This window comes from Kitasatospora sp. DSM 101779 (genome assembly GCF_025655475.1).
Lineage (GTDB): Bacteria > Actinomycetota > Actinomycetes > Streptomycetales > Streptomycetaceae > Kitasatospora.
Genome location: NZ_JAHTIK010000001.1, coordinates 8,239,949 through 8,297,619, shown reverse-complemented (window position 1 = coordinate 8,297,619; position 57,671 = coordinate 8,239,949). Strand labels below are relative to the sequence as shown.

General features: G+C 70.7%; 47 protein-coding genes and 1 pseudogene (1 of these 48 cut by a window edge). 24 read left to right on the top strand and 24 right to left on the bottom strand.

The window, feature by feature from the left end:
* Positions 1 to 71: 71 nt before the first annotated feature.
* Positions 72 to 1,424, bottom strand: a complete 1,353-nt coding sequence (locus KSNIM_RS37940) for a serine hydrolase domain-containing protein (RefSeq protein ID WP_263107730.1) — start codon at positions 1,422 to 1,424, stop codon at positions 72 to 74.
* Between the two features lie 162 nt (positions 1,425 to 1,586).
* The gene (locus tag KSNIM_RS37935; protein ID WP_263107729.1) at positions 1,587 to 2,285 is read right to left on the bottom strand and encodes a TetR/AcrR family transcriptional regulator; all 699 of its coding nucleotides are present in this window, start codon (positions 2,283 to 2,285) and stop codon (positions 1,587 to 1,589) included.
* Between the two features lie 112 nt (positions 2,286 to 2,397).
* Between KSNIM_RS37935 and KSNIM_RS37930 the strand changes: the two genes are divergently transcribed.
* The 3 genes from KSNIM_RS37930 to KSNIM_RS37920 all read left to right on the top strand — a co-directional run bounded on the left by KSNIM_RS37930 (position 2,398) and on the right by KSNIM_RS37920 (position 3,794).
* Positions 2,398 to 2,628: a hypothetical protein gene (locus KSNIM_RS37930; RefSeq protein ID WP_263107728.1), complete on the top strand. Its 231-nt coding sequence runs from the start codon at positions 2,398 to 2,400 to the stop codon at positions 2,626 to 2,628.
* Entirely contained in the window at positions 2,604 to 2,912 is a 309-nt protein-coding gene (locus KSNIM_RS37925; protein WP_263107727.1) for a hypothetical protein, read from the top strand. The genes KSNIM_RS37930 and KSNIM_RS37925 overlap by 25 nt, the downstream gene beginning before the upstream one ends.
* 330 nt (positions 2,913 to 3,242) lie before the next feature.
* On the top strand, positions 3,243 to 3,794 hold the full coding sequence (locus KSNIM_RS37920; protein WP_263107726.1) for a hypothetical protein: 552 nt from the start codon (positions 3,243 to 3,245) through the stop codon (positions 3,792 to 3,794).
* 426 nt (positions 3,795 to 4,220) lie between these two features.
* On the opposite strand, the gene KSNIM_RS37915 is transcribed toward KSNIM_RS37920, so the two are convergent.
* The 5 genes from KSNIM_RS37915 to KSNIM_RS37895 all read right to left on the bottom strand — a co-directional run bounded on the left by KSNIM_RS37915 (position 4,221) and on the right by KSNIM_RS37895 (position 8,513).
* A complete protein-coding gene (locus KSNIM_RS37915) occupies positions 4,221 to 5,393 on the bottom strand; it encodes a hypothetical protein (protein ID WP_263107725.1) in 1,173 nt (390 codons plus the stop codon).
* Positions 5,394 to 5,441: 48 nt separating this feature from the next.
* Positions 5,442 to 5,630 carry a hypothetical protein gene (locus tag KSNIM_RS37910; protein WP_263107724.1) on the bottom strand — a complete coding sequence of 63 codons (189 nt, stop codon included), beginning with the start codon at positions 5,628 to 5,630 and terminating at the stop codon, positions 5,442 to 5,444.
* A gap of 492 nt (positions 5,631 to 6,122) precedes the next feature.
* On the bottom strand, positions 6,123 to 7,403 hold the full coding sequence (locus KSNIM_RS37905) for an alpha/beta hydrolase family protein (RefSeq protein WP_263107723.1): 1,281 nt from the start codon (positions 7,401 to 7,403) through the stop codon (positions 6,123 to 6,125).
* A 28-nt stretch (positions 7,404 to 7,431) separates the two neighbouring features.
* Positions 7,432 to 7,770, bottom strand: a complete 339-nt coding sequence (locus KSNIM_RS37900; RefSeq protein ID WP_020937505.1) for a winged helix-turn-helix domain-containing protein — start codon at positions 7,768 to 7,770, stop codon at positions 7,432 to 7,434.
* Positions 7,767 to 8,513, bottom strand: a complete 747-nt coding sequence (locus KSNIM_RS37895) for a hypothetical protein (protein WP_263107722.1) — start codon at positions 8,511 to 8,513, stop codon at positions 7,767 to 7,769. The genes KSNIM_RS37900 and KSNIM_RS37895 overlap by 4 nt, the downstream gene beginning before the upstream one ends.
* Positions 8,514 to 8,825: 312 nt before the next feature.
* Between KSNIM_RS37895 and KSNIM_RS37890 the strand changes: the two genes are divergently transcribed.
* Positions 8,826 to 9,104 carry a hypothetical protein gene (locus KSNIM_RS37890; protein WP_263107721.1) on the top strand — a complete coding sequence of 93 codons (279 nt, stop codon included), beginning with the start codon at positions 8,826 to 8,828 and terminating at the stop codon, positions 9,102 to 9,104.
* Positions 9,105 to 9,340: 236 nt separating this feature from the next.
* Here KSNIM_RS37890 and KSNIM_RS37885 read toward each other — a convergent pair whose 3' ends face one another.
* From KSNIM_RS37885 to KSNIM_RS37870, 4 genes are all read right to left on the bottom strand, one after another.
* Entirely contained in the window at positions 9,341 to 9,781 is a 441-nt protein-coding gene (locus tag KSNIM_RS37885; RefSeq protein ID WP_263107720.1) for a hypothetical protein, read from the bottom strand.
* Between the two features lie 97 nt (positions 9,782 to 9,878).
* Positions 9,879 to 10,052, bottom strand: coding sequence for a hypothetical protein (locus KSNIM_RS37880; protein ID WP_263107719.1), 174 nt, complete (start codon positions 10,050 to 10,052; stop codon positions 9,879 to 9,881).
* A 124-nt stretch (positions 10,053 to 10,176) separates the two neighbouring features.
* A complete protein-coding gene (locus tag KSNIM_RS37875; protein WP_263107718.1) occupies positions 10,177 to 10,422 on the bottom strand; it encodes a hypothetical protein in 246 nt (81 codons plus the stop codon).
* Between the two features lie 854 nt (positions 10,423 to 11,276).
* Entirely contained in the window at positions 11,277 to 12,059 is a 783-nt protein-coding gene (locus KSNIM_RS37870) for a helix-turn-helix transcriptional regulator (protein ID WP_263107717.1), read from the bottom strand.
* Positions 12,060 to 12,205: 146 nt separating this feature from the next.
* On the opposite strand from KSNIM_RS37870, the gene KSNIM_RS37865 reads away from it, so the two are divergent.
* From KSNIM_RS37865 to KSNIM_RS37855, 3 genes are all read left to right on the top strand, one after another.
* Positions 12,206 to 13,021, top strand: a complete 816-nt coding sequence (locus tag KSNIM_RS37865) for a phytanoyl-CoA dioxygenase family protein (protein WP_263107716.1) — start codon at positions 12,206 to 12,208, stop codon at positions 13,019 to 13,021.
* Positions 13,018 to 13,308: a hypothetical protein gene (locus KSNIM_RS37860; protein ID WP_263107715.1), complete on the top strand. Its 291-nt coding sequence runs from the start codon at positions 13,018 to 13,020 to the stop codon at positions 13,306 to 13,308. The genes KSNIM_RS37865 and KSNIM_RS37860 overlap by 4 nt, the downstream gene beginning before the upstream one ends.
* A gap of 279 nt (positions 13,309 to 13,587) precedes the next feature.
* Complete coding sequence (locus KSNIM_RS37855; RefSeq protein WP_263107714.1) at positions 13,588 to 15,732, top strand: alpha-galactosidase; 2,145 nt, start codon at positions 13,588 to 13,590, stop codon at positions 15,730 to 15,732.
* 285 nt (positions 15,733 to 16,017) lie between these two features.
* Here the strand turns inward: KSNIM_RS37855 and KSNIM_RS39595 are convergent, their stop codons facing one another.
* From KSNIM_RS39595 to KSNIM_RS37830, 6 genes are all read right to left on the bottom strand, one after another.
* On the bottom strand, positions 16,018 to 16,182 hold the full coding sequence (locus KSNIM_RS39595; protein ID WP_411543913.1) for a nucleotidyltransferase domain-containing protein: 165 nt from the start codon (positions 16,180 to 16,182) through the stop codon (positions 16,018 to 16,020).
* A gap of 50 nt (positions 16,183 to 16,232) precedes the next feature.
* Positions 16,233 to 18,215, bottom strand: coding sequence for a glycoside hydrolase family 31 protein (locus tag KSNIM_RS37850; protein ID WP_263107713.1), 1,983 nt, complete (start codon positions 18,213 to 18,215; stop codon positions 16,233 to 16,235).
* A 304-nt stretch (positions 18,216 to 18,519) separates the two neighbouring features.
* Entirely contained in the window at positions 18,520 to 20,802 is a 2,283-nt protein-coding gene (gene yicI, locus KSNIM_RS37845; RefSeq protein WP_263107712.1) for an alpha-xylosidase, read from the bottom strand.
* Entirely contained in the window at positions 20,799 to 22,205 is a 1,407-nt protein-coding gene (locus tag KSNIM_RS37840) for a GH1 family beta-glucosidase (RefSeq protein ID WP_411543830.1), read from the bottom strand. The genes yicI and KSNIM_RS37840 overlap by 4 nt, the downstream gene beginning before the upstream one ends.
* Positions 22,206 to 22,210: 5 nt before the next feature.
* The gene (locus KSNIM_RS37835) at positions 22,211 to 23,194 is read right to left on the bottom strand and encodes an acetylxylan esterase (RefSeq protein ID WP_263107710.1); all 984 of its coding nucleotides are present in this window, start codon (positions 23,192 to 23,194) and stop codon (positions 22,211 to 22,213) included.
* A 194-nt stretch (positions 23,195 to 23,388) separates the two neighbouring features.
* Positions 23,389 to 26,250 carry a glycoside hydrolase family 3 protein gene (locus tag KSNIM_RS37830; protein WP_263107709.1) on the bottom strand — a complete coding sequence of 954 codons (2,862 nt, stop codon included), beginning with the start codon at positions 26,248 to 26,250 and terminating at the stop codon, positions 23,389 to 23,391.
* A gap of 215 nt (positions 26,251 to 26,465) precedes the next feature.
* Between KSNIM_RS37830 and KSNIM_RS37825 the strand changes: the two genes are divergently transcribed.
* The 11 genes from KSNIM_RS37825 to KSNIM_RS37775 all read left to right on the top strand — a co-directional run bounded on the left by KSNIM_RS37825 (position 26,466) and on the right by KSNIM_RS37775 (position 42,606).
* On the top strand, positions 26,466 to 28,136 hold the full coding sequence (locus KSNIM_RS37825) for an ABC transporter substrate-binding protein (protein ID WP_263107708.1): 1,671 nt from the start codon (positions 26,466 to 26,468) through the stop codon (positions 28,134 to 28,136).
* Positions 28,091 to 29,080, top strand: coding sequence for an ABC transporter permease (locus tag KSNIM_RS37820; RefSeq protein ID WP_411543829.1), 990 nt, complete (start codon positions 28,091 to 28,093; stop codon positions 29,078 to 29,080). The genes KSNIM_RS37825 and KSNIM_RS37820 overlap by 46 nt, the downstream gene beginning before the upstream one ends.
* Positions 29,077 to 30,051 (top strand): carbohydrate ABC transporter permease, encoded by a 975-nt coding sequence (locus KSNIM_RS37815; RefSeq protein WP_263107706.1) that lies wholly within the window; start codon positions 29,077 to 29,079, stop codon positions 30,049 to 30,051. The genes KSNIM_RS37820 and KSNIM_RS37815 overlap by 4 nt, the downstream gene beginning before the upstream one ends.
* A 44-nt stretch (positions 30,052 to 30,095) precedes the next feature.
* Entirely contained in the window at positions 30,096 to 31,124 is a 1,029-nt protein-coding gene (locus tag KSNIM_RS37810) for a LacI family DNA-binding transcriptional regulator (RefSeq protein ID WP_263107705.1), read from the top strand.
* A gap of 30 nt (positions 31,125 to 31,154) precedes the next feature.
* Positions 31,155 to 33,140, top strand: coding sequence for a beta-galactosidase (locus KSNIM_RS37805; protein ID WP_263107704.1), 1,986 nt, complete (start codon positions 31,155 to 31,157; stop codon positions 33,138 to 33,140).
* A 37-nt stretch (positions 33,141 to 33,177) separates the two neighbouring features.
* The gene (locus KSNIM_RS37800) at positions 33,178 to 35,319 is read left to right on the top strand and encodes a glycoside hydrolase family 36 protein (protein ID WP_263107703.1); all 2,142 of its coding nucleotides are present in this window, start codon (positions 33,178 to 33,180) and stop codon (positions 35,317 to 35,319) included.
* A 526-nt stretch (positions 35,320 to 35,845) separates the two neighbouring features.
* Positions 35,846 to 37,252, top strand: coding sequence for a cellulose binding domain-containing protein (locus tag KSNIM_RS37795; protein WP_263107702.1), 1,407 nt, complete (start codon positions 35,846 to 35,848; stop codon positions 37,250 to 37,252).
* A gap of 72 nt (positions 37,253 to 37,324) precedes the next feature.
* Positions 37,325 to 38,836: a glycoside hydrolase family 43 protein gene (locus tag KSNIM_RS37790; protein ID WP_263107701.1), complete on the top strand. Its 1,512-nt coding sequence runs from the start codon at positions 37,325 to 37,327 to the stop codon at positions 38,834 to 38,836.
* Between the two features lie 48 nt (positions 38,837 to 38,884).
* A complete protein-coding gene (locus KSNIM_RS37785) occupies positions 38,885 to 40,630 on the top strand; it encodes a cellulase family glycosylhydrolase (protein ID WP_263107700.1) in 1,746 nt (581 codons plus the stop codon).
* 32 nt (positions 40,631 to 40,662) lie between these two features.
* On the top strand, positions 40,663 to 42,399 hold the full coding sequence (locus KSNIM_RS37780) for a cellulase family glycosylhydrolase (protein ID WP_317634099.1): 1,737 nt from the start codon (positions 40,663 to 40,665) through the stop codon (positions 42,397 to 42,399).
* 69 nt (positions 42,400 to 42,468) lie between these two features.
* Positions 42,469 to 42,606, top strand: coding sequence for a hypothetical protein (locus KSNIM_RS37775; protein WP_263108269.1), 138 nt, complete (start codon positions 42,469 to 42,471; stop codon positions 42,604 to 42,606).
* 267 nt (positions 42,607 to 42,873) lie between these two features.
* On the opposite strand, the gene KSNIM_RS37770 is transcribed toward KSNIM_RS37775, so the two are convergent.
* Both KSNIM_RS37770 and KSNIM_RS37765 read right to left on the bottom strand, forming a co-directional pair.
* Positions 42,874 to 43,548, bottom strand: coding sequence for a hypothetical protein (locus KSNIM_RS37770; protein WP_263107698.1), 675 nt, complete (start codon positions 43,546 to 43,548; stop codon positions 42,874 to 42,876).
* Between the two features lie 194 nt (positions 43,549 to 43,742).
* The gene (locus KSNIM_RS37765) at positions 43,743 to 44,054 is read right to left on the bottom strand and encodes a WhiB family transcriptional regulator (RefSeq protein ID WP_263107697.1); all 312 of its coding nucleotides are present in this window, start codon (positions 44,052 to 44,054) and stop codon (positions 43,743 to 43,745) included.
* A gap of 470 nt (positions 44,055 to 44,524) precedes the next feature.
* Between KSNIM_RS37765 and KSNIM_RS37760 the strand changes: the two genes are divergently transcribed.
* The 3 genes from KSNIM_RS37760 to KSNIM_RS37750 all read left to right on the top strand — a co-directional run bounded on the left by KSNIM_RS37760 (position 44,525) and on the right by KSNIM_RS37750 (position 47,372).
* Positions 44,525 to 45,862: a M14 family metallopeptidase gene (locus KSNIM_RS37760; RefSeq protein WP_263107696.1), complete on the top strand. Its 1,338-nt coding sequence runs from the start codon at positions 44,525 to 44,527 to the stop codon at positions 45,860 to 45,862.
* Between the two features lie 524 nt (positions 45,863 to 46,386).
* A complete protein-coding gene (locus KSNIM_RS37755) occupies positions 46,387 to 46,986 on the top strand; it encodes a hypothetical protein (protein WP_263107695.1) in 600 nt (199 codons plus the stop codon).
* An 80-nt stretch (positions 46,987 to 47,066) separates the two neighbouring features.
* On the top strand, positions 47,067 to 47,372 hold the full coding sequence (locus tag KSNIM_RS37750) for a YrhB family protein (RefSeq protein WP_263107694.1): 306 nt from the start codon (positions 47,067 to 47,069) through the stop codon (positions 47,370 to 47,372).
* Here the strand turns inward: KSNIM_RS37750 and KSNIM_RS37745 are convergent.
* From KSNIM_RS37745 to KSNIM_RS37730, 3 genes and pseudogenes are all read right to left on the bottom strand, one after another.
* A pseudogene (locus KSNIM_RS37745) lies at positions 47,366 to 47,554 on the bottom strand (transposase domain-containing protein); the annotation flags it as partial. The gene KSNIM_RS37750 and the pseudogene KSNIM_RS37745 sit on opposite strands and share 7 nt — an antisense overlap.
* Positions 47,555 to 48,297: 743 nt before the next feature.
* Complete coding sequence (locus KSNIM_RS37735) at positions 48,298 to 49,992, bottom strand: flavin monoamine oxidase family protein (protein ID WP_263107693.1); 1,695 nt, start codon at positions 49,990 to 49,992, stop codon at positions 48,298 to 48,300.
* Positions 49,993 to 50,100: 108 nt separating this feature from the next.
* On the bottom strand, positions 50,101 to 51,531 hold the full coding sequence (locus tag KSNIM_RS37730; protein WP_263108252.1) for an APC family permease: 1,431 nt from the start codon (positions 51,529 to 51,531) through the stop codon (positions 50,101 to 50,103).
* Between the two features lie 1,531 nt (positions 51,532 to 53,062).
* Between KSNIM_RS37730 and KSNIM_RS37725 the strand changes: the two genes are divergently transcribed.
* Positions 53,063 to 54,316, top strand: a complete 1,254-nt coding sequence (locus KSNIM_RS37725; protein WP_263107692.1) for a threonine/serine exporter family protein — start codon at positions 53,063 to 53,065, stop codon at positions 54,314 to 54,316.
* Between the two features lie 599 nt (positions 54,317 to 54,915).
* Here the strand turns inward: KSNIM_RS37725 and KSNIM_RS37720 are convergent.
* Together KSNIM_RS37720 and KSNIM_RS37715 are read right to left on the bottom strand one after the other, a co-directional pair.
* Positions 54,916 to 55,665: an SDR family oxidoreductase gene (locus KSNIM_RS37720; RefSeq protein WP_263107691.1), complete on the bottom strand. Its 750-nt coding sequence runs from the start codon at positions 55,663 to 55,665 to the stop codon at positions 54,916 to 54,918.
* A 159-nt stretch (positions 55,666 to 55,824) separates the two neighbouring features.
* A complete protein-coding gene (locus KSNIM_RS37715; protein ID WP_018556511.1) occupies positions 55,825 to 56,730 on the bottom strand; it encodes an AraC family transcriptional regulator in 906 nt (301 codons plus the stop codon).
* A 149-nt stretch (positions 56,731 to 56,879) separates the two neighbouring features.
* Between KSNIM_RS37715 and KSNIM_RS37710 the strand changes: the two genes are divergently transcribed.
* Both KSNIM_RS37710 and KSNIM_RS37705 read left to right on the top strand, forming a co-directional pair.
* Positions 56,880 to 57,197, top strand: a complete 318-nt coding sequence (locus KSNIM_RS37710) for a putative quinol monooxygenase (RefSeq protein WP_263107690.1) — start codon at positions 56,880 to 56,882, stop codon at positions 57,195 to 57,197.
* Between the two features lie 105 nt (positions 57,198 to 57,302).
* Positions 57,303 to 57,671 carry the start of an alpha/beta hydrolase gene (locus KSNIM_RS37705; RefSeq protein ID WP_263107689.1) on the top strand. It continues 600 nt past the right edge of the window, so the window shows 369 of its 969 coding nt (coding positions 1-369); the start codon lies at positions 57,303 to 57,305; the stop codon falls past the right edge of the window.

Genomic DNA, 57,671 nt, shown 5'->3' with positions numbered 1-57,671 from the left:
GCCGTCGGAGGTGTACGTGCCGGGCAGACGAGAGCAGAACCTCGCCCGCGGGATCCTGTGGGTTCCGGGTGTCATTCGCCAGGTGTCGGGACCCGGCTGAAGTACCGTCCGGCCAGGTCCGCCCCGATGATGGCGCCGTCGGCGTCGCGGGTGAGGAAGCCGCGCTGGCCGATCAGGCCGCCGCCGGTGACGATGTACACGTCGCCGCTTCCGGGGAGCAGGCCGAGGCCGGCCGGCGGCAGGTCCGCCGGCAGCTCCCGCTCGGCTGCCGCGCGGATCTCCGGCTTGATCCGGCATTCGAGCGTCATCGTGTCACCGTCGGTGTCGATGATCAGGGTCATGAACTCGTTCTCGTAGTGCCCGGTGATCTCCTGAGCGCGCTGTGGGTCATACGGGAGCGGCTCGGGGTCGCGCTCGGCCACGCCGAGGTAGTGTTCGAGGGCCCAGCGGATCACGGCCTGGTTGAACTTCAGCCCGTTGTCGGGACCGGCGTTGGACACCGCGACGACGGCGAAGTCCCGCTCCGGGACCAGCAGCAGGTCGGCGAACTGGCCGTTGGTCGAACCGCCGTGCCCGACGGTGCGCACGCCGTCCACGTCGCGCAGGAACCAGCCGAGGCCGATGGCGTCACCGAGAGTGGAGCCGTGCAGTTCCACCGTCGGCTCCTGCATCCGGCGCGCCAGGTCACCGCCGCCGAGGTGGAACCGGGCCCAGCGCAGCTGGTCGGAGACCGAGGACGCCAGGCCGCCGCCCGGGTTGTTGCCGCGGGTGTCCTTCCAGGTCCGGGCAACCTTGAGCGTCCCGTCGGCGAGGTTATGGCCCACGGCGAACCGGCGGGTGATGGCCTGTCCGGCGGTGAAGACGCTGTTGTCGAGGCCGGCCGGCTCCAGGACGAGCGCGGCGACGGCGGCCTCGTAGGTCTCGCCGGTGACGTTCTCGATGACCCGGCCGAGTAGGTTGTAGCCGAGCTGGCTGTAGGAGGCACGGCCCCCGACCGGGCCGACCAGCGCCACCTCGGCCATCTGGGCCACCTCGCTGGCCAGCGCGTCGTCTCCGTCTCCGCTGTCGAAAACCATCCGGGTGTCCAGCCCGGCGGTGTGGTTGAGCAGGCTCAGGAGGGTGATCCGCGCGGCTGCGTCCTCGTCGGGGAGCCGGAGTTCGGGAACGTAGCGGCGGACCGGCGCGTCCAGCTCAACCCGCCCCTCCTCAACGAGCCGCATGATCGCGGTCGCGGTGTAGGTCTTGGTGACCGAGCCCAGCACGAACAGGGTCTCCCGGTCGACGGGCAGCGGGTTGTCGATGCTGGTCACACCGTGACAGGCGGTCAGCTCGCGCCCGTCCATCCAGACCCCCACCGCCACACCCGGGATGCCGAATTCCTTGGCCTGCGCCTCGACGAACTCTTCCAGTGCATCGCGTGACATCTCGGTTCCCTCCCGGTCAGCGCGGCTCGCGAGACCCCGAGGTGTGCCCACCGGGCGCCGCAGCAACTTTCACTTTGTTCAAGTGAAGCTAGCGAGAGCTTGAGCAAAGTACAAGAGGTTTCTTGAACACAGTGCAAGTCGATGCCGGCCCGAGCGGTACCCCTACGCGTCCGCGTCGCATTCACCGACGGGGAGTTCGGCTTCCATCCCGGCGAGGAGGGCGCGAAGGCCGCGTTCGAGGGTGTGCTCGGGGGCCGCGGCGTAGTCGGCGGCGATGGGCTCGGCCAGGCGCGCGCGAAGGCGGGGGAACTCCTGGGCGACCTCGGCGGCCTTGGCCATGGTGGCTGCGATGAGCTCCTGCGGGTCCTGTCCGTCCCGGCTCAGGCGCCGATTGAGGGAGACCGTGGCGGCCAGGCCGAGCCCATTGCCGAGCACGTAGGTGAAAACACTCGCAGCGATGCGGTCGGCGTCGGCGGGGGCGAACCCGGCCCGCTCGTACAGGGCGAGGCAGTGGTCGTCGTACCGCGCCTTACCCCGGCCGTAGAAGAGGTAGGAGCCGAACGCCTGCACCAGCCACGGATGGCGCTCGAACATCTCGTGCAGGTCGACGGCGAGTGCGATGGCAGCCTCGCACCAGTCCTCGGGCAGGCCGGGGTCGGGCAGCTCGATCTCGTGCCAGACCAGGTCCGCGGCCTGCAGGACGAGTTCATCCTTGTTCTTGACGTGCCAGTAGACCGCGGTGGCCGCGCTGTCCAGGCGCTTGCCGAGGCTGCGCATGTTGAGGCCTTCCAGGCCTTCCTCGTCGAGCAGCTCGACGGCGGTGCGGATGATCTGGTCGCGCGTGAGCGTGTTGCGTGGCATGGGCCCACGATAGGGCGGCCGCATCCTCCTGCACAAAGTTCAGGAAGCATCTTGCACATAGTTCAAGGAAATGGCGCCGAGACCGGCGCACCGTCCCGAGGGAGAACCGATCGTGAACGTCTTCATCGCCGCCAGGCAGCTGCCCGTCGCCGGCGCCTTCGTCAGCATCCCGGTCGTCCGGGCCCGCTTCGGGGCCACCGCCGCCGCCCACGCCGAGCTGCGGCGCCAGGGGGTGCGGACCACCGTGCTGGAGGAGAACGGGATGCGCTTCGACGCCGGCGGCCACGAGACCTGGGCGCCGGTGTCGATCGCGCCACCGTGCTGGGCGTCACCGCCGCCCTGAACCTCACCGGCAGCTCCTGGGCCGGCTTGCTGAACTGGATCGTCCTCGGGCTGGTCCCGGCCATCAACTGCGTGATTCTCTACAGCAATCTGACCGCCACCTCGTCGGTGAAGGCGGCCTTCGCCCGCAAGGGCGACCCGGACCTGGTCCGGATCGACGTCGCCGCCCTGCTGAAGTCCGCCGAGTCCGGCTTCCCGCGCAGGGTGTGGGTCCTGCAGAACGCCCGCCACGTCGTCGTCCTCGGCGCCGCCGCCCTCGCCCTGGCCGCCACCGCCCTCGCATGAACAACCAACGAGGCTGCCGAGAAGACGGCCTGGGGAACAGTCCGCTTGGAATCGGAACGGCCGATGGTGTTGGGTGTGCCGCACGGGAATGATCAAGAAGCAGGAGGAAGATCCGGCGCGCCGGGGGTCACGCGGTCTCGCCATGGGGCCCATCGGCACCATGCTCATACTGGGGCTGGCGGCCTGCTCTCAGGGGAGCAACGCCAGTGGCGGGAGTTCAGCAGGAGGCGGGGGCGACTCCAAGGTCTCACCTTTAGCCCGTCCCAGATCAGCCAGGCGCTGCCCAGCAAGCTCGGAGCCCCGTAGGGCTGGCGCGCCAACCAGCCGGTGATGTACCAGGGCGCCGAGGCCCTGAAGTACTGCGGCTACCAGGAGTTGGCCTGCACGGAGGTGACCTCGATGGGTCAGACGCTGTACGAGGCGAAGGCCTCCGCGGATTCGGATGCCGAGCCGAAGATGCGGTTCACCCTGCTCGCGTACGACACGCTCGACAACGCCAAGGCCGGCATGAAGCAGCTGGCCGCCTCCGCCCACGAGAGCGACGGCAAGTCCACGCCGCTCACCATCCAGCCGGGCGCCGACGAGACTGACGCCTGCACCACGGGCGACTCCTCCAGCGCCGTCATGCGCGTCGGCACGGTCGTCGCCTACTTGCTGGCCCCGACATCACGAAGCCCGACGATCTGCAGACGCTCGCCAAGCTCCAGGTCGACCGCATCAAGACCACGGCCACGGGCAAGAACCCCGACGCCTGAGTCAACTGGCAGGTGTCCTCCCGGCCCGCCGGGGTGCGGGCCGGGCCAGTGGTGGCGGTCGGTGGGGTGCTCGGCGCGGCGGGCCGGTGGGGGCGTGGTCCCCGTGGAGGAGGGGTGGGTGCGTTGAGCCGCGCCGCGGTTTTCCCGGATGCCAGGGAGAGTCGCCACCCTGCAGCTTCCTCGCCCGGCCTGTAGACGCAAGCCCGCGCGCAAGCCCATACTCCCCGGATGACATTCCGTTGGATCGGCCGCACCGCGGGTACAGCAGCCCTGACGGTGGGGCTCACCGCGTGCGGCACCCCTGGCAGTACCGGCCCGGCCCAGTCTTCTGCAGTTGCCGGCCAACCGGGCAAGACACCGAGTACGGGCAGTAGTTACGACCCCGCGGCCGAATGCGCGCGGTCGATCGGCTACTGGGCCCGAACCCTGGTGACGCCGGGCTCGGACTGGGGCCTCGACTACCAGGAAATGGGACTGTCGAGCGGGGAATACAGCATCCTGCAGAACCTCCTGCCGACCGCACGGACTCTGGCCCGGCAAGAAGATCCGAGCGTCATCGAGTCGACAGTACGGCGGGAGGCAGCAGGGCCTTGCCGAGACCACGTTGCCACACTGTCCTCCAGCCCCGGACCCAGCGGATGGCCCCAATAGACACCTGAACCCCACCCGCCCGGAAACTCCGCGATCGACCACCCGTGAACACGCCGACACGGCAGACCCGCCGGCGCTCGACGCCCGGCAAGACCCCGAGAAGGTGCGGGAGCTGTGCTTGTCCCGGTGCACGCCAGGCCCCACCCCACCGACAAGCCCAAGGCGGCGCGGGACGACAGCCGAGGAGCCCGGCCGCCCTCGCCCGCACCCAACCGGACAGGGACGGCGCGGCACTCCTCGCGTCCCCGCTCCGGCGGTTCCGCGGGAGCGGGGATGCGCACCCACGAGCACCGCACCACGCCGCGCGGGCCGCAGTGTCATCAGAGGGTGCCGTTGGCGTGGGCTTCGGCTTCCCGGTCGACATCAGCCGGGTCCTCGTCAGCGGACGGGCCGCTCGTTCCCGGGTCAGCGAGGCAGAGTTCGGCGAGATGGCCAGGTCCCGGCCGAGGGCGCCCCACGGTTCGCCGTCCTCGTCGCCCTCGTCGTCGGCGGGCTGCGGCTCGCCAGCGGCGGGGCTGTCGAGGAGCGCAACCAGGTCGGTGATGCTGTGGACCTTGACCGGCGTGGCGGCCGTGCCGGTGAGCAGCAGGTAGCTGCGGCTGCTGTAGCCGTCGCGGTCGGTGGGACGGGGAACGGCCAGCAGATGCGCGGTCGGCGTGAGTTCGCACGTCGCGCTGCCGTCCGGCTGCCCGGTCCAGTTGGCGGCCCTGGTCAGGCCGCCCTGGCCGTAGTCGAGCCGCGCCGCGCCGGAGGCCGCGCGGTGCGCCGCGTCGCTGCGCAGGTCGGCGGCGAGCTGCTCAGGCGTGGGCGCCGGGACCGGCTCGCGGACCGCGCCGTGCTGCTCGGCACCGAGGTGCCGGCGCAGCGGGGCGAGGGCCCTGTAGGCATGGTGGTCGGTGAAGACGGCGGCGAGGGCACCGGCCGCGAGGGCGCGGGTTATGCGGGCCTCGGCCGGACGGTGGTGGAGGCTTCGGTAAGCGGTGAGGCCGGTGGCGGCCGCGGCGGTGACGGTGACGGCACTGTCGACTCTGTCCAGGGCGGTGCTGATCAGGCGGGTGCGCAGGGCTCCGGTCACGGTGGTCTCCTTCGGAGTGGTGTGGTGGTGGGCAGCGCGGGGGTCCGGTCAGGCGGTGTGGATGTGGTGGATCTCGTCCCACTCCTCGCGGGGGAGGAGTTCGCGGGCGGTCCGCGCGGTGCGGTGCTGCAGGCGCAGGACGTCCTCGGGCACGCGCTGCTCGGGGGGCCGTTCGGCGTTGTGTGCCAGGCAGACGTCGAGTTCTCGGGTGGTCGCCGATCCTGAGGCGGACTTCACGACGGAGTCCTCGCAGCTCAGTGGCTATGGGTAAGAACGCTATTGATCACAACAGGTGTGGCGCAAGGCACTCCGACTGGCTTCACTCTTCCGTGGCTTCCGGGAGCGCCCTAGCGGGGATAGCTGCCTGGCCCAGGGCGCCTCGATGATGAGACCCTGCCGAGCGCCCGGGAAATCCGGTGTCGGGCTGGCATCGTCCGAGCTAGCGTTTCAGGGCAGCCGACTCACCATTGTTGGGCGGCCGGTACTCGCTTCGGCCTGTCCCTCTGATGCCGGCCTTCCGGTAGTCAGCCAGCAGCATGTTGTCCCGGAAGGGGTATCCGACCGGTCTGCATGATGCCTTCGCCTACTACGGGCGAACTTCCGAAATCCTGCACCTGCTGGAGTTCATCCCCGACGACTGCTACCGCCGCATGATCGGCAGCCGCGCCCGATAGTGACGGCATGCCCGGCGGTCTTGGGCGGACCGCGCATTGCGCGGTCCGCCGCTTCTCACGCGATGAACCTCACCTCGGGGAAGGCCGCGCTCGGGCCGTCGAGCAGATGTCCCTGGCGGTGTCGCAGGTGTAGGTCGAAGAACGCGAGCGGGTAGGCCTGCTGGATCCGGACCGCCCGGGCCGGATCGAGGGTGCCGATCATGTCCTGGATCTGCCGGCTCGTCATGCCGAGGATCGTGCCCGCTTGCGGGATCAGTGTCGCGTTGTCGCCGTACGTCGTGTGGATGGCCCCGTCGGCCTGGATGTTCAGCCGCCAGCCGCGAAGGTGTGTCCACAACTCGGCGACGTCCGGCATGGCGGCCCGGGTGAACGAGGCGGTCATCAGCATGAACGGCCGGTCCAGGTCGGTGGTGATGGTCGGCTGCATCGGACCGTCGATACTGAGCCCGGCGCCAATGCGCTGGTCGGCGAGCATGGTGAGCGCGGTGGCGGTGCCGCCCTTCGACCAGCCGAACGCGCCGATGCGCTGAGGGTCGAGGGCGCCGAGCAGTCCCTGGGGCAGTGGCCTGCCGTCGACGTCGGGGTTGTGCCCGGCAGCCATGGCCTCGACGACGTCGAGCACGAACCGGATGTCCGTGGCAAACTCCCGGGGCCCCAGGAACGGCGGGACGTCTGCCGGAACGGTGAGTCGGCCGTCGGGGAACTCGCTGAACGCGTCGTACGTGTGGTCGACGGTGACCACGGCGTAGCCGTGGCTGGCAAGTTCCTGGACCACGATGGTGTGGTCGCCGCGATGGCTGCCCGCGCCGTGCGAGTACACGAGGACGGGCAGGCGATGGCCCGTTCGGTGCACGGGTGCGCCCACGTGTGCGGCGGTGAGCGGGCCGAGGGCGGGATCGAGGGGGAAGCCGACGTCCGCCAGTAACGCCCGCAGCGCACCCTGGCTCATCCAGGGAGCACGCGGCAGGTCCTTCGTCTTGCAAGCGGGGTACCAGACGCTGGCCATCAGCTCGCGGTGATGCCCCGGGCCGGCCACGGGATCCGGACGCGAGGTGTCGACGAGGTGGAGCGGCACCGTGCCCACCGGGTGCGGCCCGGTGGGCCTGGGCAGCGTGAGCTGCGACGGACCGGGGGCGACCGGAGCAGCCCACGCCTGGCGTGCTGTGCTGATCGGCACGGCGGCCCCGACCCCCGTTATCAGCGCGGCTGTGAGCATGCGACGGCGCGTCACGTCGGTCGTGGTGACCGGTGTGATGGTCACGTGTCCTCCTTGGGTTTCTTGGACGGTGTTCGGCGTGCTGTCCGGGTCCGCCGGACGTCGGCGGGAGCCGCGCACGGCTCACCGCGGTTCGCCGGGGTGCGGATCAGGACTCCGGGGCTGAGCTGCCGTGCTCGATCTGGTGGATGAGTCGCTTGAGCTGGGTGACCTCGTCCCGCAGGGCGCGGTCGCCCGCAGGGGTGAGGGAGAGCCAGGTGCGGGCGCGTTTGCCCTCGTAGCCCTTCTCGATCTCCACCAGCCCGGCCTTCTCCAGCACGGACAGGTGCTGGCTGAGGTTTCCGGCGGTGAGGCCGAGCGCCGTGCGCAGGAAGCCGAACTCGACCCGGCGCGCCTGGTGGGCAACGGTGAGGATGCCGAGGCGCACGCGCTGGTGGACCACGTCGTCCAGGCCGGTGACGGGGTGCTGCTCGGGCTGATCGGTCATGACGCGTCGCGCCGGCCGGACAGCTCGGCCAGGCCGAAACCCAGGGCACCGAGCAGGAGAAGCACGCCGGGGACGCCGAAGGCGGGCAGAGCGGACCACGGCGAGGTGAACGGGATCCCCGACCAACCGGTGGACAGCGGCACCAGCTCGACGGCCAGGTACACCACAGCGAGCAACAGCAAGGCGCGGCTGCGCTCCACCCAGGCCAGCACCAGCAGCGGCAGCCCGACGGCCATGGCGTTCCCGGCGAGCCGTTCGAGGAACCTCGTCACTCCGGAAGCGGGGTCGAGGTACAGGCCCCAGAAGTCGAGCGGTTCGCCGAGCTGCGGCATCCCATGGCGCAGGCTCCACATCGCGGTGGCACTCGCCAGGGCGACCAGGACGATCCCCGTCAGGACGTAGGGCCGGACCCGGGTCCCGACACCGCGGTTGCGGGAGCGGCGGATGTAGAAGAACGCCGTAGCGGCGTAGGCCAGGGCAAGCCCGAGGGGCCAGTAGACCGCCGAGCCCTGCGTGACCAGGGTGCAGCCGCTGCCGACCGCGCCTCCACCCGCCGGGCAGGCCACGGTCTCGACCTTGAAGGTGAAGCGGCCGACCAGGATGCCGCCCAGCGTGAGCATCCCCAGCAGCAGAAGGGGGAACCAGGTGCCGCGCTGCGCGGCCCGGACCTTGCGGGTCAGGTCGCCGAGGCCCGTCAGGACTTCACGGGGCGTGCCCGACGAGGGCATGGATGCATCTGTCATGCCATCAGCTTTGCATCACAAACCAGTTATGGCAAGAAACGTACATGCTGCAGTTCCAGGCGCTGGGAAGCCGCACGCCCGCGGCGGTTCCCATGATCACCAGCCGCTCGGCTACCGCCCCTTCCTCCAGTGGGAGGGCATCACCATGTCGGCTCCGCTAGTGATCGGCTTCCGGCCGTAACCTGTTCCGATGTACCGCCTCCGGCCCCTGGTCCACGAAGTGCTGGTGGGCGGGATGCCAGCGCTGACGACTCGGCTTCTGCGGTCTCGTGGTGGCCGAACCGGTTCTGGCACACCCCTCGCGAGGAGTCAGTGACTGCTGTTGAGCCGACTGATCAACTGCCGATTGGCTGCTCGCGCTGCTTGGAGTTCTTGGTCACGCACTTCCAGCTGACCGGCGAGATCGACCGCTTGCTGCTCAAGGGCGGTAATGCGGCGCTTGAGCTGGTCGACGTCATCAGGGCCCCCGAGTCCGGAGTCTCTCCACGCCTGCTCGCCGAGGAGCTCGGAGAACTTGCCCTCCAGGGTCCGGATCCTCGCGGTGAGACGGCCGGCGCGTTCTTGGGCGTTGGCCAGGTCGGCTTGGAGTGAGGCGCGGGTGACAAGGGGTCCGGTGCTGTCAGCGCTCGGCTCGGCATCGGCAGCGTGGACTTGGGCGAGCAGGTCCTCGTGGCGGTAGAGGAAGGCGCGGTCGACACCGGCCTGGCGGGCGATACCGGAGACGGTGATGGGTGTGCCGGCTTAAACGGCGGCAGCGACAGCCTTGATGACGCGCTGGTGGCGCCGGGCGGAGTCTGCCCGGCGGCCGTCGGCCATGGGTGTGGTGGTCACGGGGTCCTGTCTGGTCGGAAGTCGACGAGTGGCTGGCGGACAGAGGGAAGTCCGAGGTGGACGACGTCGTTGCGAGCACGTCGCACCAAGGCGGTGGCCTGCTCGATTTCGGTGCGCTCCTGCTCGGAGAGTCCGTCGACGGAGTCCTTCACCCGGCCGATCAGGCGGCGGGCCCGGCGGATCTCCTCGTCGGAGGGCATCGCCTCGGCTTTCGCCCAGGCGTCGGCGTCGATCACGGCCACCAGGCGTTCACGGCTGCGGAGGAGGTCGGCGAGATAGGCCTCCAGGTCCAGACGACGCAGTACTGCGGACGCGGATGCGCCGGGGGTAGCACCGGCCTGGACGGCGGCGTAGATGCGGTCGCCCTCGGGATCCCGGTAGAGCCGGTGACCGTGGGGATCGGCGCCGGTGAGGGCGCCGGCGGCAAGAACGATCAACGAGAAGGGGGCAAGTAACCGGCCGGCCCGTAAAGGCTGTCGCCCCGCCTCGTGGGCAGGGCGACAGTCGGGAACCTGCCGGATGCCGTTCGGGGGGTCAGGCCCCGTGACGGGCCTGGAGCGCCAGGGTGGCGGCGGGCCCGAGCAGCAGCCACGCGGTGGCGACGAGTGCGGGGCGTTTACGGGGGCGCTGCTTGAGGACGATCGTCAGGTCGCCGATCTTGAGCGAGAAGTACGGCTGGCGGGGTACCGGGGGCTTGGTTGTGCTCATTCGGCGACCTCCCCGGGGTCGATCTCCAGTACGCCGGCTATCAGAGCGCGGAGATCCTCGATGGTCACGGTCGCACTGGTCATGGACCGTCCCCCCGGCTCCTGCGTGGATGGCCTAGGGTCGGTCAACGGGTCAGCAGCACAGCGGCTGCCGCGTCGTCGCGAGGGCCTCCCGCCGTGGCGAGCACGTTCCCGGCGGCGCCGCTCTCCAGGTGGGCAGCCGCGGTGGCGCACTGCAGGACGCCGAGCGCCCCGGACAGCGGGCCCAGCCGGGTTTCCAGGTTGATCCGGCGAGTAGCTGAGAGCAGCCGGCCCGACCCGGCACCCGTCTCGTCCCCGAGCCACAGTCCGACGGATTCTCCCTGCGTCACACCAGCGGCGGCCAGCGCCGCGGCGAGGTCCCGGGCCCCGCGCGTACCCGGCGATCGTGGCGCGAGGCCGTGCGCCACGGGAAGCGGCTGCGTCCGCCGGTTCGAGGACGACGGCGACCGCCGCGCCGGTGGACTGCTGGCCGAGCAGCTTCGTCGGCACGCCGTTGGATGGTTCGACGCCGACGACGACGGCTGCTTCGACGCGCCCGGCCACGACGAGGTTCCGGGCCCAGGCGAGGGCGTCCAGACCGCTCGTGACGCCGTTGCAGACGGTGAGGTTGGCGCCGCCAGCCCGTTGCGGATGGCCGCCCAGCCCGCGATGACATTGCTTGAGGTCTGGGGCAGGCCCAACGGGCTGAGTCCCCTGACGCCTGCTCCGGCCATGGTGCCGGCGGCTTCGCAGACGCTGTCCACGTTGCCCAGGTTGGTGCTGACCACGACGGCGGTCGCATCAGCCGCGCCCGTGAACGTGGCATCGGTGTCGGTCAGGCCCGCGTCGTGGAGGGCGGACTCGACCGCGGCAGGCTGGATACCGAGACACAACTACTCGGCCCGCAAGGTTGTTTGACTGGAACCGGCAGCATCGCCACCTCGACCATCGCCGCAGGCCGTGGCGCACGGACGCGGCTGATTGGCGCGCGGACCCGCCCTCGGCCCAACCGCCGAGCCGCCGGTACGGCGCGGATCGCTCTCGGCGGACGGCTCCGGCCGTGACCGCGTTCCGGAAGGGACCTCTCAACCGCGCTCGGTCAACCGAGTCGGGGATCCACTGCTTGGTTGCCGGGAGACGGAAAGGACGCCGAGGTGTCCTGAGTGGGCCCGCCCCGCGGGAGCGGGACACCGGAAGCCGGTGCCTACGGGACGGGACGGGCGGCACGGATGCCGCGTGGAGACGCCCCGAGTTCACGACGGCAAGTCTTGTTGAATGCCTGCAGATCGGGAATGCCAACCGAGGCGGCGACGGCGGTGATGGAGAGCGTGGTGGCCCGCAGGAAATGCCGCGCCCGCTCCATCCGCCGGGCCCGGATGTAGCCGACCACCGTCTCACCCGTGGCAGCCCGGAACAGCCGCGTCAGGTGGTTGTGCGAGACTCCGACGGTCCTCGCGATCTCCGGCACCGTCAGGGGCTCCGTCAGCCGCGCCTCGACCAGGGCCACTGCGGCTGCCACCGCAGGATGGACGGCCTGCGCGCTCCCCTCCCGTGGCGGCGTGAGCCGGGCGACCCGCCACAGGGCACCCCACACCTCGGCGACCGCCCGCGATGGCGTGTGCGGCCAGGCGGCCAACGCCTGCTGCAGCTGCACGGTGAGGAAATCCAGTTCCGGACCAGCCTGCTGAACCACCGGGATGCTCGTGGCCGCTCCCGCGGTGCCCAGGCGGAGGTGGACGTAGAGGTGTTCGGATCGGCCCCGGTAGCGGTAGCGGACTTCGGTCCCGGGCGGTACGAGGCTGACCCGGCCGGGGCGGATCGAGTGCTCGGTACCGTCGACCGTCAAGTCGGCGTCGTAGCTGTACAGATGGAGCTGCCACAGGTCTGGCAACGAGAACACGTCGACGTGGCCGGCCGGCCCGTGCACGCCGATGCCGACCGCGGCGAGTTGCGGAGGCTCGTCGAGATGGGCGATGGCCGTGTGCATGGTCACGTGTTCTACCACGGCGTCCGCAGCCCGATCCAGGTCGTGAGCCTCGGTTCACCCATGCAGGGCGGCAGGGTGAGAATCGACCACTACTGGGTGAACGCGGCCCACCCGGGAGGGCGGCGGGCGGGCCTAGCGTTGCCGCCATGGAGAACAGGCAGGAACTGCTCAGCTCAGTACAGATGGCGCGCTTCGTCGCGCGCGGATCGCTGCGGCTGGACGCGGTGGTCCCGGCCGAGCTGAATGCCGAGGGTCTGAGGGTGCTGGCTGACGACGTGCCGCCGGTGCCGTACGGGACGCCGCTGTCCGCGGCCTACCCCGAAGGCTCGTTCGTCCGCAGGCTGCTCGAACTTCCGCGGGTCGCAGGGGCGCTGCGCAGCCTGGTGGGCCCCGAGCCGTGGGTGGACCACCACTTCGTGCACACCCGCGAACCCCACGGAGGCGACGCCCAGGCGTTGCACGGGGACGCCATCATCGATGTCCGGCAGGACGCCTTCGACGTGCAGCTGATGTACTACCCGCAGGCGGTGACATTGGAGATGGGCGGCACTCTCAGCGTGCCGGGCAGCCATCTGCGCCGGACCAACGAGTCGGACACTGGCCGCTACCAGAACCTGCGCGGACAGGACCGGCTGGTCTGCCCGGCCGGGACGGTGGTGTTTCTGCACCACGGCCTCTGGCACGGGGGCCGGCGCAACGACAGCGACACGCTGCGCTACATGTTCAAGATCCGCTTCAATCCGACGGTGCGTCAACAGCGGCTGTGGGACACCTCGGATCTCCACGACCCGCAGGTGAACGCGGAGTTGGACGCGATGTTCCCGTGGTACGAGGGGGCGACCGGTCGCCTGGAGCGGTACAACCGCATCCTGCTGTGGCGGGCGCTGACCGGCGACGACAGCTACGACCTCGACCACTGGGTGACCAGGGTCTCCAACCGCCCCAGGGGGAAGACGCCATGAGGACCGACTCGGCCCGGCAGCAGGTACTTGTTCTCTACCTGTCCAGCTCCGCGCTGGACTCCTACGTCGTCGGCTGGGCGAGGTACGACGGCACCGGCCGCACCTCGCCCACCACCGGCGACAGCGACGAGCCGCCGTACGAGACGGGGGTGGCGGCGCTCCGGGACGGCTGGCGATTGTTCCAGGCCGCTCAGCTGATCCCGCCGTACCCGGGTCGCGAGTACGACGTCTCCTTCCTCAAGCACGAGTTCTTCTTCGAACGGATCGTCGACGCATCGGCGCCATGACGCGCCCGAGGGACGATCGGCCCGCCCCGGCCGGCCTCCGGAGCGTGGCGGCCAGGGCATCTTGTGAGCGCCAACCGAACCAATGAGAACCGAACCTGCCCGTGGCCGGATGCCTCCGGCCGTGCTCCAGGCGGACGAGGAGTCTTCCGCGCCGGCCACGGCTCGTTGACCGCTGCGGTGACCGCATCACCCCCGTGTTCCACGGCCACCGTGCTGCCGAGGGTGCGGCGTGGCGCCCGCCGGGCACCGGACCAGGACCATCCCCTGAATGAGGACGAAATGACCGAGGCGAACCTCGTCGTGCTGTCGGCTGGTGACACGGCCCTCGCGCTCGACGCCACCGGACCCGAGATGCCCCGGGTGCTGCACTGGGGCGTCGATCCCGGCTTCCGCGCCGACGATGCCGCGCAGGTGCTCGACGCCTTGGGGCGAACCTCGCGCCACCAGGCCGGGAGCCTGATGCCCTCCCAGGGGCGCGGCTGGGGCTGGTTCGGACGTCCGACCCTCGCCGGGCACCGCGACGGCCGGGTCCGCCCCCTGCGCTTCGAGCTCGCCGAACCGGTCACCGTACGCGCCCAGGACGGCCGGGGCGGCACCGTCCACGTGCGGGCCCTGGACCCCGGCGCGGGGCTCGCGCTGGACACCGAGCTGCACCTGACGGAGCAGGGCGTGGTGCGGATGCGCCACACCCTGACCAACACGGCCACGGACGCCTACACCCTGGACGTGCTGGCGTGCGTGCTGCCGGTGCCCGCCCACGCCGCGGAACTGCTGGACTTCGCGGGCCGCTGGGCCCGTGAGCGCTCCCCCCAGCGCTCCCCGCTGCGGCAGGGCGTGTGGTCGAGGGAGAGCCGGCGCGGCCGCACCGGCTTCGACGCCGGGCTGCTAATCGCCGGTGCCGAAGGCTTCGGCTTCCGGCACGGCGAGGTCTGGGGCGTGCATCCCGCTTGGAGCGGCAACCACGTCGAGTACGCGGAGCGGCTGGCCGACGGGACGACGGTCCTCGGTGGCGGCGAGCTGCTGGACGCGGGTGAGATCCGGCTGGCGGAGAGCGAGTCCTACCGAACCCCGTGGGTGTACTTCGCGACCTCCGGCACGGGTCTGGACGGAATCAGCCGAGGGTTCCACGACATGCTCCGGGCCCGGCCACGGCACCCGCACTCCGCCCGGCCGGTCACCATGAACATCTGGGAGGCGGTCTACTTCGACCACGACCCCGAGCGGGTGCGCGCCCTCGCACAGACCGCGGCGCAGGTCGGCGTGGAGCGGTTCGTCGTGGACGACGGCTGGTTCCGCCACCGCCGCCACGACCGGGCCGGCCTCGGCGACTGGTATGTCGACGAGAAGGTGTGGCCCGACGGCCTGCGCCCGCTCGCCGACCACGTCCACGGCCTCGGCATGCAGTTCGGCCTCTGGTTCGAGCCCGAGATGGTCAACCCCGACTCCGACCTGGCCCGCGCCCACCCCGACTGGTTCCTGGCCGACCCCGACCGCCTCCCGTTCGAGCAGCGCAGTCAGCACGTCCTGGACGTCGCGCACCCCGACGCCCGTGCCTACGTGCTGGAGCGGATCAGCACCCTCGTCGGGGATGTGGGCATCGACTACATCAAGTGGGACCACAACCGCGACCTCGCCGACGCCGTCCACGACGGCCGACCCGGCGTACACGCCCAGACCACGGCGGTCTACCGGCTCCTGGACGAACTGCGCGGCCGCCACCCCGGGCTGGAGATCGAGTCCTGCTCCTCCGGCGGGGCCCGCGCCGACCTCGGCATCCTCGAACGCACCGACCGGATCTGGGGATCGGACAACATCGACCCGATCGAACGCCAGGCCATCCAGCGCTGGACCGGCCTGCTGCTGCCCTACGAGCTGATCGGTTCCCACGTCGGCTCCGCCCCCGCCCACATCAGCCACCGCGACACCGCACTCGCCTTCCGCTGCGCCACCGCCCTGTTCGGCCACGCCGGCATCGAATCCGACATCTCTAGCTGGTCGCAGGACGACCTGAACACGCTCACCGCCTGGGTCGGCGCCTACAAGCAGCTGCGCCCGCTGCTCCACGGCGGCGACGTCGTCCGCACCGACCACCCCGACCCGGCCGCCTGGGTCCACGGCGTCGTCTCGCGGGACCGGACCCACGCCGTCTTCGCCTACGTCCAACTGGACACCTCCGTCGCCGAGAACGGCGCGCCCGTACGCCTCCCGGGCCTGGACCTCGAGACCCGCTACGCCCTGCAGGTGCGCCCCGAACTCTCCTCCCCCGAGGACACCTGGCCCGCCTGGGCACGGCGTACAACCGCACTCACCCTCACCGGCCGCTACCTCGCCCAAGTCGGCCTCGCAGCCCCGGGCCTGACCAACCGTCCCGGCCACGCGTTGGTGGTCGAGGCGCAGGCGCAGCCATCGGCCTCGCAGACGTAGTCCTCCGCCGACTGCAGGGGTCCCGCTCCGACCCGCAGGAGCAGGACCCCTGCAGTCGGGGCGGACCGGTGTGCCGCGGTCCAGCGGGCTCGGGCTCGACAGGAGCCGTCACAGCGGGACGTCCGAGCCGCTGCGCGGGCGCCCCGGCCTGGCGCACACGGGCGAGGATCCGCTGCTACTCCGGCGGGGAGCGCATCCTGATCCACGCCGGGTCCGTGGTGCGGGACCAGCAGCACCGCGCGGTCCGGCCGCACAGGGTCGGACTCGGGCGCCCTGGAGTGCGGGTCAGACGTGGGTGGCGATGCCGAAGGCCTGTCGGGGCTGCGCCATGTCGTGACGGTCGCGATCGGTCGGTTCGTAGGCCTGGTGGAAGTAGACCTGCTGATCGGCCCACCGGCAGGGGACGGGCGGTCCCCTGGATCGTTCCCGCGGCGAGGCACGAGGCGGGATGGACGTACGGGTGCTCGGCGTCGGTCGACTCTGTCGGGCTTGAGAAGATGTCAGCAGAGTCGGGTCGCAACGTCGGCGCCTTCCCGTACGAAGACCGGGATGCGCTCCAGCGGGGCCTCGGCGTCGAGCGTCGTTCCGCCCTCCAGCATGCGGCCGGTGGCCGGGTCGAGCCAGCGGGTGCCGGACGGCAGGTACGCCCGACGGGCCCGGACGCCCGCCTCGTACACGGGTGCCACCAGCAGGTCGGGGCCGAGCAGGAACTGGTCGTCCACCTCCCAGGCGCGCTCGTCCTCGGGGAAGTCGAAGAACAGCGGGCGCATCGGCGGGGCGCCGGTGCGGTGGGCGTCCTCGGACAGGCCGTGCAGGTAGGGGCGCAGGCGCTCGCGCAGCAGCACGTGGTCCCGGAGAATGTCGTACGCCTCCTCCCCGTACGACCAGATCTCGTTCGGCCCGCCGGTCATCTCCGTGGCGAAGGCGTGGTAGTTGGGCTCGCGGTCTCCGTGCAGCCGCATGACCGGGCTGAAGGTGCCGTACTGGAACCACCGGACCAGCAGTTCGCGGTACGCGGGGTCGTCCGGGTCGCCGCCGAAGAAGCCGCCGATGTCGGTGTTCCACCAGGGGATGCCGCTCATCGCGACGTTCAGCCCGGCCCTGATCTGGCGCCCGAGGGAGTCGAAGGTCGTGGGGATGTCGCCGGACCACAGCAGGGCCCCGTACTTCTGGCTGCCCGCCCACGCCGAGCGGACCAGCGACAGCGGCCGCTCCTCGCCCGCCGCACGCAGGCCGTCGGCGACCGCGCGGGCGTGCTCCAGCGGGTAGAGGTTCGCGGACTCGGCCGCCGGCCCGGCCGCGTAGAGGGCACGCTCGGCGAGACCCGGGGGCAGATCGGGTTCGCAGGCGTCCAGCCAGAAGCACGCCACGCCGTGCGAACGGTAGTTGTCGTTCAGCCGCTGCCACAGCGCGGCGCGCGCCCCCGGGTGGGTGGCGTCGTAGTACGCCATCGGGCGGATCAGGGCTTCCCCGCCGAACCGGGACGGCCACGGGAACGTGAGCAGACCGCCGGCCGCGTCCCGTACGAGGTGCCCGGCCGAGCGCAGTTCGTCGTACGCGTCGCTGTCGGCCTCCACGGTTGGCCACACCGAGACGGCGAGCTTCACGCCGAGGTCCGACAGCTCCTTGACCATGGCGGCGGGATCGGGCCACTCGCTCTCCTCGAAGCGCCAGTCGCCCATCCGGGGCCAGTGGAAGAAGTCGCAGACGATGACGGACAGCGGCAGTCCCCGTTCCTTGTACTGCCGTGCCACGGACAGGAGTTCGTCCTGGGTGCGGTAGCGGAGTTTCGACTGCCAGAAACCGGAGGCCCAGTCGGGGAGGAGAGGCGGGCGTCCGGTGGTCCGGGTGTAGGCGTCCAGGATTCGGGCCGGGGTGTCGCCGGCGGTGATCCAGTAGTCGATGCGCCCGCCGCCGTCGGCGGTCCACCGGGTGGTGTCGGCGCCCAGCTCGACCCGGCCGGTGGCGGGGTTGTTCCACAGCAGTCCGTAGCCGCGCGAGGAGTGCAGGAAGGGGACGGTCGCCGCCGTGTTGCGCTGAACGAGGTCGATCACACAGCCCTTCTGGTTGAGCCGCCCGTGCAGGTGCTGCCCCAGGCCGTGCAGCCGTTCGCCGTCGTAGGCCTCGAAGGACTGTTCCGTCCGGCCGCCCGCCGCGTGGACGCGGGAGCCGGCATGGTGCGCATACGGGCTGCGCTCGGCGAGGAGTTCGCGGCCCGACGTGGCATCGACGAACCGCAGCCGGCCGTACGCCGCGGCCTCGACGGCCATGCTGCCGTTGACCAGGCGGGCGGAGCCGTCGTCCGACACGGACACCTCGGCGTGCGGGGCGGGCCGCGGGTTCTCCAGCGCACCGGGGGCGGTTGGGTCGATGGTCCTGGACGAGGCCCGCACCCGGACGGCGTCCGGTCCCCAGGGCTCGATGCGGAGGATCTCTGCGGCGGTGTGCCGTTCCAGGGCGCCCGCGCGGATGCTGTAGGACAAGGGTCGGTTCCTTTGGGGTCGGTCGGGTGCACCGGCGCTTCGGCGGCGGGGCGAGTTTGACGACGGCGGGTCGGCCGTCGTCCAGGCGGACGCGGTAGGCGCTGTTGAACCAGCCGTCGGTCAGCTCGTGTTCCAGGCGGCATCCCACGCCGGCGGAGCCGCGCCACAGGGTGTCGAGGGCGGCGGGTGTCAGGTGGCGCTTGGTGCGGCTCCGCATCGGCACGTCCGGGCGTGGGTCGGGCGGAAGGGGGGCGGGGCCACGCGCCACGGTGCGGTGGCGCGGGGCCTCGCGTCGGGGCGGGCCTCAGGCCGGGTACGGCAGGTCCGCCTCGTGGGTGTCGGCCGGGCTGATGGGCAGGGCGCCGCCCGGGCCGCCGGTCCGCAACTGCCAGGAGTGCGGGCTGTCGGTGGTCACCCGCAGGCGGTCGCCGGTGCGACGCAGGTGGAAGCGGGCGCTCTCGCCGGGGCCGTCGCTGCTCGGGATCACCACGGTGCGCTCGGCGCCGTCGGAGAAGGCGTGGACGCGCAGTTCGACGCCCTCCGCCCAGGCGGAGACCGGGCGCTGGTCGTCCGCCGCGAACGGGATGACGGAGTCGGGGCGGGCGAGCAGTGGCAGGGTGTGGAAGCCGTGGTGTTCGCGGACCCAGCGCGGGCCGGTGACCTGGTCGCCGGTCAGGATGTTGGTCCAGGTGCCCTCGGGCACGTAGTACTCGACCGTGCCGTCCTCGGTGAAGACCGGGGCGACGAGCAGGTCGTCGCCGAGCATGTACTGCCGGTCGAGCGTGCCGGTAGCCGGGTCGTCCGGGAACTCCAGCACCATCGCCCGCATCACCGGGACGCCGGTGGCGTGGGCCTGCTGCGCCGCGCGCTGGAGGTAGGGCGCGAGGCGGTGCTTGAGCAGGGTGAACTCGCGGGTGACCTCGACCGCTTCGTCACCGAACTCCCAGGGCACCCGGTAGGACTTACTGCCGTGCAGGCGGCTGTGCGAGGAGAGCAGGCCGAACTGTGTCCAGCGCTTGAAGACGGCGGGGGTCGGGGTGCCCTCGAAGCCGCCGATGTCGTGGCTCCAGAAGCCGAAGCCGGACAGGCCGAGGGACAAGCCCCCGCGCAGCGACTCCGCCATGGCGTTGAAGTGGGACTCGCAGTCGCCGCCCCAGTGCACCGGGTACTGCTGGCCGCCGGCGGTGGCGGAACGGGCGAACAGCAGCGCCTCGCCCTCGCCGCGCTCCTCGCGCAGCAGCTCGAAGACGGCCCGGTTGTAGACGTGGGTGTAGTAGTTGTGCATCCGCTCGGGGTCGGAGCCGTCGTGCCAGACGACGTCGGTGGGGATGCGCTCGCCGAAGTCGGTCTTGAAGCAGTCCACGCCCTGCGCGAGCAGGGCGCGCAGCTTGCCGGTGTACCAGTCGCGGGCGGCGGGGTTGGTGAAATCCACCAGGGCCATGCCCGGCTGCCAGAGGTCCCACTGCCATACGGTGCCGTCCGCGCGCCGCACGAGGTAGCCCTCGCGCATGCCCTCGGCGAACAGCTCCGACTTCTGCGCGATGTACGGGTTGATCCACAGGCAGATGCGCAGCCCCTGCTCCTTGAGCCTGGCTAGCATGCCCGCCGGGTCCGGGAAGGTTTCCGGGTCCCAGCGGAAGTCGCTCCACTGGTACCCGCGCATCCAGAAGCAGTCGAAGTGGAAGACGCTCAGCGGGATGCCGCGCTCGGCCATGTCGCCGACGAAGCGGTTGACGGTGGCCTCGTCGTACTCGGTGGTGAAGGAGGTGGTCAGCCACAGGCCCAGCGCCCAGGCCGGCGGCAGGGCCGGGCGGCCGGTGAGCGCGGTGTAGCGCTCCAGGATCGCCTTTGGGGTCGGACCGTGGACGACGAAGTACTCCAGTGACTGGTCCTCGACGCTGAACTGCACCTGGCCGACGGACTCGGAGCCAACCTCGTAGCTGACCTTCCCCGGGTGGTTGACGAAGACGCCGTAGCCCCGGTTGGTCAGGTGGAACGGGACGTTCTTGTACGCCTGTTCGCTGTTGGTGCCGCCGTCCGCCTGCCAGATGTCCACCACCTGGCCGTTGCGGACGAACGGGGTAAACCGCTCTCCGAGGCCGTAGACCAGCTCGCCGACGCCCAGCGAGAGCTGTCCGAGCATGTGGTGGCGACCGTCGGCGTCGGTGACGAAACCGGTGCCGCGCTCCCCCACCGAGGTCAGTACCCGTCCACCGGCGGTGAACTCCAGCCGCCACGGCTGGGCGGTGTCCACGCGCAGCGTCAGGTCGCCGGCGCTGAGCTCCACCACGTCGCCGTCCCGGCGCACCTTGCCGGCGCCCTGATCGGCGCCGGGCAGCGCGAACTCCGGCCCGCGCCGCACCGAACCGGCGTGGTGGGTGGTGCGCACCCCGATCACGCCCTCGGCCGGGGACCAGCACTCGACGGTCAGCAGTGGGCTGTTGAGCGTGTCACCGCGGCCGCGCACGTGTTTCACGGGCGCGTAGAGGGTCATCCGGTCCTCGCCGGTGCGGACGTCGGCGACCTCGGCGGCGTAGCGCGCCGTGACGCCCGGGCGCATCAGCCAGTAGCCGTCGGTGAACTTCATCGCGCAGGTTCCTCCGTTCGCGCACGGTGCGCGGTGATCAGGTCCCGGTACCAGTGGTAGCTGTCCTTGGGCGTTCGGGTCAGTGTGTCGTAGTCGACGCGGACCAGGCCGAAGCGCTGCGCGTAGCCGCGGGCCCACTCGAAGTTGTCCAGCAGCGACCAGACGTAGTAGCCGCGCACGTCGACGCCGGCCGCGATGGCGTCGGCGACGGCGGCGAGGTGGTCGTGGAGGTAGGCGGTGCGCGAGGTGTCGTGGACGCTCCCGTCGGGGGCGACCTCGTCCTCGAAGGCGGCGCCGTTCTCGGTGATCCACACTGGCGGTAGCTGCGGGTAGCGGGCGTGCAGCCCGCACAGCAGCTCGGTGAGCGCGCCGGGGACGATCGGCCATCCCATGGTGGTGTGCGTCGTGCCGTACGGGTCGAGCTCGGTGAGGCCGATGTCCACGGCAGTGCGGGCTTCGACCTCGTCGGAGCGGTGCGGGGCGGCGGCGACGGTGATCGGACGGTAGAAGTTGACGCCGAGGAAGTCCAGCGGCGCGCCGATCAGCTCCAGGTCGCCGGGCCGCCGCCAGGGGCCGTCGGCAAGGCCGCCCCAGGTCTCCGTCTCCCGCGCGGGGTAGCGTCCGGCGAGCAGCGGCTCGGTCCACACCTCGTTGTGGAGGACTTCGGCACGGCGCAGGGCGGCCCGGTCCTCGGGGAGGGAGGAGACGGCGTGGATGCGGTCGAGGTTGAGGGTGATCCCGACCTCCCGGGCGGCTGCGTCGCGCAGCTCCCGCACGGCCAGGCCGTGGGCGACCAGCAGGTGGTGCGCGGCGGCCAGCGCCCCGCCGCTCTCCCGGGCGCCGGGCGCGTGGCGTCCCTCGGCGTATCCCACGAACGCGGAGCAGTACGGTTCGTTGAGGGTGATCCAGCGTTCCACCCGGTCGCCGTAGCGCTCGGCCGCGAGGGCCGCGTACGCGGCGAACGCCGCGGCCGTCTCCCGCACCCGCCAGCCGCCACGGTCCTCCAGCGCCTGGGGCAGGTCCCAGTGGTAGAGGGTGACGGCCGGCCGGATCCCGGCGGCCAGCAGTTCGTCGATCAGGCGGTCGTAGAAGTCCAGGCCCTTGGGGTTGACCGGGCCGGTGCCCCGGGGCAGCAGCCGGGACCAGGCGATTGAGAAGCGGTAGCTGTCGACGCCGAGCCCGCGCAGCAGGGCCACGTCCTCCTGGTAGCGGTGGTAGTGATCGCAGGAGGTGTCACCGGTGGCGGCACCGAGGGTGCGGCCCGGGGTGTGGCTGAAGGTGTCCCAGATGGAGGGGCCGCGGCCGTCCTGGTCGTGGGCGCCCTCGACCTGGTACGCGGCGGTGGCGGTGCCGAACCGGAACCCGGCGGGGAGGACCGGGAAGTCCGGGTCGGCGGGGGTCACGGCGCTCACTGCTTCGGCGCCAGGCCGCGCCGGTGCAGCCAGGCCAGTTGGGCGGGCGGGTTGGAGCCGCAGCCGCCGGCGTGGTCGGCGAACGGCCACACCGTCATGGTGCGGTCCTCGCCCGCGTAACGGTTGAAGGCGGCGTAGACCGTCCGGGGAGGGCAGATCGGGTCCATCAGGCCGACGCTGAACAGCGCGGGGGCGGTGGCCCGCTGGGCGAAGTTGACGCCGTCGAAGTAAGCGAGGGTGGCGAAGGTCGGCTGCACGCGCTCCCGACTGTGCCAGCGCAGGTAGCTGACGAGCTCCTGGTACGGACCGTCCAGGGAGGTCTGTGCGCCCTCGCGGTAGTGGCACAGGAACGGGACGTCCGGCATCACGGCGGCCACCCGGTCCCCGCTGAGCCCGGCGACGGCGAGGGACAGGCCGCCGCCCTGGCTGCCGCCTGCCGCGACGATCCGGTCGGCGTCGAGGCCAGGTAGCTGCGCGACGGCGTCGACGGCGCGCACGCAGTCGGTCATCAGCCGCCGGTAGTAGTGGTTCTCGGGGGAGTCGATGCCCTTGGTCATGAAGCCCCCGACCCACTGGGTGCCGTCGCCCATGCCCCGGTCCGGGGTGTCGTGGCCCTGGCCCCGGCTGTCGACGACGAGCTCGGCGTAGCCGGCGGCGGACCAGAACAGGTGCTCGGTGGGCAGCCCGCGACCGCCGCTGTACCCCTGGTAACTGACGACGACGGGCAGCGGTCCGTCCACGCCGCGCGGGCGCAGCAGCCAGGCGGCCACCGGCTCCCCGTTCCAGCCGGGGAACCGTACGTCTTCGACCTCGACGGTGCGCATTCCGTACTGCGCGGTGACACGTTCGGTCTTGACCGCCCCGCCGTGCGAGTGAGCCTCGTCAAGGGTGCGCTGCCAGAACTCGTCGAAGTCCTGCGGAATGGTCGACTCGGGCTGGTAGCTGACGAGTTCGTCGGGTCCGAAGTCGGTGATCGGCATGGGGGCGTCCTCCGGGTGGAGCGTTGACGAGGCGATGTGATGCGGCGTGAGCAGTGACATGCGGGCCGCCTCCGGGCGGCGGGTGGTGGGATCGGAACGGATACGGCCCAAAGGCGGGGTACTCCGGGCTCGGAGGCCGGGTACGGGTGGCGGCCCGCCCATCCGATGGGCGGGCCGCCGTGGTGCGACGGGCCTCAGCCGGCGGTGCCGGCCACGCCGAAGCGGAACGCGGCCAGGCGCACCCCGCCGTGCAGGGCCAGCACCAGGTCGTGCACGCCGACCAGCGGGGCTGCCAGTTCGGCGCCGACCGTGGTCCAGCGGTAGCGGTGGCCGGTCACCGGTACGTCGATCTTCGCCAGCAGCCGGTCGCCGGCCCGGAACTCCAGCCGCGCCTCCCCGGTGCCGACGCCCTCCCGGGCGGTCTCCGCCTCGACCCGGACGGCATCCGAGAGGTCGACGCCGCGGAACAGCAGCACGGCCGGCTGGGCCGCGTCGGCCGGGGTGACGGCGTCGCCGTCGGTGCGGGTGGCGTCGACGACGGTGCTGTCCGCGTGGTCGTCGTAGTCGACCGCCAGGATGCGGTGTTCGACCAGGGAGCGGGGCTGCGGCGCCGGTCCGGTGACGGTGAGCGGCGCGGTGAGCACCGTGTGCTCGGCCGAGCGAGCGACCACGATCTCGTACCCGCCGGGGTCGACGGTGAAGGCTCCGGTGGCCACGTCCCAGTGGGCGAGTCGGTCGGCCGGCAGGTGGAAGGCCAGCTCGCGGCTCTCGCCCGGCTCCAGGCGGACCTTGGCGAAGTCGGCCAGTCGCAGCCGGGGCGCCCGGTAGCGGGCGTCCAGGGCGCGAACGTAGAGCTGGACGACCTCGCTGCCGGTCCGCTGTCCGGTATTGGCCAATGTCAGGGTGGCGTCAAGGGCGCCGTCCCGGTCGATCGAGGTCTCGGACAGGCGCAGGTCGCTGTGGGTGAACTCGGTGTACGACAGCCCGTGCCCGAACGGGTAGAGCGGCGCGGCCTCGTGGTACTGGTAGGTCCAGCCGGCCTTGATGATGTCGTAGTCCAGCGGCGCCGGCAGCGGGTCGTCGCCCCGGTACCAGGTCTGCGGGAGGCGGCCTGCGGGCTCGGCGTCGCCGAGGAGGACGGCGGCCAGCGCGTTCCCGGTCTCCTGGCCGCCGTGGGAGGTCCACAGCACGGCGGGCAGGTGGGCGTCGGCCCAGTCGACGGCGTACGGGTAGCTGCTCATCACCACCAGCGCGGTCTGCGGCCGGATTGCGGCGACGGCGCGCAGCAGCGCTTCCTGCCCGGCGGGCAGCGCGATGTCGACCCGGTCCTCGGTCTCCCGGCCGTTGACCAGCGGGTGGTTTCCGAGGACCACGACCGCGGCGTCGGCGTCCTCGGCCGCGGCCCGGGCCTCGGCGGTGCCGTCGCGCAGCAGGTCGCGCTGGAACCGCTCGGCGTCCTCGGCGTTCTCGGCGGTGACGGTGACCCGGCCGTCGGCCGGGTCGACGGCGGCGTACCGGCCGGTGAAGACGGAGCGCACCAGCACGGCGCCGTCCTCGGCCGGCTCCAAGTGGAAGGTCTCCTGGACGAACCAGCTCTTGATCACCTGCGTGTCGGCGACCAGCGTGGCGTCGTCCTTCAGGCAGAGGTAGCGGCCGGTGTCGGCGTCTCGCAGGGTCAGCATGGCGCGTCCCCAGTCGGTCACGTCGAACGCCGCACCGCCGAGCAGTTCGCCGGTGGTGCGCGAGCGCAGCGTGATCTGGTCGTTGCCCTCCACCCGGACCACCTCGCCGCCGTGGGCGCCGAGGGCGACGGTGAGGCCGTCGGCGATGGTGACCCGGTAGGGCAGGGTGCCGCTGTACCAGTCCTCGCAGAGCGTGTCGGAGAGCGGGCCGATCACGGCGATCCGCTGGGCGCGGGTTGCGTCGAGCGGCAGCAGACCGTCGTTCTTGAGCAGCACCACCGACTCGGTGGCGGCGCGCCGGGCGAGTTCGCGGTGCTCGGCGCAGTTGACCGCATCCGGACCGATTGCCGCATACGGGTCCAGTTCGGGGTCGAACTCGCCGAGGCGGAAGCGCACTTCGAGCTGGCGGCGGACCGCGAGGTCGATGTCGTCCTGGTCGATCAGGCCTCGTTCGAGGGCTTCGCCCAGGCGGCGGACCACCGTCTCGCTGTCCTCGCCGTGGTCGGTGAAGCTGTCGATGCCGGCCTTGAGCGCGGCGGCATGGCCCTCCGCGTGATCTTCGAAGTAGTGCTCGGGGTCGACCAGGTTGGACGGGGCCTCGGCGTCGCTCACCACGAACAGCTCATAGCCGGTGGGCCGCGCCCAGCGACGCAGTTCGTCCTCGATCAACGGACTGACGTGGCAGGGGCGGCCGTTGACCAGGTTGTAGGCGGCCATCGCGCCGGTGGCGGCGCCGGAGGCGACAACCGGGCGGAAGGCGGCCAGGTCGTACTCCTGCAGCACCCGTGGGCGCAGCCCGGAGGAGGTGGTGCAGCGGTCGTCCTCGTTGTTGTAGGCGAGGAAGTGCTTGAGCACCGGGGCCGAGCGCAGGTAGGTCGGGTGGTCGCCGGCCAGGCCGCGGCAGTACGCCTCACCGAGCCGGGCGGTGTGCACCGGGTCCTCAGAGTAGCCCTCCTCGTTGCGCCCCCAGCGGGGATCGCGCAGCAGGTTCAGCACCGGGGCCCAGGCCTGCAGGCTGTTGGGGCCGCGGCCGGCGGCGACGGCCGGCGGGCGGTGGTGGTGGAAGGCGCGCAGCTCGACCGAGACCGCCTCGGCGACCCGGCGCAGCAGCTCTCCGTCCCAGCTGGCGCCGAGGCCGACGGCCTGCGGGAAGACGGTCGCCTCCCCCAGCCAGGAGACGCCGTGCAGCGCCTCGCTGCCGGTGCGGAAGGCGGCGAGGCCCAGGCGCGGGAGGGCCGGCGCGTACTGGTGCAGCATCGCGATCCGCTCCTCGGGCGTGAGTCGCCCGAGGAGGTCGTCGACGCGCTTGCGCAGGGGCAGTGCGGGATCGCGGAACGGGTGCAGCTCGGCTGCGGAAACAGACGGGGAAGTCAACGGGAGACCCTTCGGACTGGCAGGGCGCGGTGGCCGTTCGTCGAAGCGATTCGACGCTGGCACGGCCCCGGGGTAACTGTCAACTGCCCTGGGAACAAGGGTCTTTGTATTTGTTCAGCCTCTTGCCCAATTGGTAACGCGTCGTTAGTCTCGCCGCAACATCCAAGCGCTTCGACGATTCGACGGAGAGGGGCCACGCCACCATGAGATCTGGCTTGAACCGCAGGAGCTTCCTGAGCACTGCCGCCACGGTCGCGGGAGCCGCCGCGATGGCGCCGCTGCTGTCCGCCTGCGGCGGCGGCTCGACCAGGAAGTCCGGTGCGAACACCCAGGGGGGCCTGAAGGCGGCGCTGCCGGCCTACGTGCCGAACGGCAACGCGGTCAAGCCGGACATCGCCTCCGTGCAGGGCGGACCGGACGCCGCGACCGACCCGGCCTACCTCTCCTACCCCGCCTCCCCGCCCGCCAGCGTCTCCGGCGTCCCGGGCAGGGGCGGCAGCTACACGGCGGTCACTCCGCTGTGGGGCACCAACCCGCCGGCCGGCAACTCCTTCTACCAGGCGATGAACAAGGCGCTGGGGGTGGAGCTGACCGTCAAGCCCGCGGACGGGAACACCTACGACACCATCGTCCCGACGATGACCGCCGCCAAGAAGCTGCCGGACTGGATCAACCTGCCGGCCTGGTGGAACGCCAAGTTCAACACCGGTTCGCTGGTCGGCAGCCAGCTCGCGGACCTGACCCCGTACCTGTCCGGCGACAACATCAAGAAGTACCCGAACCTGGCCGCCCTCCCCACCGGCGCCTGGCAGAACGGGGTCTGGGGAGACAAGCTCTACGGGATCCCCTGCTTCTCCACCAGCTTCGGCATCCCCGGCGCCACCTTCTACCGCCGGGACATCCTCGAAGGCCGGGGCATCGCGGCCGCGCAGGTGAAGTCCGCCGACGACCTGATGAACCTCGGCAAGGAGCTGACCGACGCCAAGCGCGGTGTGTGGGCCTTCGACGACGTGTGGACCTACCTCCAGTTCAGCTGGGGCGTCCCCATGAACTGGAGGGTCGACAACGGCAAGCTGGTCCACCCGTTCGAAACCCAAGAGTTCTTGGAGGCCCTCGACTGGCACTACCGGCTCGCCACCTCCGGCTACATGCACCCGGACGCGCTCGCCGGTGACAACGCCAACGGCGCCACCCGCTTCTACAGCGGGAAGACGCTCATCGGCGGCGGCGGACTGGGCGCCTGGAACCTGGCCGACCACCAGTCCGGCACCGCCGCGGACCCGAACTACCGGCGCGGCGCGTTCAACGCCATCACCGCCGACGGCAGGGGCACGCCCGCGGTCCCCATGGGCGCCTCCAGCAGCATGATCAGCTACCTCAACGCCGACCTGAAGCCCGCACAGATCGAGGAACTGCTCGCCGTCGCGAACTACCTCGCCGCCCCCTACGGCACGGCCGAGTACACCCTGGTCAACTTCGGTGTCGAGGGCGTCCACCACACCCGGGTGAACGGGGTGCCGACCTTCACCGACGAGGGCAAGAAGGACGTCCAGGCGACGGCCTTCCCGTTCCTCGCCGCTTCCGCCTCCGTGATCAGCAACCCCGGCGGGGACCAGGTCACCAAGGACTACGCGGCCTGGTCGGCCGCCAACGTCAAGCACCTCACCAAGCCGCCGTTCTGGGGCATGAACTTCAGCATGCCGCAGGCGATCGCCTCAGCCCAGGCCGCGCAGAGCGTCAACGACACCCTCAAGGACTGCTACCACGGCAAGAAGAAGGTCTCCGACGTGCAGGACGCCATCGCCGGCTGGCGTAACGGGCCGGGGCAGCGGCTCAAGCAGTGGATGACCGAGAACGTCCTCGACAAGTACGGCACCGGCCAGTGAGCACCGCAGCGCCGAAGCGACCGGAAGGCCCGGCGCGACTCGACTGGCGGATCAGACTGCGGCGCGACAGGTCGCTCCTGCTGATGACGGTGCCCGCGGCCGCCCTGTTGCTGGTGTTCAACTACGTCCCACTGTTCGGCATCGTCACCGCCTTCCAGGAGTACGACCCGCTGGTCGGGGTCTGGCACAGCGAATGGGTCGGCTTCGACCAGTTCCAGCAACTGTTCGGCGACCCGGCCTTCTGGGCCTCGATGAAGAACACGCTGTACCTCAGCTTCGTCCAGCTGATCCTGTTCTTCCCGGTCCCGATCGCCCTGGCCCTGCTGCTCAACTCGGTGATGAGCGAACGGATCCGCAACCTGTTCCAGTCCGTGGTCTACCTGCCGCACTTCTTCTCGTGGGTGCTCGCGATCACCATCTTCCAGCAGATGCTGGGCGGCGCCGGCGTGCTCAACCAGTTCCTGCGCCAGCACGACATTGGCACCTGGGACATCATGACCGACCCGCACACCTTCGCGCTGCTGGTGACCTCCCAGGCGATATGGAAGGAGGCCGGCTGGGGCATCATCGTCTTCCTCGCGGCGCTGAGCGCGATCAACAGCGAGCTGTACGAGGCCGCGGCGGCGGACGGCGCGGGACGCTTCCGGCGGACGTGGCACATCACCCTGCCGGGCCTGCGCGGGGTGATCGTGCTGATGCTGGTCCTGCGCCTCGGCAACGCGCTGTCCGTCGGATTCGAGCAGTTCCTGGTCCAGCGCGAGGCGGTCGGCCACGAGGCCGCGGACGTCCTGGACACCTTCTCCTTCTACTACGGCATCGCCACCGGCGGCTACAGCTACGGCGCGGCGGCCGGGCTCTTCAAGAGCGTGGTCTCGCTGCTCCTGATCTGGGGCGCCAACACGCTGGCGCACGCCTTCGGCGAGGACGGGCTGTACAGAAAATGACCAACGCACTCACCATCGCTTCCCGGCGCCGGCGGCGCCACGACGCGACAGGGGCGGCCCGGCAGCGGTCCCGCTCGGTCCGGCCGCCGTGGGAGGAGCCGCCCACCGTCGTCGGCCAGGCCGCCAAGGGGCTGACGCTCGGGGCGACGCTCGCCGTCATCCTGGTCCCGCTCTGGATCATCGTCCTGACCAGCTTCTCCACCCCCGGCGCCGTCAACCGGGCCGGCGGCCTGGTGATCTGGCCGGACGGTCTGAGCGCCGAGACGTACCGCCAGATGCTCAACGACCCGACCGTGGTCACCGCACTGATGGTGAGCCTGGGTATCACCGTGGTCGGCACCGCGGTGTCCATGGCCGTCTCGATCCTGTGCGCCTACGGCCTCTCCCGGCCCCGGTCCCTCGGGCACCGCTTCGTCCTGATGCTGCTGATCATCACGATGTTCGTCGGCGGCGGCCTGATCCCGAGCTTCCTGGTGGTCACCGGGCTCGGCGGTTATGGCCAGTGGTGGGCGCTGATCCTGCCGAACGCGGTCTCCGTCTTCAACATCCTGGTGCTGCGCGCCTTCTACCAGGAGACCTCCTCCGAACTGATCGACGCCGCCCGGATGGACGGCGCCGGCGACTGGCGGATCCTGTGGTCCGTCGTCCTGCCCACCTCACGCGCCGTCACCGCCGTCACCTCGCTGTTCTACGCCGTCGGGTACTGGAACTCGTTCTTCAACGTCATGCTCTACATGCCGACTGACAGTCAGAAATGGCCACTGCAGTACGTGTTGCTCACCTACGTCAACCGCGGCAACGGCCTGCCCGGTTCCGTCAACTCCGGCTTCGGCAGCGCCCACGCGCAGACCGCCCCGCTGTCTCTGCAGATGGCGGTCGTGGTCCTGACCCTGGTACCACTGGTGATCGTCTACCCGTTCGTGCAGAAGCACCTGCGCACCGGTGTCCTGACCGGCGCGATCAAGGGCTGAGCGGACCGCTCCCCAACCGAAACCGACACGAAGGAAACAGCGCGATGGTGACACTCGCCGATGTGGCCAGGCACGCCGGCGTCTCGTCGAGCACGGTCAGCTACGCCCTCAGCGGCAAGCGACCGATCTCGGACGAGACCAGGCAGCGCATCGAGCAGGCCATCACGGACCTCGACTACCACCCCCACGCGGGCGCCCGGGCCCTGGCCGGCAAGCGCTCGCACATCATCGCCCTGGTCGTCCCGCTCCATCCCGATGTGCACGTGCCCACGATGACGGAGATCGCCATCGCCGTCACCGTGGCGGCCCGCGAACACGGCTACGACGTCCTGCTGCTCACCAACGACGAAGGGCCCGAAGGCGTCCGCCGCGTCGCCGCCACCGGGCTCGCCGACGGCGTCATCCTGATGGACGTCCGGCTGGACGACGACCGCATCCCGGTCCTGCGCGCCCAGGAGATCCCGGCCGCACTCATCGGCCTGCCCGACGACCCGGCCGGACTCTCCTGCGTCGACCATGATTTCGCCACCGCGGGCGCCCTGTGCGCCGACCACCTGGCCGACCTCGGCCACCGCGACGTCGCCTTCATCGGCTACAGCAGCGGTGTCTACCGGCGGCACGCCGGCTACGCCGAACGCACCCTGAGCGGTTTCCGGGCCCGCGCCGCCCAGCACGGCCTACGCTTCCTGCACCGGCCCTGCGAGGGCACGTACGAGAGCACCGCCGGCACCCTGGCCCGCATCCTCGCGGACCGCCCGGACACCACCGGGTTCGTCGTGCAGAACGAAGCCGCCATCGGGCCACTGCTCAGCCTGCTGCGCGCCGGCGGGCGGACCGTCCCGGAGGACGCCTCGGTCATCGCCATCTGCCCGGACCCGATGGCCGAACTGCACTCCCCCCGGCTCACCTCCGTGAGTGGCCCGAAGAAGGAGCTCGGGCAGGTCGCCGTCGACCAGGTCATGGCAAGGATCGCCGCGACCGCCCGAGGCGACCATGCGCAGGACCAACTCCTTCTGATGCCACCGGAACTGACAGTCCGCGAAAGCACCGCGCCCGCCCCGCACCGCAGTTGACCGACCCACTACCGGAAGGACGGTTCCCCGATGGACATCCGCCGGCTCACCGACCGCCTCGGCGGCCTCGCCTTCGGCGGGGACTACAACCCCGAGCAGTGGGACGAGGAGGTCTGGAAGGAGGACGACGAGCTGATGCGCCGCGCGCGCGTCAACCTGGCGACCGTCGGCGTCTTCTCCTGGGCCCTCCTGGAACCCGAGGAGGGCAGGTACGACTTCGCCTGGCTGGACGCCCACCTGGACCGCCTGCACGCGGCCGGCGTGGCCGTCGACCTGGCCACCCCCACCGCCTCCCCGCCCCCCTGGTTCACCCTGGCCCACCCGGACGCCATGCCCGTCGGGCCGGACGGCACCCGCCTGACCCACGGCAGCCGCGACACCTACTGCCTCTCCGCGCCCGCCTACCGGCAGGCCGCCGCCCGGATCGCCTCGGCGCTCGCCGAGCGCTACGGCAACCACCCCGCGCTCGCCCTGTGGCACGTCCACAACGAGTACGCGACGCTCTGCTGGTGCGACCACACCGCGGCCGCCTTCCGGGTCTGGCTGCGGGAGCGGCACGGCTCCCTGGAGGCGCTCAACGAGGCGTGGGGCACGGACTTCTGGAGCCAGCGCTACACCGCGTGGGAGCAGATCATGCCGCCCCGCGCCACCCAGTGGCACAGGAACCCCGGCCAGACCCTGGACTTCAGCCGCTTCTGGTCCGACGAGACCCTCGCCGCCTACCGCGAGCAGCGCGACACCATCCGCGCCCGCAGCGACCGCCCGGTAACCACCAACCTGATGCTGCCCGACTACCAGAACCTGGACCTGTGGGCGTTCGGCCGCGAGGTCGACCTGGTCGCCATCGACCACTACCCTGGCGCACCCGGCCTCGACGCCGCTACCCATGCCGCCTTCGACGCCGACCGGGCCCGCTCGATCGCCGCCGGAGCTCCCTGGCTGCTGATGGAACAGGGCACCAGCACCGTCTACGCCGGCGGCCGCGTCCTCGCCAAGGAGCCGGGGGACATCCTGCGCCACTCGCTCGCCCACATCGCCCGCGGCTCGGAGGGCACCCTGTTCTTCCAGTGGCGCCAGTCCCGGACCGGCGCCGAGCAGTGGCACTCGGCGATGGTCCCGCACGCCGGTCCTGACAGCCGGATCTTCCGCGAGGTCACGGCGGCCGGAGAGGCCGTCGCCCGGCTCGGCGAACTCGCCGGCTCCACCGTCCGGGCAGAGGTGGCGGTCCTGCACGACTCGGACGCCTGGTGGGCCATGCGCGTGGACGGGCTCCCGTCGTCCGAGCTGGACTACTTCGCCGCACTGCGAGGCGCCCACCGGGTGCTGTGGGACGCCGGTGTCACCGCCGACTTCGCGCATCCCGAGCACGACCTGAGCCGCTACCGGCTGGTCCTCGCCCCCGCCCTGTTCCTGCTCACCGACGCGGGCGCCGAGAACCTCCGCCGCTACGTCGCCGCCGGTGGCACCCTGCTGGTGCAGCACTTCAGTGGCATGGTCGACGAGCGCCTGCACACCCGGCTCGGCGGCTACCCGGCCGCCCCGCTGCGCGAGGCGCTCGGCATCCGGGTCGAGGAGTACCGCCCGCTGCGCCAGGACGAGCGGATCACGCTCTCCGACGGCTCGACGGCCGGCTCCTGGAGCGAGTCCCTGCGCACCGAGGGTGCCGAAACGCTCGCCGCCTACACCCACGGCATGCTGGCCGGCAGCCCGGCTCTCACCCGCCACGACTTCGGCTCCGGCCACGGCTGGTACCTGTCCACCCGCCTCGACGACGCGGGCTACGCGGCACTGGTCGGCCGACTGCTCTCCGAGGCGAACGTCTCCCCCGAGCTGCCCGGCCTGCCGCCCGGCGTCGAAGCCGTGACCCGCCACGCCCCCGACGGCCGGAGCTGGCGACTGCTGCTCAACCACCGCGACGAGGCCGTCCCACTGCCCCGGCCGGGCCACGACCTCCTCACGGACGGGCCCCTGCGCGAACTGCCGCCCGGCGGCTGCGCCGTCCTGCGCGCGCACTGACCTCGCACCCGACGTCTCCCCATCGAGGAAGGCCGCCATGACCGACCCGCACGAGACGATCCGCTGGGGTCACGACGCCCTGGAGCTGGAGGTCGCCCTGGACGAGCACGGCCCGCCGCGCCTGGTCCGCATCGGCGCACCCGGCGAGAAGACCACCGCCCCGCGCCCCGCCGCACCGCTGCCGCTGGTGGAGGTGACAACCGCCGGCCTCGGCCGCTACTGGTCGGGCCGCCACCTCGTCAACACCGTCCTCGGCTCGCGGCTGCGCCACCGCTCGCACCACGCGACCAGGGACGGAGACTGGCACGTGCTCACCGTCGAACTCCACGAGCCCGAGACCGGGCTGACCGCCGAGGCGGTCTACCGGTCCCCCGACGGCCTGCCGGTGCTACGCAGCGAAGTCCTGCTGCGCAACGAAGGGGACCGGACGCTGCACCTGGAGTCGGTCGGCTCGCTCGTCGCGGGTTGCCTCACCGGGGGCGACCCGGTGACCCTGGACGGCGCCGAGCTGCTGTGGGCGGAGAACGAGTGGTTCGCCGAATGCCGCTGGCAGCGCCGGCCGCTACGAATGTCCTCGCCCGAGCGGGGCCGCCGCTTCCACATCACCGCCGGCCGCACCACCCGCGTCGTGGCCGGTCAGGGTGTGTGGTCCAGCTGTGGCCGGCTGCCGATGGGCGGCCTGACGGAACGCGGGTCCGGCCGTACCTGGCTGTGGCAGATCGAGCACAACGGCGGCGGCTGGCGCTGGGAGTGCGGTGTGCGCGACGACACCGCGTACGCGGCACTGTACGGCCCGAACGACGCCGACCACGGCTGGCGCCACCCGCTGGAGCCCGGCGACGGGTTCCGCACCGTGCCGGTGGCCCTGGCGCTGGCCGCGGAGGGCGGCCCCGACGGTGCCTTCGCCGCCCTCACCCGCTACCGCCGCGCCACCCGCCGGCCGCACCCCGACCACCACCGGCTGCCGGTGATCTTCAACGACTACATGAACTGCCTGATGGGCGACCCCACCACGGCCGAGCTGCTGCCGCTGGTCGACGCCGCCGCCGAGGCCGGCGCGGAGTACTTCGTCATCGATGCCGGCTGGTACGACGACGGCGACAACTGGTGGAGCTCCGTCGGGGCCTGGGAGCCGTCAGCCTCCCGGTTCCCCGGCCCGAACGGGATCCACGAGGTGCTGGACCGCATCCGGGAGCGGGGCATGGTCCCCGGCCTGTGGCTGGAGCCCGAGGCGGTCGGGGTGGACAGCCCGGTGGCCGCCTCCCTGCCGGAGGAGGCGTTCTTCCGCCGTGACGGTCGGCAGGTGGAGGAGGGCGGTGGCCGCTACCACCTGGACCTGCGCCACCCGGCCGCCCGGGCCCACCTGGACGGCGTGGTGGACCGCCTGGTCGGCGAGTGGGGCATCGGCTACCTGAAGCTCGACCACAACACCGATCCCGGGTCCGGCACCAGCAGCCACCCGGCCGAGGCCCCGGCGGCCGGCCTGCTCGGCCACAACCGGGCCCAGCTCGACTGGCTGGACGGCATCCTGGACCGGTACCCGGGCCTGGTGCTCGAGAACTGCGCCTCCGGCGGAATGCGGATGGACCACGCCCTGCTCTCCCGACTCCAACTGCAGTCCACCAGCGACCAGCAGGACCTGCTGCGCTACGCCCCGATCGCGGCCGCGGCCCCCACCGCCGTCACGCCAGAGCAGGGCGCCGTCTGGGCCTACCCACTGCCCGGCGACTCCCTCGACGAGGTGGCCTTCACCATGGTGAACGCGCTCCTCGGCCGCATCCACCTCTCGGGCCGCCTCACCGAACTCACCCCGCAGGCCCGGGACCTGGTCCACGAGGCGGTGGCTGTCCACAAGGCGATCCGCGCCGATCTCCGCGAGGCGCTGCCCGCCTGGCCGCTCGGCCTCCCGGGCTGGGAAGACCCGTGGATCTCCCTGGCGCTGCACACCCCGGACACCACCTACGTCACGGCCTGGCGGCGCCCTGGCGGGGAGGCGGCCAGGAACCTCGCCCTGCCCCACCTGGCCGGCGCCGTTGTCCGGGTCGAGGTCCTCTACCCGGCCTCCGGCCGGGTCGGCACCGTCTGGCACCCGGACTCCGCCGAACTCGCCCTGACCCTGCCGGGAGCCCCGTCCGCCGTCCTGCTCCGCCTCACCAGGACTTCTTCCGAAGGGAGTTGACGATGCGCTCCGCGACCGCGCGCGCCCCACCGCGCCGGCCCGCATCCGCACCGAACACGCTTCTCGTCCGGGCCCGATCCCGCGCAGCCGCGCCGGGCCCCACCGTCCAGAACGCGGGAGTCCGACCCCACTCGAACGCCCCGCACCCCCACCCCCTGGAGGGACGCAATGAGAAGGTCAGTCCAGTCATGTCATGAACGCGCCATAGCCATCGCGGCGGCCCTCGCGCTCGCCGCCACCGGCGCGGTCGCCGCCGTCGCGCCGCCCGCCGCCGCCGCGAACTCCGTGTCGGTGTCCGTCGACGCCGCCCTGCAGCTCGCCACCGTCCCCGCCACCGGCGTCGGCGTGAACATCCCGGTCTACGACGCCACCATGAACTCCGCCGCCACGGCCGGCCTGCTCAGCACGGCCGGCTTCAACACCGTCCGCTACCCCGGGCGGCAGCCACTCCGACGTCTACCACTGGAAGACCGGCACCGCCGAGGGCGGCGCGTACGTCGCCCCCAACACCGGCTTCGACGCCTTCATGGGCACCGTGCGCGCCGCCGGGGCACAGCCGATCATCACCGCCAACTACGGCTCCGGCACCCCGCAGGAGGCCGCCGACTGGGTCCGGTACGCCAACGTCACCAAGAGCTACGGCATCAAGTACTGGGAGATCGGCAACGAGGTCTACGGCAACGGCCAGTACGGCGCCAACTGGGAGTACGACACCCACAGCAGCAAGAGCGCGACGACCTACGCGAACAACCTGCTCCAGTACGTCTCGGCGATGAAGGCGGCCGACCCGAGCATCAAGATCGGCGCCGTGCTGACCACCCCCGGTTACTGGCCGGACGGCATCGTCGGTCCGGGCGACACCATGGACTGGAACCACACCATCCTGTCGATCGCCGGCTCGAAGATCGACTTCGCCATCGTGCACGCCTACCCGACCAGCACCAGCCCGGCCGACCTGCTCACCAAGCCGCAGGCCCAGAACCCGGCCATCGCTGGCGCCGTGCGCTCGCTGATCAACCAGTACGCCGGGACCAACGCCCCCAACGTCGGCATCGCGGTGACCGAGGCGAACGCCCAGGCCTACCTGGATACCTCCCCGAACGGCCTGTTCGCGCCGGACAACTACCTCACCTGGATCGAGAACGGCGCGTTCAACGTCGACTGGTGGGACCTGCGCAACGGCACCGACTGCACCAAGGTGACCACCGTCGAGGGCGCCACCGACTACAACGACGGCGGCATGGTCTCCAGCGGCGCCGGCTGCGAGCCGTCCGTCAACACGCCCTTCCCCGCCTACTACGGCGCCCAGATGATCTCCAAGCTGGGCGCGCCCGGGGACACGCTGGTCAAGGCCGCCAGCTCCTCCCCTCTGCTGTCCTCGCACGCCGTGCGGAAGGCCAACGGCGACGTGACCGTCATGCTGATCAACAAGGACCCGAACAACGCCGCCACGGTCAGCTTGTCGTACACCGGCTTCACCCCGTCCTCCGCCACCCCGACCGTCTACTCGTACCTGAAGAACGGTCACTCGATCGGCTTGGCCCAGTCCGGCAGCACCACCGTCCAGACCGTGCCGGCCTACGGGATCACACTGGTGCAGATGCACCCGACCAGCGCGCCCTGCCGGGTCGTCTACAACAAGAACGAGTGGCCGGGCGGCATGGTCGGCACCGTCACCGTCGTCAACAACAGCCTCGGCCAGGTCAACGGCTGGAGCCTCGGCTTCAACTTCACCGGCGACAACGCCATCACCAACACCTGGAGCGCCTCGGTGTCGCAGAGCGGCCCGAGCGTCAACGCCGCCAACGTGTGGTACGACGCCGCCGTCCCGCAGGGCGGAAGCGTCCAGTGGGGCTTCAACGCCACCTGGTCCAGGAGCGACGCCAATCCCTCCGCCTTCTGGTTCAACGGCGCGTCCTGCGCGATCGGCTGAACCCGACCGGTGGTGCCCCGGACTACCCGGGGCACCACCCCCGAACACGAACCACCGAAAGGAACCGACCACGTGTCAGAGCGACCCCAGCCGGCCGGCACCGTCCCCAACCCGGTGATCCCCGGCTTCCACCCCGACCCCAGCATCTGCCGCGTGGGCGACGACTACTACCTGGTGTGCTCCAGCTTCGAGTACTTCCCCGGCATCCCGGTCTTCCGCAGCCGCGACCTGGTGAACTGGACGCAGATCGGCAACGCCCTGGACCGGCCGAGCCAGCTGCGCCTCCCGCGCGACACGCCCTCCTCCGGCGGGATCTACGCCCCCACGCTGCGCCACCACGACGGCCGGTTCTGGCTGATCGTCACCAACGTCAGCGGCGACGGCAACATGATCTTCACCGCGACCGAGCCAGCCGGCCCCTGGTCCGACCCGGTCCGGCTGCCCGGCCTCCACGGCATCGACCCGGACCTCGCCTGGGACGAGGACGGCACCTGCTGGTGCACCGTCGCCGGGGTCTCCCAGGTGTGCATCGACCCGACCACCGGTGAGACCCTCGGCGAGCCGTACCGCATCTGGTCCGGCACCCCCGGCTCCATGGCCCCCGAGGCCCCGCACCTCTACCGGATCGGCGAGTGCTGGTACCTGATGATCGCCGAGGGCGGCACCGAGCGCGGCCACGGCGTCTCCATCGCCCGCGGCCCGTCACCCTCCGGCCCGTTCGAACCGTGCCCGGCCAACCCGGTCCTGACCCACCGCGGCACTGACAGTCCCATCCAGAACACCGGGCACGCCGACCTCGTCCAGGCGCCCGACGGCTCCTGGTGGATGGTGATGCTCGCCGTCCGGCCGCGCGGCGGCACCCCCGGCTGGTACGTCCTCGGCCGGGAGACCTTCCTCGCCCCGGTCGAGTGGGTGGACGGCTGGCCGATGGTCGGCCCGGTCACTCCCGAACTGCCCACCCCGGCCTGGCCGCTGCACCCCGTGCCCGCCGTACCGGCCCGGGACGACTTCGACCAGGCCGAGCTGCACCCCCAGTGGATCTCGCTGCGCGAGCGCCCGGAGCACCTGTGCACCACGAAGGAACGTTCCGGCTGGCTGACCCTGCGCGCCGCCGGCTCCTCCCTGGACGAGAACGACGCGGTCTTCGTCGGCCGGCGCCAGCAGCACCTCGCCTGCCGGGCCCGCACCCTGATCGACCCCGCCGACGGCCGCGGCGGCCTGGCCGTCCGCCTGGACGAGGAGCACCACTACGAGATCGAAGCCGCCGACGGCGAGGTGAAGGTCTTCGCCCGGATCGGCTCGCTGCGCACCGAGCTCGCCGCCCGGCCGGTGCCCGCCGGAGCCGTGGTGCTCGGTGTCGAGATCGTCCCGCGGCCGACGCGCGGCCCACGCACCGGCCCTGACGACATCGTCTTCGGCATCGAGGAGTCCGACGGCACCTTCACCGTGCTCGCTGGCCTCGACGCCCGCTACCTCTCCACCGAGGTGGCCGGCGGCTTCACCGGCCGGGTCATCGGCATGTACGCCGCGGCCGGCACCGTCCACTTCGACCGGTTCGACTACGAGCCCCTCCCGCTCCCCTGACCAACCGTCAGGACTCCCCCACCCCTGTTCCACACGAAAGGGACACCCGTGAACGACGCACAGCAGACCGCACGTCCGCGCAATCGCCGACTCCACCGCACGGCCAGCCTCGTGATGGCGCTGGTCACCGCGGGCAGCCTCGCCGGCGGCACGGCAGTCGCCGCACCGGCCGACCGGGCCAAGGACCGGACCCGGGCGGTCTGGGTCCCGAGCGACCCGATGGCCGCGGTCGCCGCGATGCAGCCCAGCTGGAACCTCGGCAACACCTTCGATGCCATCCCCGACGAGACCTCCTGGGGCAACCCGCTCACCACCAAGGCGACCTTCGACGGCCTCAAGGCGCAGGGCTTCCGCAGCGTCCGCATCCCCGTCACCTGGTACCCCCACCAGTCCACCACCGCGCCCTACACCATCGACCCGGCGTGGATGGCCCGGGTCAAGCAGGTGGTCGACTGGGCCCTGCAGGACGGCCTCTACGTCGAGATCAACGTGCACCACGACTCGTGGCAGTGGATCAGGTACATGTCCACCGACCACGACACCATCATGGCCCGGTTCAACTCGACCTGGCAGCAGATCGCCACCGCCTTCAAGGACGAGCCCCGCGCGCTGCTCATGGAGAGCATCAACGAGCCGCAGTTCGCCGACGCGACGAATGCCCAGCGGACCCAGTACCTGCGGGAGCTCAACACCTCGTTCCACACCATCGTCCGCAACTCCGGCGGGCAGAACAAGGACCGCCTGCTCGTCCTGCCCTCGGAGGAGACCAACAACGCCCAGCACTGGCTCGACGACCTGTCGGCCACGATGAACTCGCTGCACGACCGCAACCTGGTCGCCACCGTGCACTACTACAGCTGGTACCCGTTCAGCGTGAACATCGCCAACGGCCCGACCTACGACGCCACGGCCCAGGCTGACCTGAACGACGGCTTCGCCCGAGTGCACGACACCTTCGTCGCCAAGGGCATCCCCGTCTACCTCGGCGAGTACGGCCTGCTCACCTCGCCCTACTCCGGCGTGGTCGAGCGCGGGGAAATGCTCAAGTACTTCGAGCACGTCAACTACGCGGCGCGGGTCAGCGGCATGACCACCGCCGTCTGGGACGCCGCCAACGACTTCTTGAACCGCTCCACCATGCAGTGGATGGTCCCCGAGATGAAGGCCCTGATCCAGACCTCCTGGCGGACCCGCTCGGGCACCGCATCCACCGACAACATCTTCCTGCCGAAGTCCGGCCCCGTCGCGGCGCAGACCATCATCCTGAACCCCAACGGACAGTGGTTCGCAGGGCTGTGGCAGGGTGACACCCCGCTGATCCCGTACCGCGACTACACCGTCAACGGCAAGCAGCTCACCCTGACCGCCGACGCCCTCACCCGGCTGGCCGGCAACCGGGCTGCCGGCATCAACGCCACTCTCGAGGTCCGGTACTCCGACGGGGTGCCCTGGAAGCTCTTCGTGCGCTCGTACGACAAGCCGGTCATGTCCGACGCCACTGGAACGGCCGCCGGGATCGCCATCCCGACCCGGTTCAACGGTGCCCTGATGGCCAACGTGGAGTCCACGTACGCCGACGGCACCGCCGCCGGCCCGGCCTCCTGGACCACGTTCCAGTCGTTCGACAACTTCCGCGTCGACTACGGCGCCAACACCACCACCGTCAAGCCCGACTTCATCAAGGAGCTCAAGGACGACGCCCCGGTGACGCTCACCTTCCGCTTCTGGACCGGCGACACCGTGACCTACCACCTGACCAAGTCCGGCACCACGGTGACCGGAACCGCCTCCTGAGCCCACCTGTTCACATGGAAGGGACACACCTCGTGAACAACGCGCAGCAGACCTTACGCCGGCGCAGCCGCCGCCTCCACCGGACGGCCGGCCTCGTGGTGGCGCTGGTCACCGCCGGTACGCTCACCGCCGTCCCCGCCTTCGCGGCCGCCCCGGGCGCCGCACAGTCCGCCGGCATGTCCGTCCCCAAGGATCCGATGGCCGCGGTCGCCGCGATGCAGCCCAGCTGGAACCTCGGCAACACCTTCGATGCCATCCCCGACGAGACCTCCTGGGGCAACCCGTTCACCACCAAGGCGCTGTTCGACAGGATCCGGTCGGAGGGCTTCCGCAGCGTCCGCATCCCCGTCACCTGGTCCGGCCACCAGTCCGCCACCGCCCCCTACACCATCGACCCGGTGTGGATGGCGCGGGTCAAGCAGGTGGTCGACCTGGCCCTGGCGGACGGCCTCTACGTCGAGATCAATGTGCACCACGACTCGTGGCAGTGGATCTCCAAGATGTCCACCGACCACGACACCATCATGGCGCGGTTCAACTCGACCTGGCGGCAGATCGCCACCGCCTTCAAGGACGAGCCGCGCAAGCTGCTCATGGAGAGCATCAACGAGCCGCAGTTCTCCGACGCGACCGACGTGCAGCGCACCCAGTACCTGCGGGAGCTCAACACCTCGTTCCACACCATCGTCCGGGGCAGCGGCGGGGTGAACAAGGACCGCCTGCTCGTCCTGCCCTCGGAGGAGACCAACTCCGCCCAGCACTGGCTCGACGACCTGTCGACGACGATGAGCTCGCTGCACGACCGCAACCTGGTGGCGACCGTGCACTACTACAGCTACTGGCCGTTCAGCGTGAACGTCGCCGGTGGCACGACCTACGACGCCACGGCCCAGGCTGACCTGAACGACGGCTTCGCCCGGGTGCACGACACCTTCGTCGCCAAGGGCATCCCCGTCTACCTCGGCGAGTACGGCCTGCTCAGCGAGCCCAACTCCGGCGTCGTCGAGCGCGGGGAGATGCTGAAGTACTACGAGCACGTCAACTACGTGGCCCGGGCCAACGGCATCACCACCGCGCTCTGGGACGACGCCAACTACCTGAACCGCGCCACCATGCAGTGGCGGGACCCGGACCTGATGACCCTGATCAAGTCGTCCTGGACCGCCCGCTCGGGCACCGCCTCCACCGACAACCTCTTCCTGCCGAAGTCCGGCCCCGTCACGGCGCAGACCATCACGCTGAACCGCAACGGGCTCTGGTTCACAGGGCTCTGGCAGGGCGACCGTCCGCTGATCCCGTATGTCGACTACACCGTCAACGGCGATCAGCTCACGCTGACCGCGGACGCCCTCACCCGGCTCGCCGGCGACCGCGCCCACGGGGTCAACGCAACGCTCCAGGTGCGGTACTCCGGCGGAGTTCCCTGGCAGCTCAACGTGCGCTCGTACGACGATCCGGTGCTCGCCGACGCCACCGGGACGGCAGACGGGCTCACCATCCCGACCCGGTTCAACGGCGACCTGCTGGCCACCGTGCAGTCCACGTACGCCGACGGCACCGCCGCTGGCCCGTACGGCTGGACCACGTACCAGGCGTTCGCCAACTACGGCCCCGACTACGGCGCCGACACCACCACCGTCAAGGCCGACTTCCTCAAGTCGCTCAAGGACGACGCCCCCGTGACGCTCACCTTCCAGTACTGGAGCGGCGCCACCATCACCTACCACGTCACCCGGTCCGGCACCGCGGTGACCGGCACCGCCTCCTGATCCGATCACCCGCCAGGCCCCAGCCGACGCGCCCGGCGGCCGGGGCCCTTTCCTTGTCGAGGTGCAGCCGTGTTCCCCCTGCTTCCGCACGTCCTCTTCGGCGCCGCCTACCACCCCGAGTACCAGCCGTACGACTGGTTGAAGGAAGATCTCGACCTGCTGGCGGCGACGAAGTTCACCGTCATCCAGGTCGGCGAGTCGGTCTAATCCATGTCCGGGCCGTCGTGGCGACAGGGCAAGGACACAGCACCGCCGGCGCGTGCCGGGACTGCCCCGCCGAGACAGTGGCCGTCGGCGACATCGCCACGGTTCTGGACGCGGCGCGGGGCGCGGGTGCGACACGATGCCCGTGACCGTGCCGGACGTTCGCACGCCCTTCGCCGACCGGTTCTCGCGGTCCCGTTCGTGATCCCGGCTTGCCGGCCTGGTTCGAATGCAGAGCCCCCCGGGGCCCGGCGACGCACGTCAGCAGTGTCAGCCGACGCCCTGGGCCAGGCGTCGCATGATCGTCATGAGGTCGTCGGACGGGACGATGCTCATCGTCCGGGTCTCGGGGTCGTGGACCGTGATCGATGTCAGGGTTCCGTTGCGCCACCAGAACACGCGGGGCGAGATGGATCCGGGTCCGTCCTCGTAGGCGCCCTGCCCGAACTGGGCCAGGGCGTTGACGGCTTCGACCACGTGCCCGTCGGCGAGCGGGTAGAAGACGAGGTTGTGGCGGTTGGGGACGACGAGCAGCACGCCTTCGTCTGGGAGCGCGGGGCCGCCGGCGACACCCAACGCCTCCTCGAGGACGAGCACCTTGCTGGCCGCGAACACCGACTCGGGGTGGCCGAGGATATGGAGGACGGCGCCACCGGGAAGGTCGACGGTGTCGTAGTTGACTGGCGTGGTGAGCAGGTTGGAGCGTGCGGCCGCCATGAGAGTGTCCCGCTCCACGAGGGCCACGTCCTGGTCGTCGAGGACGCGGACGTTGTCCGGGGTGTCGAGGGCGATGCCCTCCAGGAGGTCCGTGGCGAGCGGGCGCAGGTAGCTGAAATGCTGCCGCGCCTCCGCGGGTATCGACTCCTCGGAGACCAGCCGGAGGTACACGTTGCCCAATGGGTCGAATCCGCTGCCGGGGTTGGAGGTGACTGACAGGTCAGTCATGCGCGGCTCCTTCGGGAGTATGCGACTGCGGTAGGGCCAGGGCTTCGTCTGGCGGCCAGTGCGTCGGCGATGCACTGGCGGATCTTCTTGATCAGATCACACCACTCCGACACCGCCCGACACGAGTTGACATGCCCAACACCAAGCAGAGGGGCAGGGTGGGCGCGGCTGGAAGGGGCCGATCTGTGGAGGGATCAGCCTGCTTGCAGCATGGCTTGCACAGAGAACTGCTGCTCGTGCTCGGCGCGCGCGGCTTCCAGCAGGCTGCGCCAGGAGTCGACGGCGGGACGTCGGCGCAGCAGGGAGCGGCGGTCGCGTTCGGTCATGCCGCCCCAGATGCCGTGCTCGATGCGATGGTCGAGGGCGTAGCCGAGACACTCGGTGCGTACCGGGCAGCCAGCACACAGGGCCTTGGCGCGGTTCTGCGCGGCGCCGTCGACGAACAGGTCGTCGGGGTCAGCCTGCCGGCACAGCCCTGACGTGGCCCAGTCGGTCTCGTCGTTCACCGGAACCGCCCTTCCCCCAAATCCGGTCTCGGATCTCCCACCCTACGCAAGATGTGTGAGGAGTGAGGAACGGCAGGCCGGACGCGAACGGCACGGCCGCGCTGCACACGGTCCGCCGGTCGGGCGGCTGCTCCCCCTGAAACCCGGACGACGGTTGGCCACGCGGTCTCTTGAGATGCGGATGCTGCCATCCGCTGTGGCGAACAGACTGCCCTGCTCAACGGGACTCGGTCCCACCAGCGTGAATGACCCTCGCGCCGTCGCTTCGCAGGGTCCCGGCGCGGTCCCACGGGTGGCGACCGAGGCGCTGCCCCAGTCCCCAGTTGAGCCCGTTTTTCCGTCAAGTGCCAGTCATGGCAACCGCGTTCACTAATGCTGGACTATTGACTGATTCATGACATTCAGTCACCATCGGCTGGGCGCGCCTCGTTCCTCCCTCCGTTCCTGCGGACCCCCACAGGAGGACAGTCATGCGACTGCCCCGACGCGGTCGGCCGGCCCTCGCCGTCGCCGCCCTGCTCTCGCTCGCCCTCGCCACGCCCCTCACCATGACTTCCGCATCCGCCCGGCCCGGCGCCCCCAACATCACCGTCGACGAGACCGTCAGGCAGTACGCGGTCGACGGCCCGAGCACCGTCGCCGAGCGGACCGTGATCGCCGCCACCGGCGCTTCCATCGACGAGGTGGACGCCCGCTCCCTGGTGGTCAGCGCCAACGCAGCCGAACTGTTGCGGCTCAGGGCGCTCGGCTGGAACCCCATCGCTCTGCCCGGCCGTGAGCAGGAAGCCCCGCAGCTCAGTACCACGCTCAACGACTTCCCGAGCAAAGACTCCGCCTACCACAACTACGCCGAGACCACCGCCGACATCAATGCGGTGGTCGCCGCCCACCCATCGATCATGAGCAAGCAGGTGATCGGTACGTCATACGAGGGCCGAGACATCGTCGCGGTGAAGGTGAGTGACAACGTCACCACCGACGAAAGCGAGCCCGAGGTACTGTTCACCTTCCACCAGCACGCCCGCGAGCACCTCACCGTCGAAATGGCGCTCTACCTGCTGCACGAGTTCGGCGACAAGTACGCGAGCGACTCGCGAATCGCGAACATCGTCAACAGTCGGGAGATCTGGATCGTCCCGGACCTCAACCCGGACGGTGGCGAGTACGACATCGCGACCGGCAACTACCGCAGCTGGCGCAAGGACCGACAACCCAATACCGGCAGCAGGTACATCGGCACCGACCTCAACCGGAACTGGAACTACAAGTGGGGCTGCTGCGGAGGCTCCTCCGGTTCCACCTCCAGCGAGACCTACCGGGGCAGCGCACCCGAATCCGCAACGGAGACCAAGGTGGTCGCCGACTTCGTCCGCACCCGGGTGGTCAGCGGCAAGCAGCAGATCACCGCGGCCATCGACTTCCACACCTACAGCGAGCTGGTGCTGTGGCCGTTCGGCTGGACCAGCGCGGACACCGCGAGCGGCATGACGGCCGACGAGGCGAAGACCTTCGCCACTTTCGGCCGCACCATGGCCGCCACCAACGGCTACACCCCCGAGCAGTCCAGCGACCTGTACATCACCGACGGGTCGATCGACGACTGGCTGTGGGGCGCGCACCGGATCTTCGCGTACACCTTCGAGATGTACCCGACCTCCAGCAGCGGCGGCGGCTTCTACCCGCCCGGCTCGGTCATCGACCGGGAGACCAGCCGCAATCGAGAGGCGGTGCTGCTCCTGCTGGAAAACGCCGACTGCATGTACCGGGCGATCGGCAAGCAGCAGCAGTACTGCGGCATCGCGAACTGAGCTCCGGTAGGGGCGGTTCGCAACGCCACTGACCATCTCCTCGTCAACCCGTGCGCCATCGTACCGATGATGCAGGCCGTTCTTGCCGGCGCCGGCAAGAACGGCCTGCTGCCGAGGCTGGTCCCCGGCAGCAGGCACAACTACCGGCCGAGCACGCTGACTGATGCCGGAGGAACCTCACCGACAGCCGGGCCGTCAGCGCCGGTCCGGGCGGCGGGCGCAGCGGCAGGAGGCCTGCCGCGCCCGCCCGTGCACGTGCGGAGGTTGGCGCGGCGCCGATCGGCTCACTCAGCAGCGCGACCCGCCGGTGGTGGATCTTGCGTTCCCACGGCGGCTGGTGGCGGGGGTTGGCGGAGCGAGTGTGACGCCTCAGCAGGTCGGTGAGTCGGGTGTCGGTGGTGGGCCGGAGCCGAGTGCCGGGGTCCAGTCGCCGAGGGCGGAACCGGCTTCTCACGATGCCGCGTCTCCGCCCACGGCGGTCTGGGCGGTCCGGCGTCCAGCTGTCGGAGCAGAAGGGGAATCGGATGTGCCGCGTCCTGTCGCGTTCCGTCCTGGCGGCGCTGGCCTTGCTGCTGACCGCGGCCTGTGGCAGCGCCGCGCCGGCGAAGGAAAGCGCGCATGAGTACACCGCGCGGCAGAGCATCTGTGCGGCGCTGCCCTTGGACGTCCTGACGGATCCGCTGGGCGACCCGGACGAGAAGCCCGTCCCGACGAGCGGCGAGGTCGAAAACGCGCCGCAGGGCCGGTGCCGCGCGTCCTACTGGGGGAAGGACACTTCGCCGTACGCGAAATCCAGGGTCTTCGTCTACGTCACCTACCTGCCCGGTCCGGCCGACGCGCGCAGCCGCTACGCCTCCCAGCTCGGGAACGACCCCACCTTCGCAGTCGGAGGCAAGGTCTCCGAGGTGAAGGGCGTGGGCCAGGCCGCTTATCGCTACCGGAACACCGTCGGATCCGGCACCCCCCGCCCACAGCTGGAGCTGATCGCCCAGGACGGCAACGCGCTGATCGAGGTCATCGTTCACGCCGGCCTCCAGCAGACACCGGACGAGAAGACCCTCACCGCACTCGAGGACCGGACGGCCGTCTTCGCCGACGGGGCCCTCAAGGCCCTGCGCGCCTGACCGGAAGCAAGCGTGAGATCCCGACGCGGACGCGGCCACGCCCCCCGAATCCCGATTGACCTGCGGTGAATGACTGAAGCGTGATTTCGAAGGAACGCGCCGTCGAGCTTGTCGAGTCCCAGCTGGCCCGAGAGCGGCGGACATGGGCGGGACCGTTCCGCGAGCTCGCCGTATGCGACGCGGAGGAGCATGCGGTCGGCTGGCTCGTCTTCTGGAACTCGGCGGAGTACGCCCGCACCCGTGATGTTCGCGACAGCCTTGTTGGGCAGCGGCCTTACCTGGTGGACCGGCACGACAGCAGCATCCACCATGTCCCCGCTACCACATGGATGGCCGAGAACTGCGAGGAGCTCTACCTCCAGCGGATCAAGGGCCATCCGAAGTAGACCACCACCCGCGCCGGCAGCCGGCGTCGCCGCAGCTCACGTCCGCCGGTCGCGTCGACCACCTCATCCACCAGCGCCGGTGGAAACACCCTCGTCGCACACCCAGCGCGATCCGGTCCACCAACTGCACACCCGGCCCCGCCGGCATCCCGCCCACACCAACTCAACGAGCCAGGCCCCATGAAGTCAGCGGCAGTGCGCATACGCACCCGGGCTGAACGCGGTCGAGTACCTGTGGGCCCTCGTCAAACGCAGTCTGGCGAACCTCGCCAGCGTCGCCCTCGACCGGCTCGAAGCCCTCGTCCGCAACCGCCTCAAACGACTGCAGTTCCGCTCGGACCTCCTCGACGGCTTCCTCACCGGGACCGGACTCTCCCTCGACCTCCCACCGCCATCACCTTGAAGCGCCGAGGTCAGTAGCCAGCGGGCGCCGGCGGACTCCCAGCCCTGGACGGTACCGAGGTCCCGGCCGATGTCTTCCGCGAATCGGGTCTGGGTGCGCGGGATGCTCTCGTGCAAGAGGCGCAGCAGGTAACCGGAGACGACTCCGACTTCCGCGCGGCTTCGTTCCCGTGGTGCCATCCGCGTCCACCCTGGGCGTGGTCGGTACGGGTCAGCGCCAGCCGTACGTCGGGTCGTGTATGGGTGGCAGCGGAACGGGCTGGTGGTGCCGGTGGCGAGGGCTGAGAAGTCGGGTCGGACCAGGCTGCAGGTGCAGGGTGGCCGCCTGCGGCGACCGGATCCAGTCCGCCTGTCGCCAATGGCGGGTGAATGGGGCAGACCTGGCTGCGATTGACAATGTCAACAACACAGTTCCGTCGGATAATCCACCCATGGCGCGACCAGTCGGACACGTCGTGATCGAACGGCAACGGGCGGCCCGCATGGCGGACCGCCCGTTGCCGTTGCCGCTGATGGGCGCCCGTCAGCCGATGGCGGCGAGAACCTCGTTCGCCGCCCGGGCGCCCTCGACGGCGCCGCCGTTCATGTAGCCCTGGAAGTCGTACGAGGTGTGCTCGCCGGCGAAGTGCAGGTTGCCCTGTGCGGTGCCCTCGTAGCCCGCGTAGGTGGTCAGGTAGCCCACCGGCCAGTACGAGTAGGCGCCGTACGAGTACGGGTTGAGGTGCCAGGCGGACAGCGTGGCCTTGCCGTTCCAGGCGGCCTTGGTGCCCGGCCAGATCGAGTCGATCTGGCCGAGGTAGTTGTCCACCAGGTTGCGGGTGTACGCGGTGGACGCGGTGGTGAACGCCGACGGCGGGGTGAGGCCGCGGGCGAGGCTGCCGCCGCCGTACTGGACCAGGATGCCGTTGCTGCCGGCCTGGCCGCGGGTGACGTCCCAGGCCTGCTGGTACGGGAGGTCGGCGAAGCACTCGCCGTTGGAGACGCCCGGCCAGACGCCGGTGCCGGACCAGGAGTTCCGGTTGGTGAACTGCATGTTGAGCTTGGTGCAGGCGCCCATCCGCATGTGGGCGAGGACGCCCTTCATCATCTGGTCGAGCCCGGCCTTCGACAGGTCGACGTGGCTCTGCAGGATCGGCAGCGGGACGGCCAGGATGGTGTGGTCGGCGACCACCGTCTCGGTGCCGCCGCCGTCCAGGGCGAAGGTGAGGGTCTGGCTACCGTCGGCGTTCTTCACCACGGCCTGCAGGGTGTGTCCCATCTGCACCGTGCCGGTCGGCAGAGCCGCGGCGATGGCGCGCGGGACCTGGTCGTTGCCGCCGGTGATGTGCCAGCGCTCGTCGGAGCCGCCCCAGATGGAGAGGTTGCCCGGGCTGGACTGCCAGGAGAGCATCACCAGCATCGCGTACGAGGACTGTGTGGTGGTGTCCGCGCCGTACTCGACCGCGTAGGCGCAGTCCAGCAGGGCGCCGAGGTCACTGCCGAAGCCGCCCGGCACCCGGGAGTTGATCCAGTCGCGGATCGACAGGTTGTCGAGGGCGACCGAGGCGGCGTTGTGGCTGTTCCAGGTGGGCGCCGAGCCGCCGGCCTGGATGTCGGACTTGATCGACTGCCAGATCTGCTTGAAGTCGTTGTCGACCTGGTCCTTCGGGTAGTAGTGCCCGTTGAAGTGGAAGATGCCCTCGGCACCGGGCGGCAGGTCGGCGGCGACGTCGGTCAGGCCGAGGCCGAAGCGCTGGCAGAGGTTCTTGATGGCGTGGTGGCCGGTGTCGACCAGTTCGCCGCCCCATTCGGAGACCTGGCCCTGGTTCCACAGGCCCGGGCCGGAGGGGCTGCCGCCGGAGTACATCCGGCCGCCGATCCGGGTCGGGTTGGCCTCGTAGACGGTGGCGGCGACGCCCTTGTCGGCGAGGGTGAGGGCGGCGTTCAGGCCGGAGATGCCGGCGCCGATGATGGCGATCCTCGGCGAGCCGACGACCTTCGGGGTGGTGACGGGTGCCGCGTGCGCCTTGGCGCCGCCGGACAGCGCCGCGGCGCCGGTCAGGCCGATGCCGAGGGCGGCGGCCCGGCCGAGCAGCGCGCGGCGGGAGACGCCGTCCGGCTCGGCGCGGGCCTCGTCACGGAGGCCGCGGTACTCGTCGGCCGGCAGGCGCAGCCGGTCGGCGACCGCCTGGTCGGCCAGGAGGTTGCGGATCAGCCGGGCTTGGTGGGTGCGTGCCATGTGGGGGGACAGCCTTTCCGTTCTCGGTGGGGTCAGCCTGCGAAACGGGGGGTCGGACTGCGGGGAGGTGGCCTTGGGGGCGGCCGGCGGGGGTCGGACCGCGGTGAGTCAGACTGCGGCCGGCGCGGGCTCCTCGTCCTCGCGCTCCTGGGCGTTCTCGACGACGAGACGGCCCATCACCTCGTACTTCTCGGGGTTCCTGGCCTTCATCCAAAGCCCGAGGGCGATGCCGCCGAGGAACACCGCGGCGACGATCCACGGGATGAACCTGAAGAAGAGGATCTTGGAGGCGGCGCCGGCGGCGGTGTCCAGGTTCATCACCAGCAGCACGATCGCGGCGATCATGCCGAGGCCGCCGAGCAGCGGCGCGGTGAAGGTGCGGAACCAGTGCCGCGACTCGGGGTGGTTGCGCCGGAAGTACGCGATCACCGCGAAGGAGCAGAGGGTCTGCACCACCAGCAGGGCGAGCGTGCCGAGGATCGCCGTGAGGGTGTAGAGGCTGACGTACGGGTCCTGGCCGGTCACCCAGAAGGCCACGGTGATCGCCAGCGCGATGCCGGTCTGGGTGAAGGAGGCGATGTACGGAGAGCCGTGCTTGGCGTGCGTGCGCCCCAGGGCCGGGTGCAGGAAGCCCTCGCGGCCGATCGCGTACAGGTAGCGGGAGGCACACTGGTGGAAGGCCATGCCGCAGGCGAAGGCGCTGGTCACCATCAGCCACTGGAAGGCGGTGACCGCCCAGTGGCCCAGGTACTGCTGGGCGGGGGCGAGGAACAGGTCGAGCGGGCTCGAACCAGTGGCGATGTCGAGGGACTTGGCCGGGCCGTTGCCGCTCAGCACCATCCAGGAGACAAAGGTGTAGAGCACGCCGAGCAGGACCACCGCGAGCAGGGTGGCGCGCGGGATGATCCGCTTCGGGTTGCGGGACTCCTCGCCGTACATCGCGGTCGACTCGAAGCCGATCCACGACCAGAAGCAGAAGAACAGGCCGACACCGGCGTTGATCCCGGCGAAGGCGCCGGTGGGGTTGAGCGAGGACAGGTGCAGACCGTCCGGGCCGCCGCCGTGCGCCAGCACCGAGCCGGCCAGCAGGATCAGCATCAGCACCTCTCCGACCAGGAAGACGCCGAGGATCTTCGACGCCACCTCCAGGTCGAAGTACGACAGGATCGAGGTGATCGCCAGCATCGCCAGCGCGAACACCTGCCAGGGCAGGTCCACGCCGAACTGCGACTCCACGGCCTGCTGGCCGAAGTACGCGAAGATGCCGACGATCGAGGCCTCGAACACCACGTAGGCGAGGATCGCGAGCAGGCCGGACGCCATGCCGACCACCCGGCCCAGGCCGTGCGAGACGTAGCCGTAGAAGGCGCCGGCGGTGGTGATGTGCCGGGCCATCGCCACGTAGCCGATGGTGAAGACGGTCAGCACCAGGGTGACGAAGAGGAAGCCGGCCGGCGCGTGGACGCCGTTGCCGCCGCCGACGATCACCGGCAGGTTGCCGGTCATCGCGGTGATCGGTGCGGCTGTCGCCAGCGCCATGAAGATCACGCCGGTCAGTCCGACGGAGTTCGCCTTGAGGCGTTGGACGGTCGGTGGGTCCTGGACGGCGGTGGACTGCTCGACGGTGGACACAGGCAACTCCCTCGGGGCGGAACGTGCGGGGGCGGCGCGAGAAGGCTCCGCAGCGCGCGGAGTCGGCCCAGTGTGCGGTGCGTCACGCCACTGGCGGGATGTGCATCGTGTAGCGGGGGCTGTTAAAGGCTTGACGACATGTCACACCCCGGCCCACCGGCGTCATCCGCCCCGTTGACCACACGTGGTCCACACCTCATGCTGCGATCCGCCCCGGGGCCGTCCCGTCCGCCTGGAGGCGTTGCACGCGCATTCCGTCCAACAGGCTCCGCACGATCATCGGCACCACCGCGCTGCTGGGCGCGGCACTCGTACCCGTCGGACCGCCGGCCGCGGCCGCCGCGGGCACCCCGCTCCAGGTATATGGCGCCTGGCACTGCAGCGACGACGCCTGTATCTGGGGCACCGTCCGCGACATGGCCGAATTCGACGCGAAGAACCACTGGCTGATCGACTGCGGCGACGGCCGCCCCTCCTTTCGGGGAGGTCCCGTCGTCCAGGCCGCTATCCGGCTCGCCCGAGGCGGGCGCCGCCGGGGACTCTGCTCCAGGCTCCGCCGGGGGCTGTGCTGCGTGCTCCGCCGGGGGCTGTGCTGCATGCTCCGCCGGGGGCTTCCCGATCCCCGCAAACGCGAGGCCGACGGCGGTCATAGTGCGCAGCGCGATCGAGGAGAGGTATCCCCAGCGAACACGGGGTCGGGGGGTGAAGTGGCTATGCATTAGACCGTGTCCTATTGACGGCTGGCCATGTCAGCCTCCCCGCCCAGGTCGACGACTGTGTCGGCATCGGCCGGACTGGCGGGAGGTGCAGACGGCGGCCCGGTGACCGTTCGTGGCAGGTGATCGTCCTCGAGGCGGCCGCCCGTGGGTCTCCCGGCAGGTTCCACGGGTCCTGTCCGGGGGTCGTGCCGCTGCGGTAGGCGGCGGCCTGGGTGTCGAACATCTTGGCGTAGACGCCGCCGAGCCCTGGAGCCTTGCCGGTCGCCTGCGGCGCGGGTGGCTTCGCCAGCGTCCTTGCGGCACGCTCAGGAAACGGTAGGTCAGCGGTGGTGACGGCGGTCCTGCCCGACATCGTCATGCGAGAGCCACCGAGCCGTCATCGGCGCTGCTCTGCACCGTTCTTGATCGCTCCCTCATGAGGCCGCCGGAGCTGCCGGACGTCGGTGCGGATGATGACATGCGCGGCGAGCGAGCCCGCTACCCCACCGATGGCCGCCACTCACTCCTTCGCGCCGGCAGCGAGTCCTTTCGAATGTCTTCGACGCCGTCGCGATTCGGCAGGCGTCGACCACTGACAGCGATGACGTGGCCGGCGGTCGTGGGCCAGAGCGGACACGGTGGCCCACGGCCGTGTCTGGCGCTGCCGGGTCCGCATCACCGCCACAGCGGGCCCAGCACCCGAATGAGATGAAATCCGGCAGGTATGCGACCATCGCGCCATGTTCAGCACGTTTCCACCGGACGGGGGTCCCGACTCCCCGGCCGACCCGCGCCGCCGTCTCCTGCTCGAACTGGGTGCTGCCCTGCTGAGCGGCGGCCTGCCCGTCCACGACGTGGAGGAGGAGCTGCGCGGGCTCGGGCGGGCGCTGGGAGCGCCCGATGTCCGGGTCGCTGCCTTCACCACCGGACTGTTCGTCGCGCTGGGCGCGGACGACGCGACCGTGCTCGAGCCCACCGGTCCCGCACTGCGGTTCGAGCAGACGGCCGACATCCTCGACGTGGTCCACCGGCTGCGCGCGGGCACACTCGACGGACACCAGGCGCTGTGCGATCTGGACGCGATCCGCCGGGCGCCTGCCCGCTGGCCCACCTGGGTCGCCGACCTCGGGATGCTGCCGGTCGGGGTGGGGCTCTGTCTCTTCCTGCAACCGGTGGCGGTGAACGTCCTCGCCGCCGCCATCGGCTCGCTGATCGTGGTGGGCCTGACCATGACGGCCCGCCGGCTGCCGCTGCTGCGACCGCTGCTGCCGGTCACCGCCGGCTTCCTGGTCTCCGTCCTGGTGCTGGGGGCCGCCCGGGCGTCGCTGCTGGACGGGCCGCTGCGCACGATCGTCGCCACCCTGGCGATACTGCTGCCGGGCGCGCTGCTGGTGACCGGGCTTTCGGAGATCGCCGCAGGTGCGGCCAGCGCGGGGACGGCCAGGCTGGTGTCCGGCTCCGTGCAGCTGGCGCTCTTTCTCGCCGGTGTGGTGAGTGCTGCCGCCGCCACCGGCGTTCCCGCCTCCGCGCTGGCCAACACCCGGGTAGCAACGCCGAGTTGGTGGGTGATCTGCCTGGGACTGGCGCTCGCCGTGGCCGGACTCGTGATCAACATCAACGCCCCGCCGCCGGCCATCCCGTGGATCGTCGCGGTGATCGCGGTCACGGCCGCCGTCGCGGTACCGGTGACCTCCGCCAACGGCGCGGCACTCGGCGGCCTGGCCGGCGCGATCACCGCCGCGGCCGCGGCCACCGTCGCGCACTGGCTGCCGCACGGCCCGTCGTGGCAGGTGTTGTACCTCCCCGCGTTCTGGGTCGTGGTGCCCGGCTCCCTCGGCCTGCTCAACACCGCACAGATCGAGGTCGGCAACGGGGCGCACGCCGTCCTCGCCGCGGTGTCCGCCCTGTTCGGCGTCAGCGTCGGCACCCTGATCGGCTCGGTGATCAGCCGGATCCCCCGGCCTACGGCCGCTCTGCTGCGGCCGCGTTCCTGACCTGCGCACGGCCGGCACATCGCCGACTTCACGCCTGTCCGCAGCCCGGCCCCTGCACCACCCGCTACCGACGGTCCGGTCGAGGCCGAGTGTTCGAGCAGCGACCGACGCAGCGCCGCCAGCGGGTCCCTCATCGTCCTCGACCTCACCGACGTCGCCGAAGCCACTGCAACCACGGGCCCGGCAACGAACTCCCCCATCGGCGTCGCCGAGGACTGGGCCGGCACCCGTCTCGGCTCTCCCGAGTCGACCAAGGCCGGGCGCTGCACCCACAACACACGCGCCCGGCCCCTCAACCTAGGCGTCTGCGCCGGCCAGGCCCCGGAGAGGGGTACGGGAGCCGTGACGCCGGCCGGAGCTGTTACGGCTTCGCGGATCCGCTCGGCGGCCCAGCGTGCCCGGTACGCCTTCTGCCGGCAGGCGGCCGGTCGTAGACGGCGTCCCGGCGGTGACCGTGGCCCAGGGCGAACCGGTCCGGCTTCTCGTCGTTGGTCAGGTGCCCGTTCATCGGGGTGAGCGCCCGACGGCGAGCCGACCCGGTGGGTGGGCGCGGGGCCGGCTCCTGGCATCAGTGCGGCGTGACCTTGCCTGCTGGTTGATCACTTCGCCTGGGAGAGCGAGACCGCGTCGGGGCCGGCGGGGAATCGCAGCTGGCCGGTCGTGTCGTGCACGGCTCGCCACACTGTCTCGGCGACGTCGCTCTCCTTGGTGAACAGGTCCTGGCCCGTGAAGTCGCCCATGGCCTTCTTCGCCCATGGCGCGTAGGGCGCCGGGACCAGCTCGTCCAAGGAGGCGCCCTTCGTCGCGTTGGCCGCGAAGTTCGTCGTCAGGCAGGCGCCCGGCTCGACCGTCTTCGCCTGCACACCGAACGGCGCGAGCTCGAGCGCGAGGGATGCGGTGAACCCCTCGATGGCCATCTTGCTCGCCTTGTAGACGGCCGAGAGCGGCATGTGCCCCAGCACCACGCTCGAGGTCACGTTGACCACCACGCCGGAGCCACGCTCGCGGAACTGGGGCAGCACCGCCTGCGTCATCGCCATCACGCCGAACGTGTTGGTCTCGAAGACCTCCCGCACTCGGGCCATGGGGGTGCCCTCGAACACGCTGATCGAGGGCACGCCCGCGTTGTTGACCAGGACATCGATAGGGCCCTCGGCCTCGAACGCGGCGGTGATGCTCTCGGGCCTGGTCACGTCGAGCTCGATGACACGGAGCCGGTCCGACTCAGGAAGGACGCCTGGACGCGGCGTCCGCATCGTGGCGATGACGTTCCACCCCTGCGAGTGGAAGTAGAGGGCGGTCTCCCGCCCGTACCCGGATGAGGTACCAGTGATCAGAACTGTCTTCATGTTGTGCCCCTATGCGATGTGGTGGGATCCATACGGGTGGGCAGGCATTTTCCTGCTCCACGGGAGAACCGGTAATCCCATTGAATCGTTCTGACCTGCGGAGATAGTAGAACTATCCTCGCTACTCCTTGCACGATCCTCCAGTAATGCCCACCCAGCTCAGGGCAGGAGACCTGCCGGCGCACGCACGGCCTGACGCAGGCGGGCGGCGTCCTGGCTGGGGGGCGCGCCGAACTGGCGGCGGTACTCCCGGCTGAACTGCGACGGGTTGTCGTAGCCGACGCGGTGGCCGACTCCGGTGACGTCTCCGGGGTGGGTGGCGAGCAGCAGCCGGGCCTCCTGGAGCCGGATCTGCTTCTGGAACTGAATGGGGCTCATCGCGGTCACCGCTTGGAAGTTGCGGTAGAAGGCGGAGACGCCCATGCCGGACTGCCGCGCCACGTCCTCGACCCGGAAGGGCTGCGCGTAGTGCTCGCGGATCCAGCGCACGGCCCGCGAGATGTGGCTGAGGCTGCTGTCGGCCAGGCCGAGCTGGCGAACCGTCGCACCCTGCTCGCCGGTGATCAGACGCCACAGGATCTCGCGCTTGACCAGCGGGGCCAGTACGGCCCGGTCGCGGGGCTCGTCGAGCAGGCGCAGCAGCCGGACCACCGCGTCCAGCAGCGCGGCCGGAGCGTCACTGACGGCGATCCCCGACGGCGCGCCCCCGCTGCTCCGGGGGGCGTCTCCGGGCCCGGCCTCAAGCAGCAGTTCGGCAACGGCGGACGGTTCCAGGACGAGACCGAACCCCAGCGCCGGCTGCTTGGGGTCGGCCTGGGTGAACTGCCCTGTGACAGGCAGATCGACGGATGCAACCAGGTACTGCCCGGGCCCGTACTCGAACACCCTCTCACCCAGGGCGAGGCGTTTGGCACCCTGCGCGATGACCGCCAGGAGCGTGCCGGACATCGAAGGCGCCGGCGGATCAGGGCGGTCGACCTTCGAGATGAGGACGCCGTCGACGGCGGTGGTCCAGTCGGGCCGCGCATGGCGGGCCAGCAGGGTGCGGAGTTCTTCGAGGTACATGCGTCCATTGCAGCACCATTCCGCGCCGTGGTTCCCAAGGTTGCGAGGATCGTGCAAGTCAAAACGAGTATCGGTCTAACGTTTTCGCAGCTCAACCGGCTTGAATGGGAATCACCGCACTCCATCACGAAGAGGAAGAGAAAGAATCCATGATTGCCGACTACGGCTTCAGCGCCACCCTGACCGCCAGGCCCGGTATGGGCGACCAGCTCGTCGACCTGCTGCTGACCGGACTGAACGAGGGCAGCCCCGGCGCGAGCGAATACTGCCTCGTCTACCTCGTCTCCCGCTCCGCGTCCGACCCCGACGTCGTCCACGTCGCCGAAGGCTGGACCAGCGAGGAGGACCACCACCGCGTCTTCGCCGGCAGGACCGCCCAGGCCATCGTGGCGCAGATCGGCCCGCTGCTCGCCAAGGACTCCGAGTTCACCGACTACGTTCCGGTCCGCGGCAAATCCGCCCTCTGACCCGCCGAACACCCCACACCCCAGCCTCTGCCGCCTCAGTGCCCACCGAGGTGGCCCCCGTTGCTCGCCCGACCGTCCCGCCACCACCCACGAGAGGCAACGACCATGACCACAGCACGCCCCTCCCTCGATCCCGAACTGCATGAACTCCTGGCCGACATGCCGCTGATGTCCCAGCTCAGCCCGGAAGTGCTGGCGCAGGTACGCCCCTTCTCCTCGATGCCCGTCGAACCCCTCCTCGAAGGTCGCGCTATCGACCGGCGCGAGGTCACCGTTGCGAGTCCGGACGGCACCCCGATCCCCTTGTCCGTCTTCAGCCCCGCGAACAGCGATCGCACCGCTGCCGCACCCTGCGTCTACTGGATGCACGGCGGCGGGATGGTCATGGGCGACCGCTTCTCACAGATCGACATCCCGCTGGAGTGGCTCGACGAGTTCGGCGCCGTCGTGGTCTCCGTCGACTACCGGCTCGCG

Excerpts from the sequence above, each read along its gene's own strand:
- KSNIM_RS37940 (WP_263107730.1), bottom strand. The coding sequence starts at position 1,424 with ATGTCACGCGATGCACTGGAAGAGTTCGTCGAGGCGCAGGCCAAGGAA.
- KSNIM_RS37935 (WP_263107729.1), bottom strand. The coding sequence starts at position 2,285 with ATGCCACGCAACACGCTCACGCGCGACCAGATCATCCGCACCGCCGTC.
- KSNIM_RS37920 (WP_263107726.1), top strand. The coding sequence starts at position 3,243 with ATGTACCAGGGCGCCGAGGCCCTGAAGTACTGCGGCTACCAGGAGTTG.
- KSNIM_RS37900 (WP_020937505.1), bottom strand. The coding sequence starts at position 7,770 with ATGACCGATCAGCCCGAGCAGCACCCCGTCACCGGCCTGGACGACGTG.
- KSNIM_RS37895 (WP_263107722.1), bottom strand. The coding sequence starts at position 8,513 with ATGACAGATGCATCCATGCCCTCGTCGGGCACGCCCCGTGAAGTCCTG.
- KSNIM_RS37880 (WP_263107719.1), bottom strand. The coding sequence starts at position 10,052 with ATGAGCACAACCAAGCCCCCGGTACCCCGCCAGCCGTACTTCTCGCTC.
- KSNIM_RS37870 (WP_263107717.1), bottom strand. The coding sequence starts at position 12,059 with ATGCACACGGCCATCGCCCATCTCGACGAGCCTCCGCAACTCGCCGCG.
- KSNIM_RS37865 (WP_263107716.1), top strand. The coding sequence starts at position 12,206 with ATGGAGAACAGGCAGGAACTGCTCAGCTCAGTACAGATGGCGCGCTTC.
- KSNIM_RS37860 (WP_263107715.1), top strand. The coding sequence starts at position 13,018 with ATGAGGACCGACTCGGCCCGGCAGCAGGTACTTGTTCTCTACCTGTCC.
- KSNIM_RS37855 (WP_263107714.1), top strand. The coding sequence starts at position 13,588 with ATGACCGAGGCGAACCTCGTCGTGCTGTCGGCTGGTGACACGGCCCTC.
- yicI (WP_263107712.1), bottom strand. The coding sequence starts at position 20,802 with ATGAAGTTCACCGACGGCTACTGGCTGATGCGCCCGGGCGTCACGGCG.
- KSNIM_RS37835 (WP_263107710.1), bottom strand. The coding sequence starts at position 23,194 with ATGCCGATCACCGACTTCGGACCCGACGAACTCGTCAGCTACCAGCCC.
- KSNIM_RS37815 (WP_263107706.1), top strand. The coding sequence starts at position 29,077 with ATGACCAACGCACTCACCATCGCTTCCCGGCGCCGGCGGCGCCACGAC.
- KSNIM_RS37810 (WP_263107705.1), top strand. The coding sequence starts at position 30,096 with ATGGTGACACTCGCCGATGTGGCCAGGCACGCCGGCGTCTCGTCGAGC.
- KSNIM_RS37805 (WP_263107704.1), top strand. The coding sequence starts at position 31,155 with ATGGACATCCGCCGGCTCACCGACCGCCTCGGCGGCCTCGCCTTCGGC.
- KSNIM_RS37800 (WP_263107703.1), top strand. The coding sequence starts at position 33,178 with ATGACCGACCCGCACGAGACGATCCGCTGGGGTCACGACGCCCTGGAG.
- KSNIM_RS37795 (WP_263107702.1), top strand. The coding sequence starts at position 35,846 with ATGGGCACCGTGCGCGCCGCCGGGGCACAGCCGATCATCACCGCCAAC.
- KSNIM_RS37770 (WP_263107698.1), bottom strand. The coding sequence starts at position 43,548 with ATGACTGACCTGTCAGTCACCTCCAACCCCGGCAGCGGATTCGACCCA.
- KSNIM_RS37760 (WP_263107696.1), top strand. The coding sequence starts at position 44,525 with ATGCGACTGCCCCGACGCGGTCGGCCGGCCCTCGCCGTCGCCGCCCTG.
- KSNIM_RS37755 (WP_263107695.1), top strand. The coding sequence starts at position 46,387 with ATGTGCCGCGTCCTGTCGCGTTCCGTCCTGGCGGCGCTGGCCTTGCTG.
- KSNIM_RS37735 (WP_263107693.1), bottom strand. The coding sequence starts at position 49,992 with ATGGCACGCACCCACCAAGCCCGGCTGATCCGCAACCTCCTGGCCGAC.
- KSNIM_RS37730 (WP_263108252.1), bottom strand. The coding sequence starts at position 51,531 with ATGGCGCTGGCGACAGCCGCACCGATCACCGCGATGACCGGCAACCTG.
- KSNIM_RS37725 (WP_263107692.1), top strand. The coding sequence starts at position 53,063 with ATGTTCAGCACGTTTCCACCGGACGGGGGTCCCGACTCCCCGGCCGAC.
- KSNIM_RS37720 (WP_263107691.1), bottom strand. The coding sequence starts at position 55,665 with ATGAAGACAGTTCTGATCACTGGTACCTCATCCGGGTACGGGCGGGAG.
- KSNIM_RS37715 (WP_018556511.1), bottom strand. The coding sequence starts at position 56,730 with ATGTACCTCGAAGAACTCCGCACCCTGCTGGCCCGCCATGCGCGGCCC.
- KSNIM_RS37710 (WP_263107690.1), top strand. The coding sequence starts at position 56,880 with ATGATTGCCGACTACGGCTTCAGCGCCACCCTGACCGCCAGGCCCGGT.